52 protein-coding genes, 1 pseudogene and 1 riboswitch (1 of these 54 only partly in view) are annotated in these 54,035 nt (G+C 66.6%); of the genes and pseudogenes, 34 read left to right on the top strand and 19 right to left on the bottom strand.

Annotated features, from left to right (window positions below; translation table 11 throughout):
• The first annotated feature begins 247 nt into the window (after positions 1–247).
• On the top strand, positions 248–913 hold the full coding sequence (locus AB0L57_RS25740; RefSeq protein WP_364967078.1) for a response regulator transcription factor: 666 nt from the start codon (positions 248–250) through the stop codon (positions 911–913).
• Positions 914–928: 15 nt separating this feature from the next.
• Here the strand turns inward: AB0L57_RS25740 and AB0L57_RS25735 are convergent, their stop codons facing one another.
• Complete coding sequence (locus AB0L57_RS25735; protein WP_364967037.1) at positions 929–2,098, bottom strand: serine/threonine-protein kinase; 1,170 nt, start codon at positions 2,096–2,098, stop codon at positions 929–931.
• A gap of 265 nt (positions 2,099–2,363) precedes the next feature.
• Between AB0L57_RS25735 and AB0L57_RS25730 the strand changes: the two genes are divergently transcribed.
• Together AB0L57_RS25730 and AB0L57_RS25725 are read left to right on the top strand one after the other, a co-directional pair.
• The gene (locus AB0L57_RS25730; protein WP_364967034.1) at positions 2,364–3,107 is read left to right on the top strand and encodes a hypothetical protein; all 744 of its coding nucleotides are present in this window, start codon (positions 2,364–2,366) and stop codon (positions 3,105–3,107) included.
• A gap of 150 nt (positions 3,108–3,257) precedes the next feature.
• Positions 3,258–4,865: a DNA polymerase Y family protein gene (locus AB0L57_RS25725; protein ID WP_364967032.1), complete on the top strand. Its 1,608-nt coding sequence runs from the start codon at positions 3,258–3,260 to the stop codon at positions 4,863–4,865.
• 15 nt (positions 4,866–4,880) lie between these two features.
• Here AB0L57_RS25725 and AB0L57_RS25720 read toward each other — a convergent pair whose 3' ends face one another.
• Complete coding sequence (locus tag AB0L57_RS25720) at positions 4,881–5,075, bottom strand: DUF5808 domain-containing protein (protein ID WP_364967029.1); 195 nt, start codon at positions 5,073–5,075, stop codon at positions 4,881–4,883.
• A 139-nt stretch (positions 5,076–5,214) separates the two neighbouring features.
• Between AB0L57_RS25720 and AB0L57_RS25715 the strand changes: the two genes are divergently transcribed.
• Together AB0L57_RS25715 and AB0L57_RS25710 are read left to right on the top strand one after the other, a co-directional pair.
• Positions 5,215–5,982 carry an alpha/beta hydrolase gene (locus AB0L57_RS25715; RefSeq protein ID WP_364967025.1) on the top strand — a complete coding sequence of 256 codons (768 nt, stop codon included), beginning with the start codon at positions 5,215–5,217 and terminating at the stop codon, positions 5,980–5,982.
• A 64-nt stretch (positions 5,983–6,046) separates the two neighbouring features.
• Positions 6,047–6,964, top strand: a complete 918-nt coding sequence (locus AB0L57_RS25710; protein WP_364967075.1) for a sucrase ferredoxin — start codon at positions 6,047–6,049, stop codon at positions 6,962–6,964.
• Positions 6,965–6,970: 6 nt separating this feature from the next.
• Here the strand turns inward: AB0L57_RS25710 and AB0L57_RS25705 are convergent.
• Positions 6,971–7,891: pseudogene (locus tag AB0L57_RS25705) on the bottom strand (SDR family NAD(P)-dependent oxidoreductase); the annotation flags it as partial.
• Between the two features lie 264 nt (positions 7,892–8,155).
• Here AB0L57_RS25705 and AB0L57_RS25700 point away from each other — a divergent pair.
• A complete protein-coding gene (locus AB0L57_RS25700) occupies positions 8,156–8,347 on the top strand; it encodes a hypothetical protein (protein ID WP_364967022.1) in 192 nt (63 codons plus the stop codon).
• A gap of 5 nt (positions 8,348–8,352) precedes the next feature.
• Here the strand turns inward: AB0L57_RS25700 and AB0L57_RS25695 are convergent, their stop codons facing one another.
• Both AB0L57_RS25695 and AB0L57_RS25690 read right to left on the bottom strand, forming a co-directional pair.
• Complete coding sequence (locus AB0L57_RS25695) at positions 8,353–9,711, bottom strand: MFS transporter (protein WP_364967019.1); 1,359 nt, start codon at positions 9,709–9,711, stop codon at positions 8,353–8,355.
• A gap of 451 nt (positions 9,712–10,162) precedes the next feature.
• Positions 10,163–10,516: a hypothetical protein gene (locus AB0L57_RS25690; protein WP_364967017.1), complete on the bottom strand. Its 354-nt coding sequence runs from the start codon at positions 10,514–10,516 to the stop codon at positions 10,163–10,165.
• Between the two features lie 459 nt (positions 10,517–10,975).
• Between AB0L57_RS25690 and AB0L57_RS25685 the strand changes: the two genes are divergently transcribed.
• Genes AB0L57_RS25685 through AB0L57_RS25675 form a run of 3 tightly spaced genes read left to right on the top strand, consistent with a single transcriptional unit; the run spans position 10,976 to position 13,463 of the window.
• Entirely contained in the window at positions 10,976–12,331 is a 1,356-nt protein-coding gene (locus AB0L57_RS25685; protein WP_364967014.1) for a hypothetical protein, read from the top strand.
• Positions 12,328–13,011 carry a dihydrofolate reductase family protein gene (locus AB0L57_RS25680; RefSeq protein ID WP_364967012.1) on the top strand — a complete coding sequence of 228 codons (684 nt, stop codon included), beginning with the start codon at positions 12,328–12,330 and terminating at the stop codon, positions 13,009–13,011. The genes AB0L57_RS25685 and AB0L57_RS25680 overlap by 4 nt, the downstream gene beginning before the upstream one ends.
• On the top strand, positions 13,008–13,463 hold the full coding sequence (locus AB0L57_RS25675; protein ID WP_364967009.1) for a deaminase: 456 nt from the start codon (positions 13,008–13,010) through the stop codon (positions 13,461–13,463). The genes AB0L57_RS25680 and AB0L57_RS25675 overlap by 4 nt, the downstream gene beginning before the upstream one ends.
• Positions 13,464–13,711: 248 nt before the next feature.
• On the opposite strand, the gene AB0L57_RS25670 is transcribed toward AB0L57_RS25675, so the two are convergent.
• The gene (locus AB0L57_RS25670) at positions 13,712–14,563 is read right to left on the bottom strand and encodes a helix-turn-helix transcriptional regulator (protein ID WP_364967007.1); all 852 of its coding nucleotides are present in this window, start codon (positions 14,561–14,563) and stop codon (positions 13,712–13,714) included.
• A 96-nt stretch (positions 14,564–14,659) separates the two neighbouring features.
• On the opposite strand from AB0L57_RS25670, the gene AB0L57_RS25665 reads away from it, so the two are divergent.
• Positions 14,660–16,042 (top strand): MFS transporter, encoded by a 1,383-nt coding sequence (locus AB0L57_RS25665; protein WP_364967005.1) that lies wholly within the window; start codon positions 14,660–14,662, stop codon positions 16,040–16,042.
• Here AB0L57_RS25665 and AB0L57_RS25660 read toward each other — a convergent pair.
• Positions 15,954–16,268 (bottom strand): hypothetical protein, encoded by a 315-nt coding sequence (locus AB0L57_RS25660; protein ID WP_364967072.1) that lies wholly within the window; start codon positions 16,266–16,268, stop codon positions 15,954–15,956. The genes AB0L57_RS25665 and AB0L57_RS25660 overlap by 89 nt on opposite strands.
• Here AB0L57_RS25660 and AB0L57_RS25655 point away from each other — a divergent pair.
• From AB0L57_RS25655 to AB0L57_RS25640, 4 genes are all read left to right on the top strand, one after another.
• Entirely contained in the window at positions 16,150–16,431 is a 282-nt protein-coding gene (locus AB0L57_RS25655; protein ID WP_364967080.1) for a hypothetical protein, read from the top strand. The two genes, AB0L57_RS25660 and AB0L57_RS25655, sit on opposite strands and share 119 nt — an antisense overlap.
• Positions 16,425–16,631, top strand: coding sequence for a hypothetical protein (locus tag AB0L57_RS25650; protein WP_364967003.1), 207 nt, complete (start codon positions 16,425–16,427; stop codon positions 16,629–16,631). The genes AB0L57_RS25655 and AB0L57_RS25650 overlap by 7 nt, the downstream gene beginning before the upstream one ends.
• Positions 16,632–16,707: 76 nt before the next feature.
• Entirely contained in the window at positions 16,708–20,061 is a 3,354-nt protein-coding gene (locus AB0L57_RS25645) for an error-prone DNA polymerase (protein WP_364967001.1), read from the top strand.
• A 241-nt stretch (positions 20,062–20,302) separates the two neighbouring features.
• The gene (locus tag AB0L57_RS25640) at positions 20,303–20,851 is read left to right on the top strand and encodes a hypothetical protein (RefSeq protein ID WP_364966998.1); all 549 of its coding nucleotides are present in this window, start codon (positions 20,303–20,305) and stop codon (positions 20,849–20,851) included.
• Positions 20,852–20,877: 26 nt separating this feature from the next.
• On the opposite strand, the gene AB0L57_RS25635 is transcribed toward AB0L57_RS25640, so the two are convergent.
• Positions 20,878–21,342 (bottom strand): tRNA (cytidine(34)-2'-O)-methyltransferase, encoded by a 465-nt coding sequence (locus AB0L57_RS25635; protein ID WP_364966995.1) that lies wholly within the window; start codon positions 21,340–21,342, stop codon positions 20,878–20,880.
• Positions 21,343–21,611: 269 nt separating this feature from the next.
• Between AB0L57_RS25635 and AB0L57_RS25630 the strand changes: the two genes are divergently transcribed.
• Together AB0L57_RS25630 and AB0L57_RS25625 are read left to right on the top strand one after the other, a co-directional pair.
• Positions 21,612–22,124 (top strand): N-acetyltransferase, encoded by a 513-nt coding sequence (locus AB0L57_RS25630; protein ID WP_364966992.1) that lies wholly within the window; start codon positions 21,612–21,614, stop codon positions 22,122–22,124.
• 233 nt (positions 22,125–22,357) lie between these two features.
• Positions 22,358–22,603: a DUF3017 domain-containing protein gene (locus tag AB0L57_RS25625; RefSeq protein ID WP_364967070.1), complete on the top strand. Its 246-nt coding sequence runs from the start codon at positions 22,358–22,360 to the stop codon at positions 22,601–22,603.
• Between the two features lie 67 nt (positions 22,604–22,670).
• On the opposite strand, the gene AB0L57_RS25620 is transcribed toward AB0L57_RS25625, so the two are convergent.
• Positions 22,671–23,825 carry a homoserine O-acetyltransferase gene (locus tag AB0L57_RS25620; protein ID WP_364967068.1) on the bottom strand — a complete coding sequence of 385 codons (1,155 nt, stop codon included), beginning with the start codon at positions 23,823–23,825 and terminating at the stop codon, positions 22,671–22,673.
• Positions 23,826–24,071: 246 nt separating this feature from the next.
• Positions 24,072–24,183: riboswitch (SAM riboswitch) on the bottom strand.
• Positions 24,184–24,484: 301 nt separating this feature from the next.
• On the opposite strand from AB0L57_RS25620, the gene AB0L57_RS25615 reads away from it, so the two are divergent.
• From AB0L57_RS25615 to AB0L57_RS25605, 3 genes are all read left to right on the top strand, one after another.
• Positions 24,485–25,702, top strand: a complete 1,218-nt coding sequence (locus tag AB0L57_RS25615; RefSeq protein WP_364966989.1) for an NADP-dependent isocitrate dehydrogenase — start codon at positions 24,485–24,487, stop codon at positions 25,700–25,702.
• A 490-nt stretch (positions 25,703–26,192) separates the two neighbouring features.
• The gene (locus AB0L57_RS25610; protein ID WP_364967066.1) at positions 26,193–27,347 is read left to right on the top strand and encodes an MFS transporter; all 1,155 of its coding nucleotides are present in this window, start codon (positions 26,193–26,195) and stop codon (positions 27,345–27,347) included.
• 90 nt (positions 27,348–27,437) lie between these two features.
• On the top strand, positions 27,438–28,745 hold the full coding sequence (locus AB0L57_RS25605) for an FAD-binding protein (protein ID WP_364966986.1): 1,308 nt from the start codon (positions 27,438–27,440) through the stop codon (positions 28,743–28,745).
• On the opposite strand, the gene AB0L57_RS25600 is transcribed toward AB0L57_RS25605, so the two are convergent.
• From AB0L57_RS25600 to AB0L57_RS25580, 5 genes are all read right to left on the bottom strand, one after another.
• On the bottom strand, positions 28,724–29,749 hold the full coding sequence (locus AB0L57_RS25600; protein ID WP_364966984.1) for a hypothetical protein: 1,026 nt from the start codon (positions 29,747–29,749) through the stop codon (positions 28,724–28,726). The two genes, AB0L57_RS25605 and AB0L57_RS25600, sit on opposite strands and share 22 nt — an antisense overlap.
• Positions 29,746–31,929, bottom strand: a complete 2,184-nt coding sequence (locus tag AB0L57_RS25595; RefSeq protein ID WP_364966981.1) for a hypothetical protein — start codon at positions 31,927–31,929, stop codon at positions 29,746–29,748. Before AB0L57_RS25595 ends, AB0L57_RS25600 begins: the two co-directional genes overlap by 4 nt.
• Entirely contained in the window at positions 31,929–33,014 is a 1,086-nt protein-coding gene (locus tag AB0L57_RS25590; RefSeq protein ID WP_364966979.1) for a hypothetical protein, read from the bottom strand. Before AB0L57_RS25590 ends, AB0L57_RS25595 begins: the two co-directional genes overlap by 1 nt.
• Before the next feature lie 876 nt (positions 33,015–33,890).
• Complete coding sequence (locus AB0L57_RS25585) at positions 33,891–34,271, bottom strand: hypothetical protein (protein ID WP_364966976.1); 381 nt, start codon at positions 34,269–34,271, stop codon at positions 33,891–33,893.
• Positions 34,272–34,464: 193 nt separating this feature from the next.
• Positions 34,465–35,172 carry a dienelactone hydrolase family protein gene (locus AB0L57_RS25580; protein WP_364966973.1) on the bottom strand — a complete coding sequence of 236 codons (708 nt, stop codon included), beginning with the start codon at positions 35,170–35,172 and terminating at the stop codon, positions 34,465–34,467.
• A gap of 218 nt (positions 35,173–35,390) precedes the next feature.
• On the opposite strand from AB0L57_RS25580, the gene AB0L57_RS25575 reads away from it, so the two are divergent.
• From AB0L57_RS25575 to AB0L57_RS25545, 7 genes are all read left to right on the top strand, one after another.
• On the top strand, positions 35,391–35,930 hold the full coding sequence (locus tag AB0L57_RS25575; RefSeq protein WP_364966970.1) for a potassium channel family protein: 540 nt from the start codon (positions 35,391–35,393) through the stop codon (positions 35,928–35,930).
• A 39-nt stretch (positions 35,931–35,969) separates the two neighbouring features.
• A complete protein-coding gene (locus AB0L57_RS25570; RefSeq protein ID WP_364966967.1) occupies positions 35,970–36,620 on the top strand; it encodes a helix-turn-helix domain-containing protein in 651 nt (216 codons plus the stop codon).
• A 251-nt stretch (positions 36,621–36,871) separates the two neighbouring features.
• Complete coding sequence (locus AB0L57_RS25565; protein WP_364966964.1) at positions 36,872–38,089, top strand: lipid-transfer protein; 1,218 nt, start codon at positions 36,872–36,874, stop codon at positions 38,087–38,089.
• A 41-nt stretch (positions 38,090–38,130) separates the two neighbouring features.
• The gene (locus AB0L57_RS25560; RefSeq protein ID WP_364966962.1) at positions 38,131–38,565 is read left to right on the top strand and encodes an SRPBCC family protein; all 435 of its coding nucleotides are present in this window, start codon (positions 38,131–38,133) and stop codon (positions 38,563–38,565) included.
• Between the two features lie 17 nt (positions 38,566–38,582).
• Complete coding sequence (locus AB0L57_RS25555; RefSeq protein ID WP_364966959.1) at positions 38,583–39,458, top strand: MaoC/PaaZ C-terminal domain-containing protein; 876 nt, start codon at positions 38,583–38,585, stop codon at positions 39,456–39,458.
• A 75-nt stretch (positions 39,459–39,533) separates the two neighbouring features.
• Entirely contained in the window at positions 39,534–40,403 is an 870-nt protein-coding gene (locus AB0L57_RS25550) for an SDR family oxidoreductase (RefSeq protein WP_364966957.1), read from the top strand.
• 13 nt (positions 40,404–40,416) lie between these two features.
• Positions 40,417–41,688: an acyl-CoA dehydrogenase family protein gene (locus AB0L57_RS25545; RefSeq protein WP_364966954.1), complete on the top strand. Its 1,272-nt coding sequence runs from the start codon at positions 40,417–40,419 to the stop codon at positions 41,686–41,688.
• A 54-nt stretch (positions 41,689–41,742) separates the two neighbouring features.
• Here the strand turns inward: AB0L57_RS25545 and AB0L57_RS25540 are convergent, their stop codons facing one another.
• Entirely contained in the window at positions 41,743–42,597 is an 855-nt protein-coding gene (locus AB0L57_RS25540; RefSeq protein WP_364966951.1) for an alpha/beta fold hydrolase, read from the bottom strand.
• 93 nt (positions 42,598–42,690) lie between these two features.
• Between AB0L57_RS25540 and AB0L57_RS25535 the strand changes: the two genes are divergently transcribed.
• The 3 genes from AB0L57_RS25535 to AB0L57_RS25525 all read left to right on the top strand — a co-directional run bounded on the left by AB0L57_RS25535 (position 42,691) and on the right by AB0L57_RS25525 (position 44,613).
• On the top strand, positions 42,691–43,479 hold the full coding sequence (locus AB0L57_RS25535) for an exodeoxyribonuclease III (protein WP_364966948.1): 789 nt from the start codon (positions 42,691–42,693) through the stop codon (positions 43,477–43,479).
• A gap of 133 nt (positions 43,480–43,612) precedes the next feature.
• On the top strand, positions 43,613–44,119 hold the full coding sequence (locus tag AB0L57_RS25530; RefSeq protein WP_364966946.1) for a ribonuclease domain-containing protein: 507 nt from the start codon (positions 43,613–43,615) through the stop codon (positions 44,117–44,119).
• The gene (locus AB0L57_RS25525; protein WP_364966943.1) at positions 44,119–44,613 is read left to right on the top strand and encodes a barstar family protein; all 495 of its coding nucleotides are present in this window, start codon (positions 44,119–44,121) and stop codon (positions 44,611–44,613) included. Before AB0L57_RS25530 ends, AB0L57_RS25525 begins: the two co-directional genes overlap by 1 nt.
• Positions 44,614–44,619: 6 nt before the next feature.
• On the opposite strand, the gene AB0L57_RS25520 is transcribed toward AB0L57_RS25525, so the two are convergent.
• A complete protein-coding gene (locus AB0L57_RS25520) occupies positions 44,620–45,273 on the bottom strand; it encodes a TetR/AcrR family transcriptional regulator (RefSeq protein WP_364966940.1) in 654 nt (217 codons plus the stop codon).
• A gap of 97 nt (positions 45,274–45,370) precedes the next feature.
• Between AB0L57_RS25520 and AB0L57_RS25515 the strand changes: the two genes are divergently transcribed.
• The 3 genes from AB0L57_RS25515 (at position 45,371) to yhjD (ending at position 48,438) form a co-directional block, all read left to right on the top strand.
• On the top strand, positions 45,371–46,303 hold the full coding sequence (locus AB0L57_RS25515; protein WP_364966937.1) for an oxygenase MpaB family protein: 933 nt from the start codon (positions 45,371–45,373) through the stop codon (positions 46,301–46,303).
• A 56-nt stretch (positions 46,304–46,359) separates the two neighbouring features.
• Positions 46,360–47,382: a tryptophan--tRNA ligase gene (gene trpS, locus AB0L57_RS25510; RefSeq protein WP_364966934.1), complete on the top strand. Its 1,023-nt coding sequence runs from the start codon at positions 46,360–46,362 to the stop codon at positions 47,380–47,382.
• Between the two features lie 69 nt (positions 47,383–47,451).
• Complete coding sequence (yhjD, locus tag AB0L57_RS25505) at positions 47,452–48,438, top strand: inner membrane protein YhjD (protein ID WP_364967063.1); 987 nt, start codon at positions 47,452–47,454, stop codon at positions 48,436–48,438.
• 56 nt (positions 48,439–48,494) lie between these two features.
• On the opposite strand, the gene AB0L57_RS25500 is transcribed toward yhjD, so the two are convergent.
• Positions 48,495–49,193, bottom strand: coding sequence for a LysE family translocator (locus AB0L57_RS25500; protein WP_364966932.1), 699 nt, complete (start codon positions 49,191–49,193; stop codon positions 48,495–48,497).
• A gap of 557 nt (positions 49,194–49,750) precedes the next feature.
• Here AB0L57_RS25500 and AB0L57_RS25495 point away from each other — a divergent pair.
• Positions 49,751–50,371: a hypothetical protein gene (locus AB0L57_RS25495; RefSeq protein ID WP_364966930.1), complete on the top strand. Its 621-nt coding sequence runs from the start codon at positions 49,751–49,753 to the stop codon at positions 50,369–50,371.
• 36 nt (positions 50,372–50,407) lie between these two features.
• On the opposite strand, the gene AB0L57_RS25490 is transcribed toward AB0L57_RS25495, so the two are convergent.
• Positions 50,408–51,784: a serine/threonine-protein kinase gene (locus AB0L57_RS25490; protein WP_364966927.1), complete on the bottom strand. Its 1,377-nt coding sequence runs from the start codon at positions 51,782–51,784 to the stop codon at positions 50,408–50,410.
• Positions 51,785–51,962: 178 nt separating this feature from the next.
• Between AB0L57_RS25490 and AB0L57_RS25485 the strand changes: the two genes are divergently transcribed.
• Positions 51,963–53,591, top strand: coding sequence for a serine/threonine-protein kinase (locus tag AB0L57_RS25485; RefSeq protein ID WP_364967060.1), 1,629 nt, complete (start codon positions 51,963–51,965; stop codon positions 53,589–53,591).
• A 56-nt stretch (positions 53,592–53,647) separates the two neighbouring features.
• On the opposite strand, the gene AB0L57_RS25480 is transcribed toward AB0L57_RS25485, so the two are convergent.
• Positions 53,648–54,035, bottom strand: partial view of an ESX secretion-associated protein EspG gene (locus AB0L57_RS25480; protein WP_364966924.1) — the 3' portion only. The gene runs 341 nt beyond the window's last position; only the last 388 of its 729 coding nucleotides appear in the window; its start codon lies off the right edge, out of view — the gene reads right to left on this strand; its stop codon occupies positions 53,648–53,650.

The raw sequence follows: 54,035 nt of genomic DNA, 5'->3' as shown, positions 1-54,035 counted from the left end.
TCGCCGTTCGTGGAGGCTTTGGCTCGGGTGAAGAGCGGCGCCTTTTGGACCTCGCAGTTCGTGGGGGCAAGGCAGAATGTGCGGCTGAGGGGCCCGGACTGCGTCCGATTCCGGTACCGGGCCCGCGGATCGGCGAGGCCAGGTGCGCCCGTCGGTGTTCCCGGCACCGCCGGATGCGATGTGGTACCGATGAGTTGGTGCTGCGCGCCGGCAGCGGGCCGGCCCGAGGTTGAGGAGAACTGTGGCTATCCGGGTCTTTCTGGTCGACGACCATGCCGTATTCCGGTCCGGTGTGCGGGCCGAGTTGAGCCGCGAGAACGATATGGATGTGGTCGGGGAGGCGGGGAGCGTCGCCGAGGCCGTGGCCGGGATCGGCTCCGCGAAGCCGGATGTGGTGCTGCTGGATGTGCACATGCCCGACGGTGGCGGGGTGGCGGTGCTGCAGGGCATCGACGATCGCCGCGACGGTCCGGGATCGTCGGGTAACGGACCGGTCTGCCTGGCGCTGAGTGTCTCCGATGCCGCCGAGGACGTGATCGCGGTGATTCGCGCGGGTGCCCGCGGTTACGTCACCAAGACCATCTCGGGTTCCGAACTGGCCGAAGGAATTCGGCGGGTCGCCGGTGGCGATGCGGTGTTCGGTCCGCGGCTGGCCGGATTCGTCCTGGACTCGTTCACCGGGCGTTCCCCGGCGCCGGAACCGCCGCTGGATCCCGAACTGGATTCACTGACCCCACGCGAACTCGAGGTGCTGCGACTGCTGGCCCGCGGCTACACCTATCGCGAAATCGCGGAATCTCTCTTCATTTCGGTGAAAACCGTCGAAACCCACGCCTCGAACGTGCTCCGCAAAACCCAGCAGTCCAATCGCAACGCACTGACCCGCTGGGCGCATCGGCGCCGCATCGACTGAGCGCATCGCGGCGCATCACATCGCGGCGACGAGGATGACGATCAGGATGAGCAGCCCGATCAGCAGTCCGACCGCGATCGCCAGCGGCGCCGCGTTCGGCCCGAATCTGGTGAAGTCGATATCGACCAGCTTCGACCGGCCCAATTTCTGTTGCGGCGCAGCGGCACTCGGGGCGACCACCCGCGGCGGGCGGGGCAGTGGCGCGGAGTGCGGACTGCGCAGTCCGGCGGCGGAATTGCGTGCCGCCCAGGCCGGGATGGTGCCGTCGTCGGTGCGGATCGGGGCCCCGAGAATATAGGGCGCGGTGCCGGGGCCGAATGCGGCGGCGAGGATTTCCTCACGTGCCTCGGCCATGGTGGGGCGGCGCTGGGGTGCCGGTTCCATCATGTGCAGCAGTACCTGGGTGAGCGGTCCGCTGCGGGTGGGCGGGATGATCTGCGCCATGGCCGCGCGGGTGACGATCACATCGTTGTCGTCGTCGAATCCGTACGGCGGCTGCCCCTCGATCGCGGTGTACAGCGTTGCGCCGAGCGAGAATACGTCGCTGGCGGGTTCCGGTTTCGCCCCGCGCGCGACTTCGGGCGGCAGATAGGACGGCGTGCCGGTGATCACGTCCTCCGGCTCGTCGAAGGCCTCACCCGCGCTCGAGATACCGAAGTCGCTGAGTTTGGCCATACCCACCTCGGCGCCGCGATCGGCGACGAGGATGTTGCCCGGTTTGATATCGCGGTGGACGATCCCGGCGGCATGGGCGGTCGCCAGCGCGTCGGCCACCTGGGCGCCGATCTGCGCGACTTCGACCGGGGGCAGGGTGTCGGCCAGCGCCAGCGCCGTCGCGATGCTGCGAGAGGGCAGGTACTCCATCACCAGCCACGGCTCACCGGCCTCGAGTACCACGTCGTAGACGGCGATGGCGTGTTCGTGCGACAGCTTGGCCGCGACCCGCCCCTCGTGCATGATCCGGTTGCGCACCTCGGTGGCCTCGGCCTCGCTCAGCCCGGCGGTGGTGAGCACCTGTTTGATGGCGACATCGCGATTGAGCAACCGGTCGGTGGCAAGCCATACCGCGCCCATACCTCCGCCGCCGAGTTTGGACTGCAGGCGGTAACGGCCTGCGACGAGGTAGTCGGGGCCGACGATGGGGCGAGCGCGTTCGGTCACGGCGCGAGGATAGCCGAAAACCATGGCGACCGGCCTGGTTCGGTCTCCGGTTGGCCACGGTCACAGCCGGGTGGAGCGGTGTCCTGGGTGGTCACCGGAGCCGTTGTACACACGCCGGCCGAGGCGGTGACGGAACCGTCGCACTGGGGCTGATGTGGCGGATGGGCCGCGTCGCTTGACGGAGACCGGTCGGGAGGTTCTACTTTGGTCCTATCGAACGTATATTCGAGTTGAATCGATAGCTGGATCGGTGCTGAAGGCTCGTAGGCGGAGACAGGTGGTCGGCGAGATGGGTTCGGCGACAGATGCGCGGGCCGTGCAGCTGGCAGAGCTGCGACGGCGGATGGCCGCGGTTCCGGCACGTGGGGCCGAGGTCGCGGCACCTCCGCCGGTTGCCGTCGAACCGGTCCGGGAGCGGCTGCCCATACCTTCTGCCCTGGCCGGACTCCTGCCCGAGAGCGGGATACCCAAGGGGTCGGTGGTGGCGTACTCGGGTGCGGGGTCGTTGCTGACTGGACTGCTGGCCGAGGTGACGGGCGGCGGTGGCTATGCCGCGGTGATCGGATTGCCCCGGTTGGGACTGCTGGCCGCCGCGGAGATGGGTGCCGATCTGGGGCGGCTGGCCGTGGTGGCCGAACCCGGGCCGGATCCGATGGAGATCGCCGCCGTATTGCTGGATGGTCTGGATCTGGTGGTGCTGGGTCTGGCCGGTAGGTCGGTACCGCCCAGCCGGACTCGGGTCCTCGCCGCCCGCGCGCGCAGCAAGGGAGCCACCCTGGTGGTGACGGGCGGAAACTGGAGCGGGCCTACGCTGCGGATCGATTCCAGGATCGCGGGTTATTCGGGCCTGGGGCGCGGGCGTGGCCGCCTGTGCTCGGTACATCTGGATGTGCGCGTCGATGCCCGTTCGTCGCAGCCGCGCACCGGTCGCCTGGATCTGTGCCCGCACAACGGGCGCGTCGAATGGATTGCACCGGAGACGGATTCGCCGCCGGTGCCGGCAATGGAGATCAGCGGCGATGTCGCGTCCTGAGTGCTTCACCATCGGCAGCGTGCGCATCTCACCGCTGCCGCGATCTCAGAGCTGTGCCAGGGTCTGGGCGCTACCTCGGTCCCTGGGCTGTGCTGTTGTCCGTGTGGTGTCCGGGAACCCGGGACCGCGTCGGTATCCGGCGATGCCGACATGAAGCGGCCGGGTTTCCGGGTGCTGGCGGTGTGGTGCCCCGATTGGCCTGCTGTCGCCGCGGCGGCCGCGGCCGATATCGCACCGCTGCGGCCGGTGGTGGTGCTGCACGCGAATCGGGTGGTGGCCTGTTCCGCGGTGGCCCGTGAGGCGGGGGTGCGACGCGGACTGACCAGGCGGGAAGCGCAGGCACGGTGCCCGGATCTGCATGTGGCGCAGTCGGATCCGGATCGGGATGCGCGACTGTTCGAGCCGGTCGTGACGGCAGTGGACGAAACGGTGCCTGGCGTGGAGGTCTTGCGTCCCGGACTGCTGGTACTCGGCGCGCGCGGTGCCGCCCGCTATTTCGGTTCCGAGGAACAGGCCGCCGAACGCCTGGTCGACGCGGTCGCCGCGACCGGTGTGGAATGCCGCATCGGGATCGCCGACGAACTGTCGGCCGCGGTGATCGCCGCGCGTCGCGCGCAGATCGTCGCATCCGGTGCGGCCGCGAATTTCCTGGCGCCGCTTCCGGTGGGAGAGTTGGCCGTCGAGCCGAGCCTGGCCCCGCCGGAACGTGCCGAACTGGTCGACCTGTTGCATCGGCTGGGGCTGCGCCGGGTCGGTGATTTCGCGGCGCTCACTCCCGCCGAGGTCGCGTCCCGGTTCGGTGCCGACGCCATCCGCGCACACCGATGCGCCCGCGCGGAACCCGAGCGCCCGCCCTCGGCGGCCTCGCCCGCTCCGGATCTGGTGGTCGAGTATCGCTGCGATCCGCCGATCGAGCGGGTCGATGCCGCCGCGTTCGCGGGTCGCATGCTCGCCACCCGGCTGCACGAACGACTGTCGGCGGCCGCGGTGGCCTGCACCCGGCTCGCGGTGCACGCCGAAACCGCCGACGGGGAACAACTGTCGAGAATCTGGCGCTGTGCGCAGCCGCTGACCCCGGAGACCACCGCGGACCGGGTGCGCTGGCAGCTGGACGGCTGGCTGACCCACCGCGCCCTGGCCTCCCGGCGTGCGGGTGGCGGAAATCACGGTGATGCAGAAGATTCCGGCTCCCCGATCACTCTGTTGCGGCTCGAACCGGTCGAGGTGGTGGCGGCCGGTGCGCTGCAACTCGGGCTCTGGGGTGGAGTGGGCGAGGAGGAGCAGCGTGCCCGGCGCGCGCTCGTCCGGGTACAGGGTCTGCTCGGCGGTGAGGCGGTGCGGATCGGTGTGCGCAGCGGTGGTCGCGGTCCCGCCGAACGCGTCACCCTCGTGATCTTCGGTGAGGAGGCGGTACCCGCCACCGACCCCGATCAGCCCTGGCCCGGCCGGCTCCCGCAGCCGGCTCCCGCGGTGGTGTTGCAGGGCCATCCCGAGGTCCGGCTGGAATCCGCTACCGGCCTTCCGGTCTGGATCACCGAGCGGGGCATGTTCACCGCCGAACCGGCCGCGCTGCACTGGGGCAGCCGGTCGTGGCGGGTCGCCGGCTGGGCCGGTCCGTGGATATCGGACGAACGGTGGTGGGGCACCGGCGAATCCGATGGAACCGTCCGCGCCCAGATACTCCTCGACGAGGAGGAACGTGCCCTATTGCTGCTGGGGTACGAGCAGACCTGGCATGTGGAGGGCCTCTACGAATAACCGCGCGACCGCTGTTCAGCGCCGCCAGTGCAGCAGCCGATAGAAGTTCAGGTCGTAACCCCAGCCGAACGACCTCGGGGTGAACAGCCGCGGATCATCCGGATTCCACATCCGGGCGCGCATCCGCTCTCGGGTGGGGCGACGCCAGTCGTAGGGCATACCGAGCGCCTTGCCCTGAGGTGCGGGGATGCGATCGTCGGGCTCGGACATGGCGGAAGATCCCTTCGCTCGATCGGTATCCGGTGGTTCTCACACCAACTCTACGACGCTCGCCGGATGCGGCCCCCGCGCTATGGAACACCCCACAGGCAGCGGCGATCGGGCTCACGGCGACGTACCCTGGCTCATCGTGGAATCGAACGTCGTCCGGGTGCCGCTCGCGGGTGTGCAGATCGCCTACCGGGACTCGGGTGCCGCGGCGGTATCGCATCCGCTCTCGGAGGTGCCGGTGCTGCTGGTGCACGGGATGGGCGGCGACGGGCACACCTGGGACAGGTTCGCCACCGCGCTGATCCGATCGGGCCGGCGGGTCATCGTCCCCGATCTGCGTGGGCACGGCCGCAGTGCGCGCACCCCCACCTATCCGTTCGACGAATTCGGCGCGGACCTGCTGCGGCTGTGTGAGCGGCTGGAGCTGACCACCGTCGATCTGGTCGGTCACTCCCTGGGTGGTTACGCCTGTTCGTGGCTGGCGATCGAGCGGCCGGACCTGGTGCGGCGGCTGGTCCTGGAGGAGCAGCCGCTGCCGCTGCGTTCCGGTACCGAACAGCTCACTCTCACCCGGCGGCTGCCGTCGCTGCCGGAACTGTGGCACGCCACCACCAGCCTGCTCCGTCATCCCCGGGTGGTCCTGGCCTACGACCGGTCGATGACCGCACCGGCGCTCGAACAGCTCCGCACCCCGCATCTGCGATGGTGGGAGGGACTGGTGAACATCACCGCACCCACCCTCATGTTGCGCGGTGGTCCCGGCGGCCTGGTCGATCCGGAGAAGCTGGAAATCTTCCGTACCCGGGTGCCGGATTGCCGGGTCCAGACCTTCACCTGCGGGCACAGCATCCACCGCGATCGATACCGGGAGTTCGCGGCGGTGGTGTTGCCGTTCCTGGGACAATGAGCGGTCTCCAGGAGGCAGTGTGAGTGACACTGGCGAAGCTGCTCGCGATGCCGACCGGGTGCGGGTGTCCCGCACAGAGGGTCTGCCGTGTTCGGCGGCCGCCGCCGACATCCCGTTACCGGGCAGTGCGACCCGCGTCGGCGGCTGGTTGTGCGTCGAGCATCCCGGGGCGTGGGGCCGCGATGTGATCGGCGACGAGGTCCTGGGGCCGGAACTGACCGCCGAACTGGCGGTTCGCACCAAGGCGGCGCAGGTCCGGCCCACCCTGATCCGGCGCCCCGGCCGCAGCGAATTCGCCGGTGTGCGAACGGTTCTGCTCGCCTCCAGCCGGCCGCACGGATCGTGGTGTGAGCGCCTGGAGATCACGGACCTGAAGCAACTGCTCGACATCGATCTGCACCTGCTGAACGGTCCCGCACCGGGAATCGGTGCGGCGGTGCACGATCCACCGATCCTGGTCTGCGCGCACGGTAAACGCGATCAGTGCTGTGCCCGGCTCGGCCGCCCGATCGCGGCGCGGCTGGCCACGGAGTTTCCGGGCTTGGTCTGGGAGTGCTCGCACACCGGCGGCCACCGCTTCGCACCCGCGATGGTGATCCTGCCCACCGGGCTGACCTATGGGCGTGTCGACGGTGACGCGGCCGTGCGAGCGGTGACCGCCGCACGCCGGAATGCGGTGTCGCTCGACGGTTTCCGCGGTCGCAGTTGTTATTCGCCGATCGCCCAGGCAGCGGAGATCGCGGTGCGCGAGCGAGTGCCGGCGGCCGCGGATGAGCTCACCGTCTCGACGGCCGCCCCGGGAGATCTCGCCGATACCGTCGAGGTGAGCCACGCCGACGGCCGTCGGTGGCTGGTCACCGCCGAGACGGCCGCCTATCCGCCCCGGCAGGCCAGTTGTGGTGCGAAGCCGAAGGCCGCGACGGCGGTCGTCGTGCGCGATGTTCGTGACGATGCCGGACCGGGCTCGACGCGATCGCGCTGACCGTTCTCACCAATAGGTACCGGGTACCAGGCGCGCGGCGCGGCGCAGTGTCGAGCGCGTGACACGACCGGCGGTCGAGGTCCTGCGTATCGGTTTCGGCTGTGGCGCGGGTACTTCCGGGCCGGAATCGTCCGCCGGCGCCGCTTCGCCCTTGGCGGCGGGGGAGTCGGGCAGTGACCGGTAGTACCGGTGCAGCACGCGATCCTTGATCCCCGGCGCGAACAGTGTCCCGTACTCGGCCAGCGTGCCCAGCGGCACATCGATGCGCCGGGGTCGTTCGCTCAGGGCGCGCACGATGGTGGCCGCCGCCCATTCCGGAGAGGCCGAGGGGCCCTGAGCGCCACTGGGTGCGATCATCGGCGTCCGTACCAGCGGCATGTGGATGGTGGTGAAAGTGATCCTGTCCGACAGCATTTCGGCGGCCGTCACCTCGGCGAACTTGTCCAGTGCGGCCTTGCTGGCGAGATAGGCGGCGAACCGGGGCGCGGCGACCTGCACGCCGGCACTCGAAATGTTCACGATGTGCCCGAATTTACGCTCGCGCATCTGCGGTAACAGGGCCAGTGTCATCCGCACCGCACCGAAGTAGTTGACCGCCATGGTGCGTTCGAAATCGTGCAGCCGATCGGTGGAGCGATGCACCGCGCGGCGGATGGAACGCCCGGCATTGTTGACCAGCATGTCGACATGGCCGTGGGTGTCGAGAATGGCGGCCACGGTGCCCTCGACCGAATCGGAATCGGTGACATCGCACTGATAGGCGTAGGCCCGTCCGCCCGCGGCGGTGATCTCCTCGACCACCGTGTTCAGTTCGTCGGCGCGCCGGGCGAGCAGCAGCACCACCGCGCCCTTGTCGGCCACCGCGCTCGCCGCCGCCCGTCCGATACCGGAGGAGGCGCCGGTGATGACGACGTGTTTCCCGGCCAGATCCCGATCGGCGCGCCGACGGGCGACATATCCGTTTCCGGTGGGGTGTTCATCCGACATCGCTGCTCCCTTGCAGGTCCGATTTCCTCCGAACTTACTCCAAAGTAAGATCGCCTGCCAAGAGACGGGACCACATTCGTACGACCGGTTGCCTACCCCTCGAGAGGTAGGCGGCGGGCCCGGCTTCATCCCGCAGGGCGATCCGGCCGGGAGCTTTTCCGGTCATGCTGAGGGTCTTCGGATATTCGTGAGAGCCGGAAGGGGATGACTGTGGGTCTGTGGAATACGTTGCGTCGGCGGTCGGCGGCCAAGGATGAGAAGGCCGCGGCCGAAGCTCATGCGAAGGCGATCGCCGCCGGTGCCTCCGAACAGGAGGCGAAGGCCGCGGGCGAACAGGCGGCACGCCGCACTCGCCGCCGGCGCCGCATCCTGTTGTCGGGCGCCGGGCACGGCTGATCGTCTCAGGCGGTGAGCCGGTCGTCCTCGCTGATGAACAGGGTCGCGATCACACTGATCACCGCCGTCGCCACCAGGTATCCGCACGCGAGCCAGGGTGTCTTACCGCCGGCCGCGATCAGTGCGGTGACGATCATCGGAGTGATGCCCGAGGCGTAGATGCCCGAGAACTGGTACACGAACGACAATCCGGTGTACCGGACCTCGGGCGGGTACAGCCCGGCATACAACGTGCCCTGGGCGCCGTAGAACAGCGCGTGGGCCACTCCGAACACGGCGATGAGCGCGATCGTGAACACGGCGATATTGCCGATCTCGAACAGCGCGAACACCGGATACACCAGCACGCCGTAGGCGGCGATACCCGCGATGTAGACCCGCCGCGGCCCGAATCGATCGGTCAGCCTCCCCGATACCGGGATGAGGACGGCCATCACCACGGCCGCGGTGGTCACCGCGAGCAGTACCGGTACCTGCCGGAAGCCGAGATGTCCGGTCGCGAAGCTGATCGCGAACACGCCCCAGGTGTTGAAGGCTGCGCCCTCACCCCAGCGCGACAGCAGTCCGAGTACGGTGTTGCGGCGGTTGCGCGCGTTCCGGAACAGTTCCACCACGGGAACTTTCGAGATCTGGTTGAGCCGGTCGATCTCCCGGAACGCCGGCGTCTCGTCGACCTTCAGCCGCACGATCACACCGATCAGAACCAGGAACACGCTGGCGCCGAACGCGATTCGCCAGCCGTAGTTCAGGAACGCCTCTTCGCTGAGAGCCGAGCGCAACAGCGCGAAGACCCCGGTGCCCAGCGCGAGTCCGAGTGCCAGTCCGATCTGCGGATAACTGCCGAACCGGCCGACCTTCTTGCGCGGACTGTGTTCCACGGCCAGCAGTACCGCACCGGCCCATTCCCCGCCGAGAGCGAATCCCTGCAGAATGCGCAGGGCCAGCAACAGGATCGGTGCCGCCACCCCGATCGACGCGCTGGTGGGCAGGATGCCCATCAGCGCCGTGGATCCGCCCATGATCGCCATGGTCAGCGCGAGGGTGCGTTTACGCCCGATGCGATCGCCGATATGGCCGAAGACCAGACCGCCGATCGGGCGCATCAGGAAGCCGACGGCGAAGGTCGCGAACGACAACATGGTCCCGACGAAGGCGCTGGTGTCGGGGAAGAACAGGGTGTTGAACACCAGACCGGCCGCGGTCGCGTAGAGGAAGAAGTCGTACCACTCGACGGTGGTCCCGATCAGGCTCGCCGCGACCGCGGTCCGGGTGTCGGCGGCGCCGAGCTCTCGGTGCTGCGGTTCGTCGTGTCCCGTGGTGTGCTCGTCGAGCGCGGTCGCCGACGCGGACTCCAGAAGCGACATGGGGTCCCTTTCCCTCGCCGTCGATTGGCCGAAGCGACCATAATTCGGCGGCGGTACCTGCGAAAAGGGTTCGAATCAGGCAGATTTCAGGGGGTTTTCCGCAAGCTGCGCCCTTCACCCCGCGAGTGATCACGCCGTCCTCATGTCCCATAGCCTGGAGCGTCCGAATTTCGACCACGCGCAAGCGGCCCCCCGAACCTTCCCGCAGCGGTATGGCTCGGCCCGAAGCGGTCGTACGGCGTGCTGTCCACGTCCGGGTGACAGCGAGAAGGAATGAGGGCGGCGAACTCGGCGATGTCCTGCTCGGTGGGTGAGGAAGGCGGCAGCTCGTGCGGCTGCCATGTGCGCAGGGCAGCGAGGAGGCTGTCCAGCAGCGCGAGACTCGTCGACCAGCTCAGACTGGTATCTTCGGGCGGGTGGCGTTGTGGCAGTGCCGGTTTCATCATATTGATCACCGCGCCGCCAGCGGGTTCGGCCGGTGGCCCTCGTCGGGTGCGTACGCGCCCTCCCGTTCGTAGGTGCGGCCGGTCGCGAGGTCGTGGATATCGGTGAGTTCGGCCAGGTCCGGCGGTATCCGGCCGCGCAAGTGCGCCAAGCCGGGGACGATCAGCAACTCGATCTTGTGTGTCGTGACGTGGTCCAGGAGCGCCGCCGGGACGATCAGGCTGCTACTGCGACACAATCCGATGTACCGGTACCCGAGCCGGGCAGCGATCTGCCGCGCGCGAAAGTCCGTGTCGGTCATGGTTTTCACCAAGTCGACGCACACGTAGCCCATCGCGAGGGCATCGTCGTCAGCGTCCATGCGTGTTACCTCGTGGGTAGTGGGTCCGGCGTTCGGATTCGACGCGACGGCGGATCGCTGCCACGGTGCGATCCTTCGGAATGCGCTGAGGCCAAGCGATAATGGCGACATGGATTCCGGCCGCCGAGATGAGGCTGCCGATCGTCAGCGCGATCACAACATGCTCCCGGCACGGACCGAGGGGTGTTCGTCAGTGGGTAGGCCTGTCAGCGCAGCGATCCTCATGGTCGGTTCACTTTCCGGTGCCTGGTCGAGTTGGTTCGCACCCGCCGCCGGGGTCTGCGGCACCCGGCGGCGGGGCTCGATTAGAGCGTTGTCCGTCGCGAATGCGTTGACCACGAAGTAGTTCCGCAGTATTTCCGCAGCTTCAGTTGCGCGGACAGCGGATCGTTCTCCGGCCTGCTTGGGCCGGTGTACGTTTCGATCTACAAGCGCGGCACGAGCAGGGGAGCTGGGCCGATGATCATCTACGGTTGGACCGGAATCGAGTCGAAAACGCTGCGCACTGCCATGCAACTCTCCATCGAAGAGTTCGCCAGGGTGGTGCAGGTTTCGCCACGCAGTGTCGACGCGTGGGAATCAGCGGGGGCTGCTGCGTCGTTACGCCCATCGAGCAAACGTCAGCTGGACAATGTGCTGGCGGCGGCATCGGAATCGGTTGCGGCGAGGTTTGCGAACCTGCTCGGAACCGAGTCGGCCGCCCACAATGAGGTGGGTTGCGGTTCGCCGGTACCGGTTACGCTGGCCGATAACACCCTCGGTCGGGCGACCGTACTGGGTGCCGATGAAGCTGATCTGGTTTGGGTTCCGGCCCGGACCGCCGCTGGAGAGGTCATTCTCGTGTCACTCCCACGTCGCACTGTTATCGCTGGTATCGGGGTGGGGGCGCTCGCGGTCGCCGCGGGTGTCAAACCTGCCGCTGTCCTAGCGAACAGCCCGGAAATCGACCGCCTCGAACACTTCCGAAGTCTGCGCCTGTCACTGATCGAAAGTGACAACCTGCACGGCGCGCGTGACGTGATCCCTCTGGTGGAGCAGAGCATCGAACGGATAGGACAGCTCAAACGCGCCGGGGTGGGTGACCCCACAGCAATGCAGCGGATGCGAGTGCTCTATGCCGAGTTCGCCGCATGGCTGCACCAGGACTGCCGCAACTGGGGCCGAGCCCAGCATTGGACAGATCGGGGCCTGACCTGGTCGCACCAACTCGGTGATCCCTACTCGATCGCGGCAGTGTTGATCCGGAAAGCGCAGCTTGCCAACGACATGGGCGACGGCATCGAAGCTCGGGAACTGGCCGAGGCAGCTGAACGCGCAGCACCGCCGGCAACTCGCTTCGGAACTGTCGCAAGGACATTCGCCGGTCATGCCCACGCGCTCATCGGCGATAGCGTCGGTAGTGAGTCTGCGTTCGACCGCGCTCGTGAGATGGTCGACGATTCGAACATAGATCCATCCTGGGGATTCTTCCTCGACCACGCCTACATCGATGCTCATCAGGCGCAAGGCCGTGTCGGGCTCGGTGACTATCGGGGTGCCATCGACCAATTTGGTCGGGCCATCACCGGCATGCGCTCAGGGCAGACCCGCGACCAAGCGGTATACATCTCACGCCAGGCCGTCGCATACGCCCAGGCAGGCGAAGTCGAATCGGCTGCACGACTTGGGCAAGCCGTGCTCGACACGGGGGTAAGTACAGGTTCCGAGCGGATTCTGCACAATCTCCGCACCGTGCACGGCATGCTCGACCCTCGCAGTAGGCAATCCGAGATCGTCCAGTTTCGCGCGGCTGCACAACAGTGGGCACTCGCGTGACCCGCCCGTACGTTGTGTTGTCCGTTGCGACCAGTGTGGATGGGTATCTCGATGACACGAGCCCCGAGCGGCTCCTGCTGTCCAACGACACCGATTTCGACCGTGTGGATCAAGTGCGGGCGGAATCGGACGCGATCCTCGTTGGTGCCGAGACGATCCGGCGCGACAACCCGCGCCTGATTGTCAAGAACCAAGCACGCCAAGCTGACCGAATCGCTGCGGGCAAATCCGCGAACCCTCGAAAAATCACGGTCACCGCGAGCGGAGATCTGGACCCGGACGCGAAGTTCTGGCATCACGGGGTTGAACAGAAACCCGTCGTGTACACCACGAACGCCGGAGCCGAGAAGTTGGCCGGCCGGATTGGTGACCTGGCCGAAATCGTGCCGCTCGGTGAAGCTGTCGACTTCGGGGCGCTGGTCGATGATCTCGCCACCCGGGGAGTCGGCTGTCTCATGGTCGAAGGTGGCGGGCACATCCACACCGCATTCCTGTCCGCAGGCTTGGCCGACGAACTGCTGATGGCGATCGGTCCTACTCTCGTCGGTCAGAGCGAGGCGCCGCGGTTTGTTCACCCCGCGAGCTATCCTGGCGGCCCGGCTCGACGGATGCGCCTGGTAGATGTCACACAGATCGGCGATATTGCCCTGCTGCGTTACCACCCCAAGGAGGACTCTTGAGCGAGCACGATCACAGCTACTGGATGAATCGGGCTATCGAACTCGCGAAGCTGTGCCCGGTTGTGGAGGGTGCGTTCTCGGTCGGTGCGGTGATCGTCGTTGACGGGCAGGAGATCTCGAGTGGTTACTCCCGTGAGACCGATGAGAAAGTGCACGCGGAGGAGTCCGCGCTGAACAAGCTCGCTGTCGACGACCCCCGGCTGGCCCGCGCCACCATCTACAGCACCCTCGAGCCGTGCTCCGAGCGCGCGACGAAGACCCGGTTGCCTTGCACCGAGCGCATTTTGGAGGCGGGCATTCCCGAGGTTGTCATTGCCTGGCGTGAGCCGGCCACGTTCGTCGAGGATTGTGTGGGCGTCGAAAAGCTTCAGCAAAAAGGTGTCACAGTCGTCGAGTTGCCGGAGTTGGCCGATGCCGCGATGGCCCCGAACCGCCATCTCAACCTGTCGTAGGGCATCCGGTGCTACTTCGCCGACCGGTCGTTGAACCGGAATCGACGGATCGTTGAGCGGCGACTACGACGACGAGGGATGACAATGGTTGTGAAGGCCGCGAATTGGAAGGATGCTCGGAGCAGGGCCAAGCTGGACCCCGCCGAGCTGGAGCAGGCTCGGCGGCGAGAGCTGGATGCCCAGCGCGCTTTTCGTCTTGCTCAAGTCCGCAAGAGCCGATCCCGCACCTGAACCCGTCCGGGGACGGCTCAGCCCGCGAAGGCCGATGTCCGGGGCGGATCGGCGGCGGCCAGCCGCGCCAGCGCCTCGTATTCGGCCGTGCCGGGCTCGGCGCTGTAGGCCACCAGTCGCTGACCTGCCGCATTCGGAACCGCCAGGACCACGTACTCCAAAGCGAAGGAGCCGACCAGCGGGTGATGCAGGTGTTTGTGGCCGCTGACCTTGTGGCGCAGTTCGTGATCGGCCCACAGTTGGCGGAATGTGGCGCTGCCGGTGGTCATCTCGGCCACCAGTCGGCGCAGTATCGGATCGTCGGGCCGCTGTCCGGTGGCCGCGCGCAGATGGGCTACCGAGTCCGCGGCGATATCGTCCCAGTCCAGGAATCGTTGTCGCGACTCCGGATCGAGGAATACGTAACGAACGTTGTTCGGGCGGAGCGGGCCCTCGACCAGATGGCCGAATATCGCTGCGGCACTGTCGTTCCAGGCGAGAACGTCGCTGTAGCGGTTGATCACATAGGCCGCCGTCGGCTCGGACAGCAGTTCCAGCATGCGACGTGCGCCGGAGGCCAGTTCGTTCGGTTCTGCCGGTAACAGCCGCAGGTCGCCGCCCAGCGCGAACAGATGCTCGCGCTCGTCGCCGGACAGTCGGAGCGCGGTCGCCAGGGCGGCGAGCACACTGGGCGACGGGTGCGGGGCGCGGCCCTGTTCCAACCGGGTGTAGTAGCCGGGACTGACCCCCGCGAGCGTCGCCAATTCGGTACGGCGCAATCCTGGTGTCCGTCGTACTCCCTCGGCCGCGATGCCGACCGTATCGGGATCGAGTGCGGTCCTGCGCGTGCGCAGGAATGCTCCCAGCTCGCTTGCCCGGCTGCCTGCCACATCACCCTCCGAACCGTTTCGTGCCTGTTCAGGGTAGCCCTGTCAGGTACACCCTGATCTATTGTCCTGCGGCAGCACGCGATCGATGCTGGCCAGGTGAGCACAAACGTCATCATCCCGGCGCCCGGCATCCACACCGCCGCGGCGCCGGCACAGGCCCGGTGGACGCTGTTCGCCGCGTCCTTCGGATTCCTCATGGTCAGCCTGGACGCCACCATCGTGAATGTCGCATTGCCGACGCTGAGTCATCAGCTCGGCGCCGGGCTGAGTCAGTTGCAGTGGGTGGTCGACAGCTACACGCTGATCTTCGCCGCGTTCCAATTGCTGGGCGGCACGCTGTCGGATCGGATCGGCGCGCGGCGCGCGTTCACCGTGGGGCTCACGCTGTTCATCGTCGCGTCGCTGGCCTGTGGGCTGGCGGCGTCGCCGGCGATACTCATCGGCGCGCGGTTCGCACAGGGACTCGGTGCGGCGATCCAGTTGCCCGCCTCCCTGGCGATGATCCGGCACGCGTACGACGATCCCAAGCAGCGCACCCACGCGATCGGGCTGTGGGCCGCCGCGGGTGGTGCGGCGGTGGCGGCCGGGCCGGTGATCGGTGGGGTTCTGCTGGTGACGCTGGGCTGGCGATCGCTGTTCCTGGTCAATCTGGTGATCGGTGCGGTGGGACTGCTGGCCACCACCCGGGCGGCCGTGACGCCCGCTCGTACCGGTCGCCGCATCGATCCGGTCGGGCAACTCACCGTCGTCGCGGCGCTGTGCGGTGGGACCTACGCCCTGATCGAAGGCGGCCACCAGGGGTGGACCGCGGCACCGGTACTGGCCGGGCTCGTCGCGGCGGTGGCCGGTGTGGCCTTCTTCGTCTGGTGGGAGCGCCGGGTCGAGGACCCGATGTTGCCGCTGGATCTGTTCACCCACTCCACCTTCTCGGCGGCGTCGGTCGTCGGTTTCGTACAGAACTTCGCCTACTACGGCATCGTGTTCCTGCTGTCGCTGTTCCTGCAGGAACAGCGCGGTGACTCGGCGCTGGTGACCGGTCTGGTGTTCCTGCCGATGAGCCTGGGCGCGTTGACGGCCAACCTGCTCGGTGGCCGGATCACCGCCGCCTTCGGCCCGCGGCTGCCGATGGTCGGCGGGCAGATCGCGTTCGCCGCCGGTCTGCTGGTGCTGGTGCTGGGCGGCGCGGATATTCCGCTGTGGATGATCTGGGTGGCGACCATTCCGGTCGGCTTCGGTGCCGGGACCGTCGTGCCGGCGATGACCAGTGCGGTGATGGAGACCGTTTCGGCCGATCACGCCGGTGTGGCGTCCGCGCAGTTGAATACGGCCCGGCAGGTCGGCGGCGCGGTCGGGGTCGCGGTATTCGGAACGCTGGTGGCCGGGGACTTCCTCAGCGGTCTGCAGACCTCGCTGGTGGTTGCCGCTGTTGCCCTGCTGGGCGCTGCGGCACTGGGCGCGAAGTTCGTACGGGCCCGTTGATCGCGGCCAGTCGCAGCGTGTTCTCGTCCGGGCTGCCGGGGACGGCGGTCATGATCACGATCTCGAGTTCGGCATCGCCGTCGGTCAGGACGTCACAGTCCACCGTGATGGGTCCGACCGCGGGGTGCTCGATGGTCTTGTGGTCCTCGCGATGCGCGGCCGGTCCCGCCGCATTGTCCGGTGCCGACGCAGTTCTCGACGTCAACCTCGCGGGCGTGGTCCGCACGACGACCGCATTCCTGCCGCTGCTGCGCCGATCCTCGGATCCGGTCGTCGTCAACGTCAGCAGCGGGATGGGCTCGCCGGCCCGCACCCACGACCCGGCGCGCCCCGAATCCATGGCGTCGCACCGCTCTACACCGCGTCGAAAGCGGCACTCACGATGCTGACCACCCAGTACGCGAAGGGGCTGCCCGATATTCGGGTCGACGCCGCCGACCCCGGCTACACAGCGACCGATCTCAACGGCCACAGCGGCCCGCAGACCGTCACCGAGGGCACGGACGCCATCGTCGCCCTCGCCACGGAATCGCCCGGCTCCGGGTCCGGGCGCTTCGTCGACCGCACCGGCGAGATCGCCTGGTCCTGATGCGACCGACCCCACCTGTCGGACCCGCGAGTTACCATCGATTTCGAAAGTATGTTCGAGTCGAGAGGGTGGGTGCATGGGCTGGGGCAACGGTCCGCCGACCTGGGCGGAGATGGAGCGGGTGCTCTCCGGTCTGCCCGGTCGCGGATCGGAGCCGCCGGGGGATGGCGGGGACAGCCCGGCGTGGTCGCATACTCGGGGCGAATACCGGGCGGGTGTGCGGCCGCCGCCGGCCGGGCCGGTGGTGCCGTTCGCGGAACTGCACGCGCACTCGGCCTACAGCTTTCTCGACGGCGCCAGCCAGCCCGAGGAACTGGTGGAGGAGGCGGTGCGGCTGGGGCTGGAGGCGCTGGCACTCACCGATCACAACGGTTTCTACGGGGTGGTGCGGTTCGCCGAGGCCGCCGCCGAATGGGGACTGCCGACGGTGTTCGGCGCGGAATTGTCCCTGGGCGAAACGCTCGATCCGGCAACGATGTTCGAGCCGGCCGCCGCATCGCGAACGCTGTCCGACTCGCGGCCGCGCACCGGGGAGCCGGATCCGGCCGGTCCGCATCTGCTGGTGCTGGCCCGCGGACAGGAAGGCTATCGGCGGCTGTCCCGGGAGATGTCGGCCGCGCACATGGTGGCCGGGGAGAAGGGAATTCTGCGCTACGACCCGGATCGGCTGGCCGCCGCCGCGGACGGGCACTGGCATATTCTCACCGGCTGCCGCAAAGGCCATGTACGGCAGGCGCTCGCACGCGGTGACGCCGAAGCCGAGGCAGCGCTGCGCGATCTGATGGATCGCTTCGGCCGCGATCGGGTCACGGTCGAGCTCACCCAGCACGGCATTCCCACCGACGACGAGCGCAACCTCCGGTTGATCGCCCTTGCCGAGCGGTTGAAGCTACCGGTGGTCGCCACGACCGCCGCACATTTCGCCGGACCGGCCCAGCGTCGCCGCGCCATGGCGCTGGCGGCGATCCGCGCCCGGCGCAGTCTGGACGAGATCGCCGGCTGGCTGCCGCCCGCCGGCGGGGCGCATCTGCGGTCGGGTGCGGAGATGGCGCAGCTGTTCGCCGATTTCCCGTGGGCGGTGACCGGCGCCGCGGAGCTGGCCGCCGAATGCGCCTTCGATCTGAAGTTGATCGCCCCGGAACTCCCGCCGTTCGACGTGCCGTCCGATCATGACGAGAATTCCTGGCTGCGCCGGCTCACTCTGGACGGCGCCGCCGAGCGCTATGGTCCGCCGGAACGAAACCCCAAGGCGTACCGGCAGATCGAACATGAGCTCGACATCATCACCCGAATGAATTTCCCCGGTTATTTCCTGGTCGTGCACGATATCGTCGATTTCTGCAAGCAGAATGACATCCTGTGTCAGGGCCGGGGTTCGGCCGCCAATTCCGCGGTCTGCTACGCGATCGGTATCACCAATGTGGATCCGGTCGCCAACGATCTGCTGTTCGAGCGATTCCTGGCGCCCGAACGCGACGGTCCGCCCGATATCGATATCGATATCGAATCCGATCGCCGCGAGGAGGCCATCCAGCACGTCTACGCGAAATACGGCCGGGAGTACGCCGCGCAGGTGGCCAATGTGATCACCTATCGAGGTAGGTCCGCGGTGCGTGATGCCGCTCGGGCACTGGGCTTTTCACAGGGGCAGCAGGACGCCTTCGGTAAGCAGGTGAGCCGGTGGTCCGGGGTGTCGGCGGAAACGCACACCGAGATTCCGGAGCGGGTGCTGGAACTGGCCGGTGAGATCGAGGGACTGCCGCGGCATCTGGGTATCCACTCCGGCGGCATGGTCATCTGTGATCGGCCCATCGCGGATGTGTGCCCGGTGGAATGGGCGCGGATGCCGGGCCGCAGTGTCCTGCAATGGGACAAGGACGACTGCGCCTCGGCGGGCCTGGTGAAATTCGATCTGCTCGGGCTGGGCATGCTGTCGGCGCTGCATTACATGATCGATCTGGTGCGTGAGCACGAGGGCACCGAAATTGCCTTGTACTCGATCGATCTCACCGAATCCGCGGTGTACGAGATGCTGTCGCGCGCGGATTCGGTGGGTGTGTTCCAGGTGGAGTCGCGGGCGCAGATGGCGACGCTGCCGCGGTTGCGGCCGCGTGCCTTCTACGACCTGGTGGTGGAGGTGGCACTGATCCGCCCCGGCCCCATTCAGGGCGGTTCGGTGCATCCTTATATCCGCCGTCGCAACGGCAGTGAGGATCGGACCATCGATCATCCGGCACTGGAGAATTCGCTGGCCCGCACGCTCGGGATTCCGCTGTTCCAGGAGCAGCTCATGCAGATGGCGATCGATGTCGCGGGTTTCACCGCCGCCGAGGCGGATCAGCTGCGTCGGGCCATGGGGTCCAAACGCTCTCCGGAACGGATGGAGCGGTTACGCGAACGCCTGTACGAGGGCATGCGTGAATTACACGGCATCACCGGTGCGCTGGCCGATCGGATCTACGAGAAGATCTACGCCTTCGCCAATTTCGGTTTCCCGGAAAGCCATTCGCAGAGTTTCGCCGCGTTGGTGTTCTATTCGGCATGGTTCAAACTGCATCATCCGGCGGCCTTCTGCGCGGGGCTGCTGAATGCCCAGCCGATGGGCTTCTATTCACCGCAGTCGCTGGTGGCCGATGCCCGGCGGCACGGTGTGGTGGTTCACGGGCCCGACATCAATCGCAGTCTCGCCGCCGCGACCCTGGCCGAACACGGCACCCAGGTGCGGCTGGGGCTGTCCGCGGTCCGGCACATCGGTGACGAGCTGGCCGAAAAGATCGTCGTGGCACGTTCTTCCGGTCCGTACACCTCATTCCTGGACCTGACCGGGCGGGTCGAGTTGACGGTGCCGCAGGCCGAGGCCCTGGCCACCGCGGGTGCGCTCGACGGTATCGGTGCCGAATCCGGTCGTGGACTCGACCGGCGGCAGGCGTTGTGGGCGGCGGGCGCGGCCGCGGGGGAGCGGGCCGGCCGGTTACCCGGCACCGGTGCGGTCACCGACGCGCCGATGCTGCCCGGAATGAGCGACTTGGAGGCGGCGGCCGCGGATGTGTGGGCCACCGGCGTATCGCCCGGCAGCTATCCGACCGAATTCCTGCGCGAGCACTGGGACGGTCTCGGCGTGGTCCCGGCGAATCGGCTGCTCTCGGTGGCCGACGGGTCGAAGGTACTGGTCGGTGGCGCCGTGACGCATCGGCAGCGGCCGGCCACCGCCTCGGGAGTCACCTTCGTCAATCTGGAGGACGAGACGGGCATGGTGAACGTGGTGTGTTCGGTGGGGCTGTGGCGGCGCTATCGCCGGATCGCGCAGGGAGCGCCGGCGTTGCTGATTCGCGGCCGGGTGCAGAACTCGGAGGGGGTGGTCACCGTCGTGGCCGAACATCTGCAGCGGGCGGATCTGCGCATGCCGTCGAAGTCTCGCGATTTCCGTTGAGCGGGTGCGTCTTCCGAGACGGGGTGCGGCTGTGAATTTCGTCGTGGCAACGGGCGCGAACCCTGGTTACGTTCGAAGAGGGGGGCTTGAAACGGGGACTTCCGGTCATCCGTATCAAGCGATCGATTCGGCAAGGATAGCGAGACAGGGGGCGGCGATGAACCGCAGAGAAACCGGAGCGGCAGCGAACAGAGGCTTCACCACACACCGGCCGGGGCCCGGCTCGATCCCGCTTCGTTCGATGTTCGACATCCGGCGCACAGCCGATTGCCCGCAGGCGCCCATCGCCCGGCGGATCGCGGATCTGGCGGCGGCCTCGGCGTGGGCCCGCGACATCTGCGGCCGGCTCGGTGGCCCCGGATCGCGACGTGGCGATGCGGAATCGAGCCGGGACGGGGCCGGGGTGCCGCCCGGCGAGGGCCTGCGCATATCCCTGCGCGCCGCGGCCCTGTGCGATATCGCGGAGCAGTCCCTGCGCGATCTGCACAATACGATTTCGGCGCTGTCGGACTGCGTCGCCGATGCCGAGGCCGGGGGCTGCACGGTCGACACGGACTGGACCGTCACCGGTGAGCGGGACGGCGCCGCCGGGGAATGGACCGAGATCGTCGCCGCGGCGGTCAGCACCGTGCGCACCGCAGACCAGCGCAGCCACGAGACCATCCGGGCCGCGGCCGCCGCACTACTGGATATGGCGAATACGTTCGAACCGAATATCGGCATCGGCGCTGTCGCGTGGACGGAATCGCCACTCACAGAGGCACTGGGCGAACCGGGATGCGGGTCGTGACCGGCTGTTCTTCGCGGCAGAGGTCGTTACACCGCTCCCGGGAAACCCAGCTGGCGCCATGCCTCGTACACCGCGACGGCCGCGGCATTGGACAGGTTCATCGATCGGCGGCCGGGGAGCATGGGGATCCGCAGTTGTTCGGTGACGTGCGGATCGTTCAGCACTTCGTCCGGCAGGCCGGTCGGTTCCGGGCCGAACAGCAGGACGTCTCCGGTGCGGTAGGAGATATCGGTATTGCGAGTGGTGGCATGGGTGGTGAAGGCGAACACTCGCTCGGGTCGCAGCGATTTCCATGCGGCCGTGAGATTTTCGTGCACCGTCACCACGGCCAGATCGTGATAGTCGAGTCCGGCCCGGCGCAGCTTCGGCTCCGAAAGATCGAAGCCGAGCGGTTCGATCAGATGCAGCTCGCATCCGGTACCGGCCGCCAAACGGATCGCATTGCCCGTATTCGGCGGGATACGCGGTTCGAAGAACACCAGCTTGAGCACACCGAGACGGTACCCGCCCGCCCGGCGGCCCACGCCGCGGAGCCCGGCCTTCTGTTACCGTGACCGGCGGCCGTCTTCTGACGGCCGATCCGTTGTATCGGCACCGCGGTGTCGGTGAGTTTCGCAGGAGGTGGGTTGATGACTGTGCACGAGGCCGTTGTGCGCGCATCTGCCGGATATCTCCCCGGGGGCATCGGCTCCTTCCGCGCCGCGGCCTGATTCCGTCCTCGCCGAATCATCACCTACCGATACGAAACGGATTCGTACCATTGACCATTCGTAACTGGATCACACGCGCCGAAACCGCCGCCGACATTCCCGCCGTCCACGCGATCAACACCGCCGCATTCGACCGACCGGACGAAGCCGACCTCGTCGAGGCGTTGCGCGCGGATCCGGCCTGGATCGACGGCCTGTCGATCGTGGCGACCGCACCCGACGGCACCGTCGCCGGCTTCGCGCTGCTGACCCGCTGCCACATCGGCGACATCCCGGCCCTGTGCCTCGGGCCCTGTGCCGTATCGCCCGAGTTCCAGCGCACCGGCGCGGGAGCCGCGGCCATCCGTAACACACTGCGGACGGCGGCAGACCGTGGGGAGCATTTCGTCACAGTGCTCGGTCATCCCGAGTACTACCCACGGTTCGGCTTCCGACGGGCCGGCCAATACGGCATCGATCTGAGTATCGATGTTCCCGACGATGCGCTGATGGTCCTCGCGCTCGACGAGGATCATCCGGTTCCGTCGGGCCGTATCCGCTACGCCGCACCGTTCGGCATCTGATCGCCGCCGGGGCGTAGGCCGGCCCCATCCAGCGGCCGACCTGCGCCCCCTCTCGGCAGGGGTATTCGCTACACGGCCCCGCTCGGGGGCGCATCGCCGCTCGGTCGCGGCGGCCGCATCCGGTGGTCGTCGCGACTCGGGTCGCACATGCGAGAATCGCAGCCGTGACCGACGCGCCCACCACACAACCGCAGCATTCCAGCCCGGCGAACCGCTTCCCCCTTCATCTGCCGATGCTGCTGGTCGTTGTGGTCCTGCTGGTTGCCGTGGTCTTCGTGGCCCAGGACCGCTGGCGCCGTGGCGCGTTCTTCATCGGCGGGGCAACACTGCTCGCGGCGGCGCTGCGCTTGTGCCTGCCCACGGCCCGGGTCGGATTGCTGGCGGTGCGGAGCCGGCCCTTCGATATCGGGGCCTACACCGTTCTCGGCGGTGCCATCATCGTTCTGGCGGCAACGATCAGCAGCCTCGGCGTCGGCTGAGCCACTCGCGATCGAACCGGCCGCACCCGCTCGGCCCACTGCCGGGCCGAGCGTGGCGGCGCTGTGCTCAGGACGCGCGGGCCTCGCGCGCCGCGAGCGCCAGCTCCATGGTCTGTTCCAGCATCTTGCCGATCGCCGCGGTCTCGGTGAGGAATCCGTCGTGCCCGTCGCGGGAGTGCACCACTTCCAGGCCCTTGCAGCCGGGCAGCAGATCGGCCAGCTCCTGCTGGGTCCGCAACGGATACAACCGATCCGAGTCCACGCCGCCGACCAGGCACGGCACCGGGATGGCGGCCAGAGCGGCCTCGATACCCCCGCGGCCGCGTCCCACATCGTGGCGGTTCATCGCCTCGGTGAGCAGGATGTAGGTGGCGGCGTCGAATCGGGCGACGAGCTTGTCGGCCTGATGGTCGAGATAGCTCTGCACCGCGTAACGCCCACCGTCCCACGGGTCTTCCGTGCCCTGAGCGGTGTTGGCGAACCGGTGATCGAGTTCGAATTCGGTGCGGTAGGTCAGGTGTGCGATACGGCGCGCGACCCCCAGTCCGGCCCGCGGGCTGCGGCCCGTGCCGTGATACTCGCCGCCCTGCCAGTCCGGATCGGATGTGATCGCGGCGATCTGCGTGGTCTGGGTGCCGATCTGGTCGGCGGTCGCGCGGGCGCCGACGGCCAGGACCAGGGCGGCGTCGACACGATCGGGGTGACCGGCCATCCACTCCAGCACCCGCATGCCGCCCATGGAACCGCCGACCACCGCGGCCGTGCGGGCGATACCCAGCAGATCCAGCAGCACGACCTCGGCCTCGACCTGATCGCGGATCGAGATCTCGGGAAACCGCGTGCCCCAGGGCTTTCCGTCCGGTGCCGGGGAGGCGGGCCCGGTGCTGCCCTGACAGCCGCCGAGCACATTCGTCGCGATGACACACCAGCGATCGGTATCGAGCGCCGCGCCGGGGCCGACCAGGCCGTCCCACCAGCCCGGCAGCGCGTGCCGATCGTCCGGCCGTCCGCAGACGTGCGAGTCACCGGTCAGGGCGTGCTCGACCAGGACCACGTTGTCGAGTTCGGGCGAGAGCTCACCCCAGCGCTGGACGGCCAGCTCCACGCCGGGCACGACCGCGCCGTTCTCCAGCCGGACCTCGCCGATCGCGATGACTCCCAGACTGCCGTCCGGGGGTGGTAGCAGCGCGGTTGCGCCCGCGCGGGACGCACTCGATTCGATACTCACGGTCACCGCGCCTGCCACACGGGGTGGTCGATTCCGGCCGCCACCATCGGTCTGCGGGCCGGCCGGGGCATGGCACCGGCGGCCGCCAGATCGGCGCGCGACGGGTGCGCGCGCGAGGTCGAAGCAGCACGGACGACGAGGGAACACACATCCCCGATCGTAGCGACACGCCTGGAACGCGCTGCCGCCTCTACACACTTGCCGCGGGGCACGGTGAACTCACTCACTGGTTGCTCCTGATAGTCGCGCTTGCTCTCGGCTTTCGAGAGCCCGGTCAATCACCCGGAGCACCCCACCGCAACTGGAGGGTTGCCGGCCAGCGAGCCGGGGCTTGGCGCTGGCACTCATGACCTGACGTGGATGTTAACAATCGGCCCCGGTGGACGCGAGAGTTGGGCTCGCCCGATTCCGCGCGGACAACCGGGTCGATCGCCCCGGTGCGAGATGGTCGGTGTGACGTGCGACTCCCTCAATGGGGCGGCCCCTGTCATTGAGACCCAGCGCACCAGTACGCTTGTCTTGTTTAGCACCAGGCGTCTCGTGGACAACGCGGGGCGTATACGTTGTCTGTTGAACAGCTGGGGTCCGCTCACAAGCGTGCTCGCCTGGCCGTGCAATGGGAGCACACCTTCCTTAGGAGGACACGAAGATCCATGTCCAAGATCAAGGTTGAAGGGACCGTCGTCGAACTCGACGGCGACGAGATGACCCGGATCATCTGGCAGTTCATCAAGGACAAGCTGATCCATCCGTACCTCGATGTGAACCTCGAGTACTACGACCTGGGCATCGAATACCGCGACAAGACCGACGACCAGGTCACCGTCGATGCGGCCAATGCCATCAAGAAACACGGTGTCGGCGTCAAATGCGCCACCATCACCCCCGACGAGGCTCGGGTCGAGGAGTTCAATCTCAAGAAGATGTGGCGTTCGCCGAACGGCACGATTCGTAACATCCTCGGCGGCACCATCTTCCGCGCCCCGATCATCATCTCCAATGTGCCGCGCCTGGTGCCGGGCTGGACCAAGCCGATCATCATCGGCCGTCACGCCTTCGGTGACCAGTACCGCGCCACGGACTTCAAGGTGCATCAGGCCGGCACCGTCACGATCCAGTTCACCCCGGAGGACGGCTCCGAGCCGATCGTCCACGAAGTGGTGAAGATGCCCGAGGACGGCGGCGTCGTCATGGGTATGTACAACTTCAAGAAGTCCATCGAGGACTTCGCGCGGGCCTCGCTGAACTACGGCCTGCAGCAGAACTACCCGGTCTACATGTCGACCAAGAACACCATCCTGAAGGCCTACGACGGCATGTTCAAGGATACGTTCCAGGAAGTCTTCGAGACCGAGTTCAAGCAGGAGTTCGAGGCCGCCGGTCTCACCTACGAGCACCGTCTGATCGACGACATGGTCGCCTCCGCCCTGAAGTGGGAGGGCGGCTACGTCTGGGCCTGCAAGAACTACGACGGCGACGTGCAGTCCGACACCGTGGCGCAGGGCTTCGGCTCGCTGGGCCTGATGACCTCGGTGCTGCTCACCCCGGACGGCCGCACCTGTGAGGCCGAGGCCGCACACGGCACGGTGACCCGTCACTTCCGCCAGCACCAGCAGGGCAAGCCCACCTCCACGAACCCGATCGCCTCGATCTTCGCGTGGAGCCGTGGTATCGCCCATCGCGGCAAGCTGGACAACACCCCCGAGGTCATCGGTTTCGCGCAGACCCTCGAGGATGTCGTCATCAAGACCGTCGAGAGCGGCCAGATGACCAAGGACCTGGCGCTGCTGGTCGGCGGCAACCAGGGCTATCTGACCACCGAGGAATTCCTCGGCGTTCTCGACGCCAACCTGGCGCGCGAACTGGGCTAGGCACCGATCCGCCGGGCTCACGGCCGGACGGTAGATATCCGGGCACCCGCCCCCACCGATCACGGTGGTGCGGGTGCCCGAATTGTTTCCGTGCACCGACGGGCTGTCGCCGGTGCGCGCGCCGGGCAGCATCTCCTCCGGAAACCGTTCGCCGTGTGATGTTTCCGACACCGTCCTCGTCGGCGGGGCCGCAGGTCGAGAACCCTTGTTCCGCAATGCGTCCGGTGGTTGGACGCGCTCGGGTGCGTCGCGGTGAGTCGGATCACCCCGCGCACGGGTAAGGGCGCGGCACCCACCCGCGTTGGCCACACCCATGGCCGACCCAACTTCCGTGTGCACCGAGCCCGACGACGCCGTCGACCACGCCCTCGGTCCGGTACCGGTATCCGAGGATTCGCGCAGCGCGACGTCGTCCGCTCGCCGGATCGGCGCCGGCATCGGCACGGATCGGGAACCGCCCGCGCGGCGTACGGGCTGGAACATCCCCGCGATGCTGGCCCTGGCGCTCGGCGGTTTCGGAATCGGCACGACCGAGTTCGTCACCATGGGCCTGCTGCCCGACATCGCCACGGATTTCGGTGTCACGGAGCCGGCCGCCGGCCATGCGGTTTCGGCGTATGCGCTCGGTGTCGTGGTCGGCGCACCGCTGATCGCGGCGCTGTGTGCCCGGATTCCGCGCAAGCGCTTGCTGATCGCGCTGATGATCGCGTTCACCGTCGGCAATATCGCCTCGGTGCTGGCGCCGGTCTTTTCCACCCTCGTCGCGGCCCGGTTCGTCGCGGGTCTGCCGCACGGCGCCTTCTTCGGTGTCGCCTCGCTGGCGGCGGCCTCGCTGGCGCCGGTGGGACAGCGAGCCAAGGCCGTGGCGGCGGTGATGCTGGGCCTGAGCGTGGCCAATGTGGTCGGCGTCCCCGCTGCGACCTGGCTGGGTCAGGCGCTCGGCTGGCGCGACGCCTATGTGGTCGTCGCGGTGATCGGACTGGCGACGGTGGCCGCCATCGCCCGGTACGTGCCCGATCTGACCGGTATCCGGATGACCGACCCGCGCACCGAACTGACCGCCTTGCGCCGCCCGCAGGTCCTGCTGACCCTGCTCGTCGGCGCGGTCGGGTTCGGCGGCATGTTCGCGGTGTACACCTACATCACCTCGACCCTCACCGATGTGGCCGGAATGTCGCAGGGGTTCGTACCGCTCGTGCTGGCGCTGTTCGGGCTCGGCATGGTTGCCGGCAACATCGTCGGTGGTGTCCTGGCCGATCGTGGCGTCGATCTCTCGATCTTCGCCGCCCTCGTCGCGATGGTGGTGATCCTCGCCGGATTCGTCGCCGCGGCACACAATCCGGTCACCGCCGCAGCGGGCGCCTTCCTGGTCGGTGCGTCCGGAGCGGCCATCGCGCCGGGACTGCAGACCCGGCTGATGGATGTCGCCCACGATGCGCAGACCCTGGCCGCCGCCCTCAACCACGCCGCCCTGAACATCGCGAACGCGGCGGGCGCCTGGCTGGGCGGGATCGTCATCGCCGCGGGGCTGGGTTACACAGCGCCCGCGGTGGTCGGCGCGGGCCTCGCGGTCGCGGGTGTCGTGCTGTTCACCGTGACCGTGTGGGCGGCGCGCCGGGTGAGCGGCACACCGGCACGGTGGTAATCGACGGGATCCGCTGTGTCGCCACGTGCGATAAGTGGTCCTGACGTCGAACTATCATGACGCCGTGCCGCAAACCATGCTGGCGGGATCATGAGTTCTCGCGAGGATTCCCACTCCGAGTTCGATACCGACTTCGGCGGCCGGTATCGAGCCACGCCCTCGATCGTGCACCGGCTGCCCGCGGCCTTCCCGTCGGCCCTGCTCGGTTCCGGGCGGCCGCTGACATTGCGTGGTTCCGGCCATTCCTGTGCCGGGCAGACCGTCACCGACGGTGAGCTCCTGGTCACCTATTCGCCCGATACCGCGATCGAGCAGATTCGAGACCTCGGCGAGGGATTGTTCGAGGTGCCCGCCGGGGCGAGCTGGCACGGCGTCGAGCAGTATCTGAATCGGCGGGGGCGGGCCCTGCCGGTTCTCCCCAACCATCTGCACATGTCGGTGGGCGGCACCCTGTCGGTGGGCGGCGCGGGGGCGGGGTCGGTGCGTCTCGGCCTGCAGGTCGACCAGGTGGAGCGGATTCAGCTGATCGACGGAATCGGGGCCAGCCGCTGGTGTTCCCGGACCGAACATGCGGAGCTGTTCCGATTCGCGCTGGGCGGACTGGGTACGGTGGGCCTGATCGAGCGAGTGGTGTTACGCACGATGGCCCACGAACGCCGGACCCATCTGCATCGAGCCGAGCACCCCACTCTCGCTGCGCTCGCGGCCGACATCGAACAGGTCGCCCGGACCGGCGATGCCGATTGCTATTGGGCCATGGCCCAATCCGGCCGGATCTGGTCGGTCACCGGATGGTGGGGCGCCCAGGGACCGGGGCGCTGCGATGACACCGACTGCACCGTCGCCATCGATCTCCCGATGCAGGGGAGCCATCCGGGCAAGGCTGATTCGAGGCGGCCGAACGATCCGGTGAACATGTGGGCCGACTATGTCGTGCCCGTCGAACACTGCGCGCCGATGCTCGCCGCAGTTGCCGGGCCACGTGACCGCCCCCTGATCGGCAATTCCGCAACCGTGCTCTACGCCTTGATCATTCGGCGGAGCCCGGATGCGGTCCCGTTCGCCTTCGCCCCCGTCGGCCCGGCTCCCGTATCGGTCGGTATCGGTATATACGCCCGCGTCGAACCGGACCCGAAGACCGTCGCCGAAACCGGTGAGATATTCGAGAACCTACTGCGACGCTGTGTAGAGCTGGGCGGACGGCCGTATCTGTACGGCGTCGGCGAGCTCGATCATTCGGATGCGTTGCGGCTCTACGGTGGCGACCTGGATCGGCTGGCAGAACTGCGTGCCTCGTTACGGCTCGAACATGTCAATACGCATCTGCCGCTCGTGCGGCTGTCGGGACGGATCCGAGGCCGCGCACCGGGAGATGCCTACCAGGAGGGTGCTCCGTAGACATTGAGTTTATCGATCCCATAGTCCGGCGAAAATCCCAGTCCCACTGCCGAATAGCGCCACATCGCACCGCAGGCTTGCGCGGCCTGCGCCATCGCGTCGACCGCATGGGTGGTGCCGTGGTGACGTGACGCGAGTTCACGAATCAATCCGGTGTGATCGTCGCGCCGTCCTGCCATCACCGTGACCGTGTAGGAGGGGCTGCCACCGTCGCGGCGGTTACAGCAGACGAAGTAGTCGTAGTTGTGCAGGTGGGCCGCATTGGTACCGCACCGAACCAGTTCGGCGAGGGGCTCCCACGCGGCCTCGCCGAAATAACGAATCAGCTTCATCGGCACCGCCGCATCCCTGGCACTCGCGCGCAGGTAGATCTTGTGTTTCCACCCTCCCTGCGCGTCCACTTCCAATGCGATTCCGGCGCAGCGTAAAAGCCGCTCGTCCAGAGGGACCGGGCTCAACTCTCGAAAGTCCGGCCATCGTCGGCTCGCGATCTCGATGGCATCGTGTATTGCACCGGAATTGCAGTACACCTTGAGACCGGCGAGATGATCCGGCTGCGCGGGATGATGCACGATTCCGAGCCAGAGTGCCGGGCGGCGTGACGGCTCGATGCTCCCCGGGGCGGGGTAGAGAGTGGCGATGAATGAATGCAGTTGTTCGGTCACCGACTCATTGCCGCCCGGTAGCCACGTGACGAGTTCCGCGACAGCGGCCAGAAATGCCTCGAACCGAACGGTGAAAGTGGGCTCCCAGGTCGTGGTTTCGGTGACGTAGCGAATTACCGGGGCACAGCGTCCCCGGCCGCCTGTCAGGCTGGCTTCGAACGGAGTTCCGGACAGCGTGAGTCCGCTGGATCGACGTCCGTCCGGTCCGGCGGCATCCAGGCGGCCACCGCAGGCCCGCTCCAGTACTGATCGCAGTGATTCCGGCGTGGAGCCGGAACCGACCTGCTCCGCCAAGCCGATCAGGAAGTCTCCCGCCGATCGGGCCGCCGCCGTCGTCACGTCCGCTGCACGTTGGTGTCCGCCGGCCGAGCGCCTGTCGCCGGCGGCGCGGAAATCGCGGCTATCGTTTGAGGCTGGGCCTGCCCGGACCCATTGGTATCGCCCACGGCGTCGGGGCGGAAGAAGCCTTGGAAACCGCCGAATTCCTTCGGGTCGCCGAAGGGCAAATTGTTCATATCGAGCGGATGGTTGTCATCCATCGCTGGCAGCTGGTGCATCTGCCCGTCGACAACCAGGTACTTGTGGTCGGCGCCTTCGTCGACCACGATGGCGCTGTGGTTGTCCCATCTGGCGATGTCGCCGGTGTGCAGATTGGTGAAGTCCCCGATCGGGGTGAGGTTTCCGAGGTTGTTGCCGTAGGAGCGGATGGCATCGCAGCCATTCGGATTGTTCATCTCTTTGTTCACCGCATCGGCCACAGCCGCCGAGACCGGCTGCGTACCACTGCGATCCGGTAGTTGCATGTCGACCATGCTGTGCGCCGTTTGCACGGGCACGCCGGGGGAGGAGGTGTTCGCGACTGCGGGATTGACCGATATGCCCGGCACCTGACTTGCCGCAGAGCCGATCTGCTGTGCGGTGGTGCCCGCCGCGGTCGTCCCGGGATTCGAGCCCGAGAGCCCGGGAATCCCCTGTTGCCCGGCACCGGAGTTGCCGAAGTTCTGACCGAGCTGTGCGTACGGACTGTTCTGACCCGTCAGCATGGAGCCGAGTCCGGAATTGTTCATCATCGAGCCCAATCCGGTGTTCGCGAACGGATTCATCGGCGCGACAGCCGGAGTCGTTTGGGTGCCGCCGCTACCGGCCGCGACCTGCTCGGAGCCGGTCTGCTCGGAGCCGGTCTGTTCGGAACCGGTGCTGTCGCCTGTCTCGTCTCCGGTCCCATCCTCGCCGGTGTCGGAATCCGAGAGGCCCAGATCATCGGTGCCGCCGGTGGTATCGGTCCCATCAGCGGCGGGATCCTGCGGATCGGTGAGATCGTCCGGGAATACATCGCTCCAGTCGTCGTCGCTGGCAGGGGTGTCCGTGGTATTCGCCGGGGTCGCAGGCGTTGTGGGTGTGGCCGCCGGAGTTGCCGGTGCGGGTGTCGACGGTGCGGGAGTGGCTGGTGCGGCGGGGGTGGCGGGCGCTTTCGGTTTCGCCGGCTTGTCGTCGTCATCATCGACCTTGGATCCGTAGCCCTGAAACACGGCAGCTGCTTTATCGAATTCCTTCGTGAACTCGTCGGTGTACTTTTTTACCTCGTGAATATAGAAAAGCTCGGCAGCCCTTGTGAGCGTGAAATTCCCGTCAGGTGAGGAGCGTGAGTAGATGGTGTCCCCGTCGTGGATGCCTCCATCTTTCGCTTCCCCAGGGGCCTTTTTCCCCCAGTCGGCCTTTATGTTGTTGCCATCTTGTTTCGTGGTTCCGTAGTCGAACTCCAGTGCTGATTTCAGGTCGGCGAGGGTTTTTTTCAGGGCATTCAATGTATCGCTGTTCTTTAAGCCGGCCTCCTTCGCGGTGGAATCGACACCATCATTCTTTTCCTTGTATTTCTCGATCCTCTTATCCGAAGCGTCTATGTAGTCCTTCTGTTTGTTGATGACGTTCGACCAGCCATCTGGTGTATCCACCTTGGTGTCGTCCAGAATGGGATTGACAACCGGATCCTCTGGCTTCCCTCTGCCCAATGAATCGAAAGAATTCTGCAACATCGATTCGCAGTCTTTTATCATCTTGAACAAGAGTCCTTTTCGATCGGTACCCTTGGGGATGGGGAGTCTGGCATCCACGAAGTGCTTGACGATATCCGAGCTGGGGTCCATTCCGTATGTGTCGAATTTCGGCTTGGCCTTCTCCTTCTCGGACTTCTGGTCATTCTTGACCTTCATTGCGGCTTTGAAGTCGTCATTGGCCAGAGCGGTTGCCAGATCTTTGTATTTAGGGTCTTTTCGGAGGTCGTAATTCTTGTCCTTGTCCGAGGGGTTGTCGGAGAAGGAATGCTGGGCAAGATCTGTTCTTTCTTCTTTGGAGAGCCCGTGCCACGCCTGCCCGAATTCTTCGGGGGTCAGGCCGTTGAGCTCATCCAGGGCGATCTTGGCCTGATGCTCCTGGTAGTAATCGTCCGCCCAACTCTTGTCGTGGAGCTCGCCGATCCTTTTGACGGCCCCATCGACCTTGTTCTGGTCCGGTTCACCCATCAGAAGCTCCTCTGTTCACTGTGGAGCCTCGGGCTCTCCGGAACGCTCGTATATTCGGCCGGCCGGATGCCGGCAGCAGTCTTGCTCGCGGCTGCCATGTCCAGTGCCTGTGTCATGGCTCGAAGCTGCGGGTGCTCGCTGACCTGGTCAAAGGTGTAGAGAATTTCGCGGAGCAGTTGTCGATCGGCGCGCCCGGTGGTCAGTAGTGAGACCAGCTCGTCGGCTCGCCGCTCGAGTGCTCGAGCGCGTTCGATGTGGGCGCCCGATGAAGCGAGTGTGACGCTGTCCCGGGCCCTTTCGGGGATGCTGGTCCCCGGAGGCGCGCCGACCGGGGCGAAGACGGACGCACCGACCGCATCGGAGGTGTGCCGTTCCTTGCCGAGGACACTGCGCACCCCGATCGCTCCGTTTCCTCCGTTTCGCAGGTATTCCATGGCCTGATGCCGCCGCGCGCGCTGTGCGAGAACCTCCGGATCGGATCCGGGGACAGCCTTCCGGACCAGGTCATCGCCTGTCTGCGTCAGCTGCAGGCATATCGCTCGAATTTCGGAGTCGAGCACTTCGGCCGCGCGCTGCTGGGCGGCGGGCGAACCGGCCATGTCCAGCCGGTCGACCAGCCCGGCCCCTGGCCGGGACAGGTCGACGGAGGATTCCTCGGCCGCGACCCGTTCTGCGACGGCGACTCGGTCTCCCAGCATGGCACGCACGTCATCACCCACGGTTGCCGACGACGCGACAGCGCTGAGCTCGCCCGGGAGGTCCCGGCAGACGTAGCGGCCGAATTCGGCGAGGATACGGGCCGGGTCGGCGTCACCTTCGAGAGTGGCCATGTCCTGCCGGTCATCGGTGCTCAGCAGGGAGTCCCACTGCCATGGAATCAGGACCTCCGTAGGCAGGAACAATCCCGGGGGCAACCAGCCGCGTCCTTCGGTGGAGGTCAGCGCGATGACGACACCGATTTCGGTGCGCAACACCGTGGTCGCCCATTCCACTCCCGGCGCCGAATCACCCACTGCGAAGAGCGCCGCGCTCAGCAATGCCCGCGCCAGTGTCAGATCGTCGTCGATGTCGCCGCCGACAACCAAAGGCGGTAGAGCCGGTCTCGATCGTTCGGCGTTCCCGGCAGAAGCCAGCAACGGGCCGCTCGGAATTGGCGCCGGGGGCCGGGGTGCAGGCCCCGGGCCGGGGAGTATCGGCCCGGTCGGCGGAACTGAACTGTCGATGGAGGGGTCGGGTGGGGCGCCAGTTCGATGATCGGCAGCAGTGTCCGCATCCAGCAGCATGGCCGGTATGGGCTGGTCGTCGGTGGTGTGGGTGGTATGTAGGAGCGGCGTCGGAGGGGCGGTATCCGGCTCAGGTGGCGGCATTGCGGGCAGAGTGCCGGCGGGCGCAGCGATATTCGGTGTGGTGGGTGGTATGGGTCCGACTCCGCCGTCCTGGTGGCCGTCGGCAGGTGGCGGACCTGTCTGTTCGCCGGAAGCCGGGGACGGGGCGGGAGCATCGGGACTCTCTGGCGTGGCCGTCGGCGACCGCCTCGGTGAATCCTCGTGGTCCGCAGGCTTTTTCGGCATATCATCGTGTCGTGTGGGTCCGCCGACCACCGGCTCCGGGGTGCTTGGTTGGAACGACCGCCCGACGCGGGACTGTCCGGAATGATCAGTGTGCTCGAGCCGGTCCGCGAATGACAGCAGCTGATCCCGGGCGTCCTCGGCCTCCTTGGCCTCTCGCTCGGCTTTGTCGTGGCGCCTGTTGTAGTAGTCCGTCAAGGCGCCGTGCAACGGATCGGCGATGGTGCCGTAGCCGGAAGGGAAAGCCTTCAGCCAATCCTCCGGGATCGTTCCCCACTTCCGGAGGGCCTTGGCGTATTCATCGAATTGCCGGGCGGATGCGCGCAGTCTGCCTGCGTCGGCATCTATGTAACTTGTCATCGTCGGCCATTCCTCCCGCCACCCATCCGGCTCTCATTCCTCGGCATTTCCGGAGCCAGGTGGGCCGGAGCGTCCCATCTCCGCCCGCCACGTCCGCGCCAACTCCGCGAGTGGCGTGGCATCGTAATTTTCACCCATGATGGCGTACTGACGTGCGGCGTCCACAGTGCTCTCCCGCACTGCCGCCATGATCTCCGCGACGAGTTCGGCATTGTCGAATCGATCGCAGGTTCCGGGCGCGAGATACAGATCTGTCAGCCGTCCGTAGACATCGACTTCGGGGATCACCAACCCGCTGGGTGAGGGGCGGCGGGCGACCAGACTTTCGGCACGCTCGAGGATGTCAGCGAGTCGGTTGCGCAGTTCCTGCCCCATCGCCAGCGTCACACGCACATCGGGGTGAAGTTCTCTCATCAATCCTCACGCTGTTCGGTGTACGCGACGGCTGCCGGTTCGCGAACCATCCGGGCCCGCGGCGCCGAGCTCGCACGGCTCGTCACCGACTGGTCGATGCCCAGTGTCTCAACACCGGTCGATGTCCCGCTGTGGCGTAATTTCCCAGTGCGGGGAAGTGCTTGCGTGTTGCTGTCGAGGTATCACCGCCTGGCTACCGCTCGCCCCCACGCAGATGGGTGTCGAAGAATGCGAAGACCCGCCGCCAGGCATCTTCCGCCGCACCCTGCTGGTAACCGAAGCCGGTGACCCGCAGGATCGGTGTGAGCGGACCGGCTTTCCAGTGATTGGCGAAGCCGTGGCCGACGCCGGGATAGGTCTTCACGTCATGGGGAATGCCGTTGTGCGACAGCGCCGCGGCGAGTGTGTCGCCGGCGCCGATGAGTGCGGGGTCGCGTCGGCCGAAGCTCCCGACCACGGGGCAGCTCTCGCGGAGCGCCTCCTCCGGATTCTTCGGCAGTTCGCCGTAGAACGGGGCCGAGGCGTCGAATCCGTCCGTCGCGGTCGCGAGGGCGAAACCGCCGCCGATGCAGAAGCCCACGACGCCGACGCGTGCGGTGCAGTCCGGCTGGCTCTTCAGATGTTCGCGGGACGCGGTGATCCGGTCGAACGCGGTGCCCTGCCCGCGGTGGAAGTCGCGGAACAGGCTCACCAGGCATCGGGGCCCGCTGCCGTCGGCCAATCGTGGTGCCGCGGCCAGATATCCGGCCGCGGCGATGTTCCGGGTGATCTCGCGAAGATCGTCACTCATACCGAGGACATCGTGGACGACGACCACTCCGGGCCAGGGGCCCGTGCCTTCGGGTCGGACGATCTCGGCATCGATGACGCCGTGCGGTGTATCGATACGGGTCTGGCTCACCGTGCTCTCCTCGACATCGGCGGGGGTGGAGCGGCCGACCTTCCCGGGCAGGCGCGGCGGTGCGCTCCACTGATCGATTCGATGTCGATTGTGCTGCTTCGTTCGGGGTTTCGCTCGGTTCGCCGAGTAGGTCGTCGCAATCGCGGCGCCTCCCGCCACTGCTGCGATCGGCGTGGTTGAGTGATCCGGGGCGCGGCAGAACTCGACCGGGAGGTCCGATGGATCCGCAGTCACAGAATCACAGCGGCGACAAACGGCGGCGGCGGGCGGCACTGGCCAGCGCGACTCGCATCGTGCTGACAACGATCGTGCTGGTCGCGGCGTATTTTCTGCTGCCCTTCCAACATCTGGACACACTCGGCCCGATCCTCGGTCTGCTCGCCGGTCTGGTGCTGGTGGTCGTGCTCATCGTCTGGCAGACCAAGCGCATCCTCGCGGCCGACTATCCGGCCCTGCGTGGTATCGAGGCGCTGGCGGTGATCTCGGTGGCCTTCATCCTCTTGTTCGCCACGACCTATGTGCTCACCTCGGCGGTCGCGCCGGACAGTTTCACCACACCGCTGACCCGAGTCGATGCCCTCTACTTCACGGTGACCGTGCTGGGTACGGTCGGATTCGGCGATATCGCGGCGGCCTCGCAGGGTGCGCGAATCATCGTGACGGTGCAGATCCTGGCCGATATCGCACTCATCGGGGCCGGTGTGCGGGTGGTGGTGGCGGCGATACAGCGCGGCCGGGCGGCGCGAGCGCCCGAGTGAGTTTCATGCACCTGTGTATGTAAGTGTAGGATTTCCGGAATGGCCAGATCTGTCGTCGGTAAGGCGCCGCGGCGCACACAGGAGCAGCGCAGCACCGAGATGCGAGCGCGCCTGCTCGACGCGACGATCGAATGCCTGGTCGAATACGGTTACGCCGGCACCACCACGCCGCGGGTGGCCGAGCGGGCGGGGGTCACCAGGGGAGCGCAGGTGCACCATTTCGGCTCCAAGACCGATCTGGTCGTGGCCGCCATCTCGCATCTGGCTCAACGGCGTACCGAGGCCGCGATGAGGGAACTGGGCCGCCTGCGGGTGGGGGACGATCCGATCGGCACGACCCTGGACGCGGTGTGGGATCTGCATCAGGGCCCGCTGTTCATCGCCGCGATGGAACTGTGGGTGGCCGGGCGCACCGATCCGGTCCTGGCCGCCGAGGCGGAGAAGGTCGAGCCGTTCGTCAACAACGCCGTCCTGATGGCGGTGTCGCAGCTGGTGCCGGATGAGATGCGGCGCAAGGAAGTTCGCGATTTCGCTTACACCGCGATGGATACCCTGCGCGGGATTCTGGTGTCGAACTTCGTCTCCCCGGACCCCGATCGGGCACACCGGCGCTGGCGGCGGGCATCGGCGCAACTGCGGCTGGCGGCCCAGGCGGCGCTTCCGGGGCTGGGCATCGCCGAGCGCTCCTGAATCCGTCGTCTCTCCGAGATGGGCGCAACGCTCCGCCCGGTTGTGAGCGGAGTGCGCGGTCGCCCTCGCTACACCTCGCCGTGTACGTATCGGTACACGCCGCTGAACTGGGTGTCTGCCGAAGGTCGTGCTCACTTTCCGCCGGACCCTTGCGCATTTACATACAGCTTCGTATGTTTGTTTCCAGTCCGGTCGGACGGATCGGTCACAACCGCTCGGTGCCGTGAGGCGGTGCGGATGGGAGGAGTTCGATGGCGAACAAGGTCTATGTCGTCGGTGTGGGAATGACGAAGTTCGAGAAGCCGGGCCGCCGCCAGGTCACCGAGGCCGACGGCACGACGCGGGCGTGGGACTACCCGGACATGGCCCGCGAGTCCGGTACCAACGCGCTCGCCGACGCGGGTATCGACTATCGCGAGATCCAGCAGGCGTATGTGGGTTATGTCTACGGGGAGTCCACCTCCGGGCAGCGCGCGATCTACGAGCTGGGCATGACCGGTATTCCCGTGGTCAACGTGAACAACAACTGCTCCACCGGTTCGACCGCGTTGTATCTTGCGGCGCAAGCGATTCGGGGCGGGCTCGCGGACTGCACGCTGGCGCTGGGTTTCGAGAAGATGCAACCGGGCTCGCTGGGTTCCACCTGGGACGACCGCGAACAGCCGATGGCCAGGCACATGATGGCGCTCGCCGAGATCTCCGAGGTGCTGTTCCCGCCCGCACCCTGGATGTTCGGCGCAGCGGGCCGCGAGCACATGAAGCAATTCGGCACCACCGCGGAGCATTTCGCGAAGATCGGCTACAAGAACCACAAGCATTCGGTGCACAATCCGTATTCGCAGTTCCAGGACGCGTATTCGCTCGACGACATCCTGTCCGCGCGAATGATCTACGACCCGCTCACCAAACTGCAGTGCTCACCGACCTCGGACGGCTCCGGCGCGGTGATCCTGGCCTCGGAGGACTTCGTGGATCGGCACGGTCTGTCCGCCCGCGCGGTCGAGATCGTCGGCCAGGCGATGACCACCGATTTCGCCTCGACATTCGACGGCACCGCCAAGAACCTCATCGGCTACGACATGAATGTGCAAGCCGCGCAACAGGTGTACGGGCAGTCCGGTCTGGGCCCACAGGATTTCCAGGTCATCGAGTTGCACGACTGCTTCTCCGCCAACGAACTGCTGCTCTACGAGGCGCTGGGCCTGTGCGCAGCGGGTGAGGCGGGCAACCTCATCGACGGCGATCAGACCACCTACGGCGGAAAATGGGTGGTCAACCCGTCGGGCGGCCTGATCTCCAAGGGACATCCACTGGGCGCCACCGGACTGGCGCAGTGCAGTGAGCTGACCTGGCAGTTGCGCGGTGCGGCCGACAAACGCCAGGTCGCGGGTGTCACCGCCGCGTTGCAGCACAACATCGGCCTCGGCGGCGCGGCCGTCGTCACCGCCTATCAGCGCGCCGATCGCTGAATTCCGTTTCATCCCAACAGAGCTCGACGAGGAGTATCAGCATGGGGCACATCGAAGCAACGAAGAATCTGGCCGCCACCCCCGATGCGCTGTGGCAGGTGGTGTCGGATCCGCAGACCTGGGACAAGTGGTTCACCATCCACGAACGCTGGATGGAGGAACCGCCCGCCACGCTGACCGCCGGCTCGAAACTGGTCGCCAAGATCATGATGCTGGGCATGGCGAACAAGATGGAATGGGTGGTCGAGGAGGTGAATTCGCCGAACAGCCTGGTCCTCAGCGGTTCCGGTATGGCGGGGGTGAAGGTGCGGTTCTCCTTCGACATCACCCCGAACGACGCCGGTACCACCTTCTCGGTCTCCGGTGATTTCGAGGGCGCGCTCATCAAGGGAGCACTCGGCAAGGCGGTCGAGAAGGACGGTGCCGACCAGCTCGACAAGACTCTGGGCCGGCTCGACGCGCTCGCGACCGCCTGAACCGGCGAGGAGATGTCATGGCTACCGACACCGCCCCGCGGCCGGTCGAATTCGACGATTCGGGCCTGAACGTCTGGTCGGACGAGGAAAGTTTCGAGGTCACGCGCGAGCGGATCGCCGAGTACGCCGCCGCGACCAACGATCCGATTCCCGCGCATCTGTCCGGCGACATCGCCCCTCCGGTCTTCGCCATCGTCCCGGTCTTCGAGGCGATGATGATGCCGGTCATCGACGTGGTGCCGATGGATGTCTTCGGCCGGGTCGTGCACGGCGAGCAGGACTTCCATTTCCACCGTCCGATCCGGCCGGGGGACCGGCTGGTCTCGCGCGCCCGGGCGATCGGGTACGAGGGCCGGGAGAACGGCACCACCATCACCATTCACATCGAATGCCGTGCCGACGACGGTGAATTGGTGAACGAGCAGTATCTGACCGCGTTCTTCCGCAACATCGATGTGGGCAAGCGGGTCGGCTCATCCGGTCCCGCGCACAAATTCGATGCCGGGCTCGCCGATCGGCCGCCGGTGGCCGCGGTGGCTCAGCATGTGGACGACGACCAGACCTACCGCTACGCACCGGCGTCCGGTGATCCGGTGCCGCTGCATCTGGACGAGCAGGTGGCCAAGGACGCCGGACTGCCCGGCATCATCGCGCACGGTCTGTGCACCATGGCCATGTCCTCGTGGGCGGTGCTCACCGAGGCGGCGGATTCGGATGTGCACAAGCTGAAGCGTTTCGCGGTGCGCTTCTCGAAGATGGTGTTCCCCGGGGACGATCTCGAGACCCGGATCTGGCGGATCGACGGCACCGGCGGCGAGAACGCCTACGCCTTCCGGACCATCCGCGGTGCCGATTCGGTGCTGACCGACGGACTCGCGATCATCGCGGATTGACATCCCACCCTGCGGCCGGCGACGCGGAATCCAGCTCGCCGCAGTGCCTTTCACGTTTCGAAGAAGGAGATACCGATGGGTGCACTGGACGGGCGGGTTGCCGTCGTCACCGGCGCCGGGCGCGGCATCGGCCGCGAACACGCGCTACTGTTCGCCGCCGAGGGAGCGGCCGTGGTCGTCAACGACCTCGGTGGCAGCAATGCGGGCGAGGGCTCGGACGCCGGCCCGGCACACGATGTCGTCGACGAGATCCGTGCGGCGGGCGGTAAGGCTGTCGCCAACGGTGACAATGTCGCCCTGTGGGACGGCGCGAAGAATCTCGTCGACCAAGCGATCTCGGAATTCGGCACCCTCGACGTGGTGATCAACAACGCGGGGATCCTGCGGGACGGATTCGTCGCCGCGCTCGAGGAATCGCAGTGGGACGCGGTGATCGCGGTCCATCTCAAAGGCCACTTCAATGTGCTGCGACATGCCTCGGCCTACTGGAAACAGCAGGCCAAGGCCGGTAAACAGCCCAATGTGGCGGTGGTCAACACGGCCTCGGCCTCCGGTGTCACGCTGCCCAATGCCGGTCAGGCCAACTACGGTGCGGCCAAGGCCGGTATCGCCGCACTGACGCTGGTCGCGGCCGACGAATTGGAACGCTACGGCGTCCGGGTCAACGCCATCGCCCCGATGGCCCGCACCCGGCTGACCCTGGCCACTCCGGGCATGGGCGCCATCTTCGCCGCCGAGGTACCCGAGGGGGAGTTCGACGCGTTCAGCCCCGCCAACATCTCTCCGCTGGTCGCGTATCTGTCGACCGACAAGTGCCCGCTCACCGGCAAGGTGTTCGCGGTGCAGGGCGGCGCCATCTCGGAGCTGGGCGGCTGGCACGACGTGAAGACCATCGAAACCGACGGGCCCTGGCTGATCGACGACATCGCCGCCCGCCTGCCCTGAACGGAGAACCACGATGTTCGAATGGTCCGAGACCGATGAACTGATCCGCGCCGCGGTGCGAGGTTTCATCGACAAGGAGATCCGACCGCATCTGGACGCCCTCGACAGCGGTGCGATGCTGCCGTATCCGATTCTGCGGAAGTTGTTCGCCGACTTCGGAATCGACGCGATGGGCAGCGAGGCGATCGAGAAGATGCTCGCCAAACAGCGCGCCGCGCAGTCCGCTCCCGCCGGGGAGCGGCCGAAGCGGTCGGGCTCCGGCCCCTTCGGTGATCAGCAGTCGATGATGGCGGTGCTGATCAGCGAGTTGTCGGGTGTGAGTATGGGTTTGGTGGCGGCGATGGGGGTGTCCATCGGCCTGGGCGCCGCCACCATCATGTCGCGCGGCACGCTCGCGCAGAAGGAGCGCTGGCTCGCCGATATCGTCACGCTGAAGAAGGTGGCGTCGTGGGCGATCACCGAACCGGACTCGGGATCGGATGCCTTCGGCGGCATGAAGACCCGGGTCGAGCGCGACGGTGACGATTACATCCTCAACGGGCAGAAGACCTTCATCACCAACGGCCCGTACGCGGATGTGGTGATCGTCTACGCCAAACTCGACGAGGGTGACGGCGGCCGCTCCGCAGGCTCCGCTGCTGTCGACAAGCGGGATCGCAAGGTGCTGACCTTCGTGCTCGACAAGGGAATGGAGGGTTTCACCCAGGGCAAGCCGTTCAAGAAGATGGGCCTGCACTCCTCGCCCACCGGCGAATTGTTCTTCGACAATGTGCGACTGGGGCGCGACCGGCTGCTCGGGGAGACCGAGGAACACTCCGGCGGCGACGGACGCGAAAGCGCCCGAGCGAGTTTCGTCGCCGAGCGCGTCGGGGTCGGATTCATGGCGCTGGGCGTGATCAACGAATGTCACCGGCTCTGTGTGGAATACGCCAACAACCGCACCCTGTGGGGTCAGGAGATCGGCCGGTTCCAGCTGGTGCAGCTCAAGCTCGCCAAGATGGAGGTCGCCCGGATCAACGTGCAGAACATGGTGTTCAACACCCTGGAGCGCGGCCGGGCCGGGAAGCCGCCCACTCTCGCCGAGGCATCGGCGATCAAGCTGTACTGCTCGGAGGCGGCCACCGAGGTCGCGATGGAGGCGGTGCAGTTGTTCGGCGGCAACGGCTACATGCAGGAATACCGGGTGGAACAGCTTGCCCGCGACGCGAAGTCACTGATGATTTACGCGGGCAGCAACGAAATCCAGGTCACCCACATCGCCAAGGGGCTACTCGGCCGATCGTGAACCGGTACGGCCGGCGGATCGGCGCCGAGGGGTTCGAACCGATCCGCCGGCCTTTCACACCGCCCGCAGACGCGTGCGGCTGGCATAGACGTGCTCGGCGATGAGCGTCGCGATGCGGTCGGGAGCCTCGAGCATCGGGACGTGCCCCACGCCGTGCACCAGGATCCGGTCGGCGGATTCGGGCAGTTCGCGCAGGAAGCGTTTGGCATAGGTGCGATGCGGGATGATCCGGTCGTTCTCGCACATCAACAGCCGCACCGGGACCGGCAGCGAGTCCAGATTCGCCAGTGTCGACATCCGCACCCCGCCCACGATCAGCGGAAGCAGGGCCGTGCAGTGCAGGGCCGACGTGATCGCCGCTTCCACCCCGCGCCGCGAAGCGACGGTCGCGTTCTTGCTCAGCAGCATCGAGACACAGCGCCGCACCGGAGCGCTGAATCGGACCGACGCCGGTAGCCGCTTGCCGGCCTCCACGATCGGGAGCAGCGACAGGAACTCCAACCCCACCCGCAGCTGTGCCAGCGAGGGGTTGTGCCAGCCGCCGGCCGGGGCGATGGCGGTGAGGGTGCGGGCCCGCCCGCGGCGCGCCAGCTCGAATCCGACCCAGCCGCCGAGAGAGTTCCCGACGATATGGCAGGTGCGCCAACCTAATTCATCGAGCTGCTGCTCCACGCGGTCGGCGAGCTGATCAACATCGGTGTACCAGCCGGTGAGATCCGATCCGCCCCAGTGCCCGGCGAAGGCGGGTGCGAATACTTCGCAGGTGGCAGACAATCGCATCGCCACCCCTTCCCAGCAGTGCGGCGACAACATGAATCCGTGCAACAGCAGAACCGGATCACCCGATCCGGTGTGCAGCGCTGTCATCGGCGCGAGGGAAGGACGGTCGTGGGTGGTGGTCGACGTCATCGTCGTCACCCCTTCCGGATCGGTCCGGGCCGACGCGATCCGGCCCGCATGTCCGTGAGGACGGGTAGATGATCAGCATTGTACGGTCGTCCGGTGGGAATTATTGTCAGTTCCGTCAATGTGAATGGCATACGCGCGGCTACCGGTAAGACCGGAAAGGGAATGCTCGAATGGATGGCGGTGACCGAGGCCGACGTCATCTGCCTGCAGGAGACCCGGGCAACCGATGAGCAGACCCGAAAAGCGCTCGCTTCGGTCCTGGACGACGGCTGGTATCTGACCCATGCCGAACCGGCCACCAAGGGCCGTGCGGGTGTGGGCATTCTGTCGCGGCGCGAGCCCCGCGGCGTCCGGATCGGATTCGGCAGCGACGAGTTCGACGGCCTCGGCCGGTTCGTCGAGGCCGAGTTCGACGAACTCACCGTCGCGAGCGTCTACGTGCACACCGGTGAGGCCGACACCCCGGCCCAGGACGAGAAGTATCGCTTCCTCGCCGGCCTCGGCGCCCATCTGAAGGCACGGACCGGCGACTACGTGATCTGTGGCGATTGGAACATCGCCCACACCGAGCGGGACATCAAGAATTGGAAGGGCAATATCGGCAAGTCCGGTTTCCTGCCCCAGGAGCGGGCTTGGCTCGACGAGATTCTCGCCGCCGGCTACGTCGACGTGGTGCGCGGACTGCATCCGGACGTGCCCGGTCCGTACAGCTGGTGGTCCTATCGGGGCCGCGCGTTCGATACCGATGCTGGATGGAGGATCGATTACCACCTGGCCTGCGGCGATATCGCCGGGCGGGCGAAGCAGGCCGTGGTGGAGCGCGCCCCGGAGTACGCGCTGCGCTGGTCCGACCATGCGCCGGTGACCGTCCAGTACCGCTGAACGCCCGGAATCGGGAAGAATCGAGCGCGTCCGACACACCACGATCTCTGTCCTCCCACGAGCTGTGCACCACCGTCCCGCCGGTCGTATGCGGGCGGCTCTCTCATACCGCGTCGATGAACAGGCAGTAGCAATGTCAGACAAGAGAATTCGTATTCTGATGGTCCTGGGCGGCCTGGTGGTCGCGGTGATCGTCGCGGGCGTACTCGGCCTGCGCGGCGGCACCACCGACGATGCCGGCACCGCGGTGGCGTCGAGTTCGGCGGCCGCCTCCGCCACCCATGCCAAGCCCGGACCGGGAAAGTCGAGCACCGGTAATTCGGCGGCGGTCCCGGTCGCCGCTCCCGATCGCGTCGCGGGCGTTCCCGGCCACGCCTACGACACGCTCACCGAAATCGACGCCGGGCGCTGGCCCGGTTCCGCGAACGCGCCCGGGACCAAGGGCGGTGACCAGTGGATGAACCGCTCGGGCACCCTGCCGAAGACCGATTCCAGTGGTAAGACCCTCAGTTACCGGGAATGGGACGTCAACCCGAAGCAGCCCGGCCACACGCGCGATGCCGAACGCATCGTCACCGGCAGCGACGGTTCGGCCTATTACACCGGCGACCACTACAAGACCTTCACGAGGATGCGTTGATGGCACCGTCGCTCACCTTGGCGCGGTTCCTCGCGGCACCGGACCCGGCTGTGGCCGGGCCCGGTGCCGCGGGCCCCGTGCTGGGCACCCTCGATCTGGACGCCGGACCCTTCAGTGGCGTGCGGTACCAGGTCCCGTCCGGATATGTCGCGCGCGAGCTGCGGGGCGCGAAGATGCGCACCGCCACCGGACTGCTCGACGAATTCGCCGCGACCTTCCAATTCCCCTACTACTTCGGCGACAATCGCGACGCCTTCGACGAATGCCTGCGCGATCTGGACGAATTCGTGGGTGAGGCGCCGGGATACGTTGCGGTGATCCGTGATTCGGCCGAGCTGCTGGCCGATCAGCGCGAGGATCTGGACTGGTTCGACGCCGCGATGAACGATGCGGCCGCCTACTGGGCCCGGCGCGCGGTGGCGTTCCGGGTGGTGCTGCAGCACCGGCCCGCCGTGCTGGCACCGGTCGACCTCACGCTGTCCGCGCCGGCCTGAGATACGTCAGCGCAAACGGCCGGCCAGATCCTCGCCCAGCAGCACGAACACCTCGGTGGTTTCGTCGATGAGCTGCTCGCGGGTCATCGCGATCTCGCCCTGCGACCAGCTCGACAGCGTCTGCACCAGACCGCCCACGAGATAGGTGGCGCGGAATCCGATCGCCGGATCCGCGACCGGCTCGCCCAGGTGATAGAAGTCGATGCCCTGGGCCGCGACGAGATCGGCGAAGGTGCGGATGTTGTCCATGGTGCGGGCGCGCAGCTCGGGGGTCGAGGCGCTGACCGCGAGCGCCACCTGGGCCTTGCGGGGATCATCGGTGAGCACGTGGATTCCCGCCGAGACCGCGGCATGGGCCATGGTGCGGGTGTCCGGCCGGCCGGCCGTATCGGTCATCAGCGGATGCAGCGCACCGATGATCGCGGCCGCCAATTCCTCGGCGATGTCGTCGAACAGGGCGGTGAGCACGGCCTCGCGGCCGGTGAACTGCTCGTAGTAATAGCGCTCGTTCAATCCCGCCTGCGCGCACAGCCCCGCGACCGTCAGTTTGTCGGCTCCCTGCGTGCCGACGATCTCCAGTGCCGCGTCCAGTAGCGCCGCCCGCCTTCCCGCACGGCGCTCGGCAGCCGAGATCCCGCCATAGGTTCGCTGTGCCGTCACGGTCCGATTGTGGCACGGACGCAATTCTGGCGGTAACTCTTGCCAGAACTCCAATTCTGGTAGATCCTATTGCCAGAATGGGATGAAGGAGGCAACGATGCCTGGTCCGGGTTACTTCTCCGACAATTCGATGATTCGCCGCGTGATGCGCAAGCGGGCGGTCGGACTCACGTACGGACTGCGCGCACTGGTCATCGGGGCCGTGCATCCGCTGTTGTTCGTCGGCACCGCCGAGAACACCGCGCACCGCGCCACCCCGTACACCCGGCTGGCCCTCACCGGACGGCTGTTCGAAGCGGTCTTTCTCGGCGACAAGGCCGAAGCCGATCGTGCCCTCGCCTTCACCCGCAAACGGCACGTCCCGGTCTCCGGAGTCCTGCCCGAGGATGCCGGGCCGCACCACCCGGCCGGCACGCACTACTCGGCGCTGGATCCGCATCTGATGTTCATGACCATGGCCTTCACCGCCGATTCGGCCGAGGTCATGTACGACACGCTGGTCCGGAAACTGACACCGGGCGAACGCGAAGACCTCTACCAGGACTATGTGCGCTGGGGCGAACTGTTCGGAATGCCGCGCACGGCCGCCCCCGCCGACCATCCGGCGTTCCGTCGCTACTTCGACGACTATCTCGCCTCCGACGAGCTGTATCTCACCGACGAGGCGCGTCTGGTCGGTTCGTATCTGGCCGGCAAGACCGTCCCGCATCCACTGCCGAGCCCGTTGCAGCAGGTCAGCAGCGGCGCTCATCTGCTGGTTCAGGGCAGTCTGCCGCCGCGGATCCGGCAGCTCTACGGCATCCGCTGGGGCCGGGCCGAACGGCTCGCCCATCGCGGTCTGGCGCAGGCCGTGCGCGCCGCCCACCTGCGGCCGCCGCTCACGCCGCCGGTGCTGCGCACAACCTTGTCTGGTCCGAGCGCACCGGTCTACCGGCTCATCACCCGGCGCGAACGTGACCTGGTCGGTAGTGGCCGGTCGAGCATGCCCGGAGTCGATCCGCGCAGCCACGCCGAACGGCACGCCGGCTGAATCCCTGATCGCGATCCACGCAAAATCCCGTTGGACGTGCATGCGAAGATCGGTTCATGTCCAGTCCTGCGCCCAGTGAACGCAAGCAGCGGGTCCTGTCCGGAATTCAGCCGACCAGCGACTCCTTCCACCTCGGCAACTACCTTGGTGCGCTGCAGTATTGGGTGCCGCTGCAGGACGACTACGAGGCGCTGTATTTCATTCCGGACCTGCACGCCATCACGGTCCCGCAGGACCCCAAGCAGCTGCGCGCGCGGACCAAGCGTTCGGTGGCCCAGCTGCTTGCCCTGGGCATCGATCCCGAGCGGGCGATCCTGTTCGTCCAGAGCCAGGTGCCCGAGCACGCCGAGCTGACCTGGGTGCTCAGTTGCATCACCGGCTTCGGTGAGGCCAGCCGGATGACCCAGTTCAAGGACAAATCGGCCAAGCAGGGTGCGGAGAACGCGACCGTCGGCCTGTTCACCTATCCGGTGCTCATGGCAGCCGACATCCTGCTCTACCGCCCGCAGCTGGTGCCGGTCGGCGAGGATCAGCGCCAGCATCTGGAGCTCACCCGAAATCTGGCGCAGCGCTTCAACACTCGATTCAAGAAGACCTTCGTGGTGCCCGAGGCGCACATCGTCACCAACACCGCCAAGATCTACGATCTGCAGGATCCGACCTCGAAGATGAGCAAGTCCGCCGCCAGCGATGCGGGGCTGATCAATCTGCTCGACGATCCGAAGGTCTCGGCCAAGAAGATCCGCTCCGCGGTCACCGACACCGGACGCGAGATTCGCTACGATCCGGAGACGAAACCCGGCGTCAGCAACCTGTTGGTCATCTTGTCCTCGCTCACCGACACGCCCATCGTGACACTCGAAAAAGACTACGAGGGCAAGGGATATGGGGAGCTCAAGGGCGGTGTGGCCGATGCGCTCATCGAATTCGTGACTCCGCTGCAGGCGAAAGTGCAAGAGTATCTGGACGATCAGAGCGAACTCGACCGCATTCTGGCCTCGGGGGCGGAACGGGCGCGTGAGATCGCCGGCAAGACCCTCGCGCAGGTGTACGACCGGGTGGGCTTCCTGCACCGCTGACGTCGGCCTCGCGAGACCGTACTGCTCGATGTTGCGGGAGGACAGGTGCTCGACAAGGCCAAGGCGCGGATGCGGCGCGAGGTCCAGGCCCGGCCGTGGCTGGACCACGCCATACGCGCGGGCGGCAGCTATCAACGCCAGCGCGGCGACTACTTCGCCGCCGGCATCACGTATTTCACCGTGCTGGCGATATTTCCGCTGCTGATGGTGGCGTTCGCGGTCGCGGGCTTCGTCCTGGCCAGCGATCCCGGTCTGCTGGACGAACTGCGCGACAAGATCGTGGAGAACATCCCCGGATCCTTCGGCACCCAGATCAACGACCTCATCGATCAGGCCATCCATTCCCGCAGCACCGTGGGTGTGCTCGGTCTGCTCGGTGCGGCCTACGCGGGCCTGGGCTGGATGGCCAATCTGCGCGCCGCCCTGACCGAACAATGGGAACAGCCTGCGCAGCAGGGCAACTGGTTCAGGACCAAGCTGTCGGATCTGCTGGCCCTCGGCGGCCTGGGGCTTGCCATGGTGGTGTCGATGGGGTTGTCGGCGCTGTCCTCCGGCGGTCTGGCCCGGCATCTGCTCGAACAGTTCGGTCTCGACGACATCCCCGGTGTCTCCCTGCTGTTGCGCCTGCTGTCGCTCGTGCTCGCGGTGTGCGCGTCCTGGGCGGTGTTCGTGTGGATCATCGCGCGCCTGCCCCGCCGGCCCGTGACCCTGGGCAGTGCCGTGCGCGCGGCGTTCATCGCGGCGGTGGCCTTCGAGATCTGGAAGCAGGTGGCGTCGATCTACCTGCAGAAGGTCCTGCACAGTCCCGCGGGCGTGGCCTTCGGCTCGATCATCGGTCTCATGGTGTTCGCCTACATCACCGCCCGGATCATCCTGTTCGCCACGGCCTGGGCGGCGACCGCGCGCGAGAACGAAATCGAGGCCGAACTGCCCGCACCCGGCCCCGCGGTCATCGAGCCGCGGATGTACGCGGGGATGACCGCGACCACGGGTGCGGCATTGTTCGGGGTGGGTGCGGTGCTGGGCGGGTTGTTCGCGACCCGCCGCAAGCGTTGATCGGGACCGATCGTCCGTACTCGGCGCCGTAATCGCCGTTCCCGCACCGTCGACGGTCAGCCCGGGTCGGGTTCACGTATCTCGTACAGCGAACCGATCAGCTCTGTCGAGCGGTCCGACGCCGCGTCGAATTCCGGTACCGGCAGGTCGCCCACGGCCACCTGGATACCCAGCACGATGAACACCGCCGCGGTCGCCGCATCCATCAACCGCCGGTTCCGCGGCCGCACGAAAACCGGCTGCAGACGGGAGAAGCCGACAGCGACCACCAGCATCCACACCAGAACCGGAGCCACCATGAGGACGCCCAGTTCCACCTTGCGCAACAGCGGCGACCCGGCGGGTAGGAAATGGGCCATCAGTGCCACCAGGAACAGGATGGCTTTCGGATTTGTCGCATTGACCAGGAAACCGCGCCGGAATGGCGCCGGCTGGGACATTGCGGGCTGATCGCCGAGTGTGGCCTCGCGGACCGACTTCGACAGTGACAGAAGTAGTTTGGCGCCGAGAAACAACAGATAACCAGCTCCGGCCACGCGCACAACGGTGAATGCGCCGGGTGCGGAGGCGACCGTCGCACCGATACCGATCACGGCAATGGTGGTGTTCACCGCCATACCGCAGGTAATTCCCAGTGCGGCAATGACGCCCGCGCGCAGGCCGTCGATCGTGGAATAGCGGGTGACCACGGCGAAATCGGGACCCGGCAATATCGCGCCGAGAATTGCCGCCAGCACGAAGGGGATCAGATCCACCTGTTCACCCCGGCCGCAATCTTGGATCGGTGCGGACGTCCGGGGCTGTCCGCGACGTCGGGTGGACCGTTCGACGCCGTCGTTTTCCCAGATATGGTCGGTCGGTCGTACGGCATCGGGATCGGTGGCAGGTCGGGCGACTCATCTGGTCGCCGAGTTCCCTGCCTCGGAGAAACATGAGAATGCATCGAGATTGTTCATCCATGGCTTCGGGAGTGCGTACAACGCGCCTACGTCACTGCCGACCGCACTCGTGGAGGCGCTCAGTCTTACAGACGGCACACATGGGATTCTTCCCACGATCGAGAATTTCTCGGCCCGACAAAAAAGTGGCGCAACACTTTTGGCGGATTCGCCAGGAAAGGCGACGCGGACCCGCGCGGCAGTACCCACGTTCATCACCTGAAGTTGATTGAACTGTAAACCTGTGTTCGTGTGGATGCTTTCCGGGAGTGGAGTCATGTAGCCCTGCTATTGCCAGCGCGGACATTGCGGGGCAATGTGAACAACATCGGCGGCGCCGCCGGGCGCTGCCCCGAGCAGAGAGGGGGTCGATCGTGTTCGCACGGTCAACCACGATTCAGGCGCAACCCTCCGCTATCGACGCCGGAATTGCGCATATGCGAGACCAGGCCATGCCCACGCTCGAAGGAATTCCCGGCTGTATCGGGCTGTCGATGCTGGTCGATCGGACCTTCGGACGCTGCATTCTGACCACCTCCTGGGCCACCGAATTCGCCATGATCGACAGCGCCGACGAGGTGCGCCCGATCCGGGACCAGGTGGCGACGGTTCTCGGTGGAGGTGCCCAGGTCGCCGAATGGGAGATCGCGCTCCTGCATCGCGAACACCGTTCACTCCCCGGTGCCTGCGCGAGCGTGACCTGGGTCAAGACCGATCCCGGCCGCCTCGACATGTCGACCGACGTATACCGGACCTACGTCCTGCCCGGCCTGGAACAACTCGACGGTTTCTGCAGTGCGAGCCTGCTGATCAACCGGTCGTCGGGCCGCGCGGTCTCCTGCGGCACCTTCGACAGCGCCATGATGATGCAGAGCAACCGCGAACAGGTCGCGGCCCTGCGCGTCGACGCCGCGCGGAAGGCGGGAGTGGAGGCCGTCGATGTGCGGGAATTCCAGCTGGCGTTGGCGCATCTGCGGGTGCCGGAACTGGTGTGAGGTGAGCCGGGCGGCGGCGCTGGTCGCCGCCGCCCACTACTTCTGTGGTGCGAGCTGATCCATCTTCGCGGCCAGCCACCGGCCGTCGACGTACTCCATCGTGAGCAGGAGCGACAGCTGCGTGTTCTTCTCGGTGGGCACCGCCTGGGTGGTGGAGACCTGGTTGACGATGGTCGCCACTTCGACTCGGTCGGAATCGGCGTTCTTCATGAAACACTGGGCATCGGTCGCATGCGCGTGTGCTTGCTGCGTGGTGATTGCCGATTGGAGTGTCGGCAAGCTGTTCTGGAAATCGGCCTTCAGATCACCGGTGGAACCGTCGTCCATCGCCTTGCGGTAGGTATCCCACTTGTCGTAGTCGTAGGTGGCGGCCGCGCGGCCGAAAGCGCACGCGGCATCCTTGGCGGCATCGGCCGAATGTGCGGAGTCGTCCGCAGAATTCTTCTGGTACAGCAGGAATCCCACCGTTCCGCCCGCACCCAACAGGATCAGCAGGGCCACGATCGCGCCCGCGATCCAACCCCACTTCCGTCCCGAGCCGGCCGGGCGCTGCCGGGAATCACCCGCAATTCCATTGCCGGACAGTGCATATCGCGCTGCTGCGGCGAGGTCGCCGCAGCTGTTGTACCGCTGCTGCGGATGCTTCGCGAGAGCCCCGGCGATCACAGCATCGAAACCCGGCGGCAGCTGTGGGTTGTACTGACTGGGTCGCGGCACGGGCAGATTGAGATGGCCGTGGATGAGCTGGGACGGAGCGGTGCCGGGATACGGTGGCGCCCCGGTGAGCATATGGAACAGCGTGCATCCGAGGGCGTACACGTCCGCGCGCTGGTCCACGGTGGCCGTGCTGTCCAGTTGTTCGGGCGCGGCATAGCGGAAACTGGCGTGCACCTCGCCGACTCGGGTGAGGTTGCTGGTGTGGTCCATCAGCTTGGCGATGCCGAAGTCCGCCAGGAACGCCTGCTGTGAAGCATCCTGTGCGAGAAGGATGTTCGCGGGCTTCACATCACGATGCAGCACTCCGGACCGGTGCGCGAAGTCGAGTGCTCCGGCCGCCGCGCCGACGATGGCGACCGCATGCTCGGGGTAGATGGGCCCGTTCTGCAGGACAGCGGCGACATCGGTGCCCTCGATGTACTGCATCGCCATCCACAGCCGATCACCTTCCTGCCCACGGGCATAGACGGTGACGATGTTCGGATGCGACAGGCGCGCGACGGTGTCTGCTTCGAGCAGAAACCTTCGGCGTGCGTCAGCGCTGTCGCCGAATGCCGGGCTCAGTACCTTCAGCGCGGTGAATCGGGGCAGATCCCGATCGCGTGCGAGGTAGACCTCGCCCATGCCCCCGGCCCCGAGTAACCGTTCGATTCGGTAACCGGCGAAGACCTGCCCCTGCGCCAGTGTTCGTGTCACCCGGTATACCTCCCGCCCCGACATTCGTCGCGACCTTACCGCATGCCGGTAGCGGTGTGCTCCGGGCTTCCGCCGCGGTCGACCGGGAACAGGCCGGTAGCATGCACCCCGCGACGTCGACATCGAGCGGTCCGGCTCGGAATTCGTCGCGAAGGTACCGGTGTGATTGGGGGAAGGTGTGCTCCGCGAGGGCGATGTATTCGCAGGGTACGCGATCGAGCGGGTCCTGGGACACGGCGGAATGGGCTCGGTGTACTTGGCGCGCCACCCACGTCTTCCGCGCCGGGTGGCTTTGAAGCTGCTGAAGCGAGAGCTGTTCCACGACAGCGAAATCGCGGCTCGGTTCGAGCGTGAGGCAAATGTGGTGGCCGGTCTCGACCATCCGGGCATCGTCACGGTCTTCGACCGTGGAGTGGAGGGCGATCAGCGCTGGATCGAGATGCGCTACATCGACGGCGTCGACGCGAGTTCGCTCGGTCCGGCCGGACTGGCACCCGAGCAGGCGATCTGGGTGATCGGTCAGGTCGCGGAAGCGTTGGACTTCGCGCACGGCGTGGGTGTGCTGCACCGAGATGTGAAGCCGGCCAATATTCTTCTCGCGCGGTCGAATGGGCAGATCGAGCGAGTCCTGCTCGCCGATTTCGGTATCGCCCGACTTCGCGACGACACCATGAACCTCACCCATACCGGCGGCATCAACGCGACCCTGGCCTTTGCCTCGCCGGAACAGATCACCGCTGTGCCCGTCGATGGCCGGACCGATCAGTATTCGCTCACCTGCACGCTGTACTGGCTGCTGACCGGCCGGGCGCCATTCGGCTCGGAAAATCCCGCGGCCGTGATCAAGGGCCATCTGCAGGACCCGCCGCCTCCGGTGCGGGGTTTCCGGCCGGATCTGCCGCCTGCGCTCGACCAGGTATTGGCGCGGGGGCTGGCGAAACGGCCTCAGGAACGATTCGGCTCGTGCTCCGAACTGGCCGCTGCCGCATGGCAATCGCTGACGGCGGCAGGTGCGGCGCAGCCGAACCATCCCGACATCGCTTCGCGACCGATGGTTGCCGCGGTCGCGCCCGCGGTGCCACCGGCCCCGGCTCCACTCCGGCCGAGCCCCGCGCGTCCCACCAGGACTCCGGGGCCGGACCGCGGGTCGAGGCGGAAGGGAGTCATCATCGGCATCGGGGTCTTGCTCACCGCCGTGATCGGTGTCGGTGCCGGAGTGGCCGCCGGAGTGCTGAGTGAGGACTCGCACCCGACGGTGCCGTCGTCGACCTCCACGTCGGCGCCGACGACAGATCCGGAGCAGCAGAAGAAGGTCGACGAGTGGCAGGCGTCGATCGACTCCATCAGCAAAGCGTTTCCGAGTATGGTTCCGGCGGCAGCGGGCAGCGGGACCACGCGAGGATACTTGAACGCGGACTGCCTTTTCGGTGCCGGATTCAATTCTTCCGGGAGATCGGCTGCCGACGAAAATGACATGAAGGACTGGGTGGCGAAATGGAACTGTCCCGGTGGTGACGGTGATGCCGCATTCAGCATCTATTCGTACCGGTCACCCGCTGACGTCCAGGCGGTCATCGACGCTCTCCCTCCGAATGAGCGGTCGGTGGACCTCAAGGACGGGAACGCATACACCAACTACAAATTTTTCGAGGCCGGCAGTCAAAATTTCGAATTCGCCCACCTGCTGACCACATTTCCGGATGATCCGCAGCGGAGCAACTTCATCTTGGTCGTGGGCCCGAAGATGTCGGGTCGGGACAAGATGGACAAGATCATGAACTGGTGGCAGTCCGCGCCGCTCGGCTGAGAGGGGCCGGCCGACAGTCGGACGACGGTGGAGCGGCGGCCCGTCGACCGATGTGCTCAATCGATTCGTGAAAACTCTTGCTGCACTTCCATCATGCGAGTGACCTCGCGGCAGATCACATCGGTCGACGAGGGATCGACGCGAAACTCGTTGTACTGCTCCCGATAGGTGTACCGGCCGTCGTCCGCCACATCGAACCAGCTCAGATATTGCGGGGGATAAGGGCGCGAATCCCATAGCCCGCAACGGACTTCGATGTGACCGGTGCCCGCTCGCGGAGCGTTCAACAGCTTCTTCATCCGTTGGGTGGTGGTTTCCTCGGTGCCGGTCCAGGATTCGAGGTCGGTGCGGATGCGATCCAGGCTCTCGACCATGGCCGGGCGGCGACCGGCCGGAAGATTGCCGAGGACGGCGGCGAAGACCTTCGGGACGATGGCCGGTGAA

Origin of the sequence: Nocardia sp. NPDC052254 (assembly GCF_040679495.1) — a bacterium.
Classification (GTDB): Bacteria; Actinomycetota; Actinomycetes; order Mycobacteriales; family Mycobacteriaceae; genus Nocardia.
This window is presented reverse-complemented; position numbering and strand designations above follow the sequence as displayed.

What these genes read in the sequence shown, in the direction of transcription:
- AB0L57_RS25735 (WP_364967037.1), bottom strand. Translation starts at nt 2,098, where the DNA reads ATGGTTTTCGGCTATCCTCGCGCCGTGACCGAACGCGCTCGCCCCATC.
- AB0L57_RS25650 (WP_364967003.1), top strand. Translation starts at nt 16,425, where the DNA reads ATGCTGACCACCCAGTACGCGAAGGGGCTGCCCGATATTCGGGTCGAC.
- AB0L57_RS25685 (WP_364967014.1), top strand. Translation starts at nt 10,976, where the DNA reads ATGATCATCTACGGTTGGACCGGAATCGAGTCGAAAACGCTGCGCACT.
- AB0L57_RS25615 (WP_364966989.1), top strand. Translation starts at nt 24,485, where the DNA reads ATGTCCAAGATCAAGGTTGAAGGGACCGTCGTCGAACTCGACGGCGAC.
- AB0L57_RS25725 (WP_364967032.1), top strand. Translation starts at nt 3,258, where the DNA reads ATGAAGCGGCCGGGTTTCCGGGTGCTGGCGGTGTGGTGCCCCGATTGG.
- AB0L57_RS25595 (WP_364966981.1), bottom strand. Translation starts at nt 31,929, where the DNA reads ATGGGTGAACCGGACCAGAACAAGGTCGATGGGGCCGTCAAAAGGATC.
- AB0L57_RS25525 (WP_364966943.1), top strand. Translation starts at nt 44,119, where the DNA reads ATGGCACCGTCGCTCACCTTGGCGCGGTTCCTCGCGGCACCGGACCCG.
- AB0L57_RS25730 (WP_364967034.1), top strand. Translation starts at nt 2,364, where the DNA reads ATGGGTTCGGCGACAGATGCGCGGGCCGTGCAGCTGGCAGAGCTGCGA.
- AB0L57_RS25570 (WP_364966967.1), top strand. Translation starts at nt 35,970, where the DNA reads ATGGCCAGATCTGTCGTCGGTAAGGCGCCGCGGCGCACACAGGAGCAG.
- AB0L57_RS25540 (WP_364966951.1), bottom strand. Translation starts at nt 42,597, where the DNA reads ATGACGTCGACCACCACCCACGACCGTCCTTCCCTCGCGCCGATGACA.
- yhjD (WP_364967063.1), top strand. Translation starts at nt 47,452, where the DNA reads ATGCGGCGCGAGGTCCAGGCCCGGCCGTGGCTGGACCACGCCATACGC.
- AB0L57_RS25585 (WP_364966976.1), bottom strand. Translation starts at nt 34,271, where the DNA reads ATGAGAGAACTTCACCCCGATGTGCGTGTGACGCTGGCGATGGGGCAG.
- AB0L57_RS25605 (WP_364966986.1), top strand. Translation starts at nt 27,438, where the DNA reads ATGAGTTCTCGCGAGGATTCCCACTCCGAGTTCGATACCGACTTCGGC.
- AB0L57_RS25645 (WP_364967001.1), top strand. Translation starts at nt 16,708, where the DNA reads ATGGGCTGGGGCAACGGTCCGCCGACCTGGGCGGAGATGGAGCGGGTG.
- AB0L57_RS25655 (WP_364967080.1), top strand. Translation starts at nt 16,150, where the DNA reads ATGGGTCCGACCGCGGGGTGCTCGATGGTCTTGTGGTCCTCGCGATGC.
- AB0L57_RS25720 (WP_364967029.1), bottom strand. Translation starts at nt 5,075, where the DNA reads ATGTCCGAGCCCGACGATCGCATCCCCGCACCTCAGGGCAAGGCGCTC.
- AB0L57_RS25555 (WP_364966959.1), top strand. Translation starts at nt 38,583, where the DNA reads ATGGCTACCGACACCGCCCCGCGGCCGGTCGAATTCGACGATTCGGGC.
- AB0L57_RS25640 (WP_364966998.1), top strand. Translation starts at nt 20,303, where the DNA reads ATGTTCGACATCCGGCGCACAGCCGATTGCCCGCAGGCGCCCATCGCC.
- AB0L57_RS25550 (WP_364966957.1), top strand. Translation starts at nt 39,534, where the DNA reads ATGGGTGCACTGGACGGGCGGGTTGCCGTCGTCACCGGCGCCGGGCGC.
- AB0L57_RS25700 (WP_364967022.1), top strand. Translation starts at nt 8,156, where the DNA reads ATGACTGTGGGTCTGTGGAATACGTTGCGTCGGCGGTCGGCGGCCAAG.
- AB0L57_RS25530 (WP_364966946.1), top strand. Translation starts at nt 43,613, where the DNA reads ATGTCAGACAAGAGAATTCGTATTCTGATGGTCCTGGGCGGCCTGGTG.
- AB0L57_RS25690 (WP_364967017.1), bottom strand. Translation starts at nt 10,516, where the DNA reads ATGGACGCTGACGACGATGCCCTCGCGATGGGCTACGTGTGCGTCGAC.
- AB0L57_RS25610 (WP_364967066.1), top strand. Translation starts at nt 26,193, where the DNA reads ATGCTGGCCCTGGCGCTCGGCGGTTTCGGAATCGGCACGACCGAGTTC.
- AB0L57_RS25545 (WP_364966954.1), top strand. Translation starts at nt 40,417, where the DNA reads ATGTTCGAATGGTCCGAGACCGATGAACTGATCCGCGCCGCGGTGCGA.
- AB0L57_RS25695 (WP_364967019.1), bottom strand. Translation starts at nt 9,711, where the DNA reads ATGTCGCTTCTGGAGTCCGCGTCGGCGACCGCGCTCGACGAGCACACC.
- AB0L57_RS25560 (WP_364966962.1), top strand. Translation starts at nt 38,131, where the DNA reads ATGGGGCACATCGAAGCAACGAAGAATCTGGCCGCCACCCCCGATGCG.
- AB0L57_RS25575 (WP_364966970.1), top strand. Translation starts at nt 35,391, where the DNA reads ATGGATCCGCAGTCACAGAATCACAGCGGCGACAAACGGCGGCGGCGG.
- AB0L57_RS25625 (WP_364967070.1), top strand. Translation starts at nt 22,358, where the DNA reads ATGCTGCTGGTCGTTGTGGTCCTGCTGGTTGCCGTGGTCTTCGTGGCC.
- AB0L57_RS25515 (WP_364966937.1), top strand. Translation starts at nt 45,371, where the DNA reads ATGCCTGGTCCGGGTTACTTCTCCGACAATTCGATGATTCGCCGCGTG.
- trpS (WP_364966934.1), top strand. Translation starts at nt 46,360, where the DNA reads ATGTCCAGTCCTGCGCCCAGTGAACGCAAGCAGCGGGTCCTGTCCGGA.
- AB0L57_RS25565 (WP_364966964.1), top strand. Translation starts at nt 36,872, where the DNA reads ATGGCGAACAAGGTCTATGTCGTCGGTGTGGGAATGACGAAGTTCGAG.